The organism is Methylovulum sp., assembly GCF_028687615.1.
GTDB lineage: Bacteria > Pseudomonadota > Gammaproteobacteria > Methylococcales > Methylomonadaceae > Methylovulum.
In genome coordinates this window covers 1-56992 of record NZ_JAQTZU010000016.1, presented here as the reverse complement: position 1 = coordinate 56992, position 56992 = coordinate 1, and the positions used below count along the sequence as shown (strand labels likewise).

Annotated in this window: 59 protein-coding genes, 1 tRNA gene and 1 pseudogene (1 of these 61 cut by a window edge); 42 read left to right on the top strand and 19 right to left on the bottom strand. The window is 49.5% G+C overall.

Features of this window, described 5'->3' with window-relative positions; all coding sequences use genetic code 11:
• The 8 genes from PHH59_RS11190 to PHH59_RS11155 form a co-directional block, all read right to left on the bottom strand.
• Positions 1-432, bottom strand: partial view of a phosphoribosylanthranilate isomerase gene (locus PHH59_RS11190; RefSeq protein ID WP_300015773.1) — the 5' portion only. It extends 228 nt beyond the left edge of the window; the window shows 432 of its 660 coding nt (coding positions 1-432); the start codon lies at positions 430-432; its stop codon lies off the left edge, out of view.
• 386 nt (positions 433-818) lie between these two features.
• Complete coding sequence (locus tag PHH59_RS11185; protein ID WP_300015771.1) at positions 819-1460, bottom strand: DUF2231 domain-containing protein; 642 nt, start codon at positions 1458-1460, stop codon at positions 819-821.
• A 473-nt stretch (positions 1461-1933) separates the two neighbouring features.
• Complete coding sequence (gene truA, locus PHH59_RS11180) at positions 1934-2734, bottom strand: tRNA pseudouridine(38-40) synthase TruA (protein ID WP_300015768.1); 801 nt, start codon at positions 2732-2734, stop codon at positions 1934-1936.
• Between the two features lie 54 nt (positions 2735-2788).
• Positions 2789-3295, bottom strand: a complete 507-nt coding sequence (locus tag PHH59_RS11175) for a L,D-transpeptidase (RefSeq protein WP_300015858.1) — start codon at positions 3293-3295, stop codon at positions 2789-2791.
• A 262-nt stretch (positions 3296-3557) separates the two neighbouring features.
• Positions 3558-4415: a VCBS repeat-containing protein gene (locus PHH59_RS11170; RefSeq protein ID WP_300015765.1), complete on the bottom strand. Its 858-nt coding sequence runs from the start codon at positions 4413-4415 to the stop codon at positions 3558-3560.
• Between the two features lie 342 nt (positions 4416-4757).
• Entirely contained in the window at positions 4758-6095 is a 1338-nt protein-coding gene (gene rlmD, locus PHH59_RS11165) for a 23S rRNA (uracil(1939)-C(5))-methyltransferase RlmD (protein WP_300015762.1), read from the bottom strand.
• A gap of 83 nt (positions 6096-6178) precedes the next feature.
• On the bottom strand, positions 6179-7069 hold the full coding sequence (cysM, locus tag PHH59_RS11160) for a cysteine synthase CysM (RefSeq protein WP_300015759.1): 891 nt from the start codon (positions 7067-7069) through the stop codon (positions 6179-6181).
• Positions 7070-7530: 461 nt separating this feature from the next.
• On the bottom strand, positions 7531-7878 hold the full coding sequence (locus tag PHH59_RS11155) for a roadblock/LC7 domain-containing protein (RefSeq protein WP_300015756.1): 348 nt from the start codon (positions 7876-7878) through the stop codon (positions 7531-7533).
• A 311-nt stretch (positions 7879-8189) separates the two neighbouring features.
• On the opposite strand from PHH59_RS11155, the gene hemF reads away from it, so the two are divergent.
• From hemF to lpxB, 9 genes are all read left to right on the top strand, one after another.
• Complete coding sequence (gene hemF, locus PHH59_RS11150) at positions 8190-9104, top strand: oxygen-dependent coproporphyrinogen oxidase (RefSeq protein WP_300015753.1); 915 nt, start codon at positions 8190-8192, stop codon at positions 9102-9104.
• 10 nt (positions 9105-9114) lie between these two features.
• Positions 9115-9597, top strand: coding sequence for a hypothetical protein (locus tag PHH59_RS11145; protein WP_300015751.1), 483 nt, complete (start codon positions 9115-9117; stop codon positions 9595-9597).
• 120 nt (positions 9598-9717) lie between these two features.
• Positions 9718-9990: a SemiSWEET transporter gene (locus tag PHH59_RS11140; protein ID WP_300015748.1), complete on the top strand. Its 273-nt coding sequence runs from the start codon at positions 9718-9720 to the stop codon at positions 9988-9990.
• Positions 9991-10200: 210 nt separating this feature from the next.
• Positions 10201-11205: a class 1 fructose-bisphosphatase gene (locus PHH59_RS11135; protein WP_300015745.1), complete on the top strand. Its 1005-nt coding sequence runs from the start codon at positions 10201-10203 to the stop codon at positions 11203-11205.
• 326 nt (positions 11206-11531) lie between these two features.
• Positions 11532-11879, top strand: a complete 348-nt coding sequence (locus PHH59_RS11130; RefSeq protein ID WP_300015742.1) for a hypothetical protein — start codon at positions 11532-11534, stop codon at positions 11877-11879.
• A gap of 204 nt (positions 11880-12083) precedes the next feature.
• A complete protein-coding gene (locus tag PHH59_RS11125) occupies positions 12084-12317 on the top strand; it encodes a hypothetical protein (protein WP_300015739.1) in 234 nt (77 codons plus the stop codon).
• Entirely contained in the window at positions 12314-12718 is a 405-nt protein-coding gene (locus tag PHH59_RS11120) for a type II toxin-antitoxin system VapC family toxin (RefSeq protein WP_300015736.1), read from the top strand. Before PHH59_RS11125 ends, PHH59_RS11120 begins: the two co-directional genes overlap by 4 nt.
• 108 nt (positions 12719-12826) lie before the next feature.
• A complete protein-coding gene (locus PHH59_RS11115; protein ID WP_300015733.1) occupies positions 12827-13924 on the top strand; it encodes a DegT/DnrJ/EryC1/StrS family aminotransferase in 1098 nt (365 codons plus the stop codon).
• 260 nt (positions 13925-14184) lie between these two features.
• Positions 14185-15333, top strand: a complete 1149-nt coding sequence (gene lpxB, locus PHH59_RS11110; protein ID WP_300015730.1) for a lipid-A-disaccharide synthase — start codon at positions 14185-14187, stop codon at positions 15331-15333.
• Here the strand turns inward: lpxB and PHH59_RS11105 are convergent.
• Positions 15283-15765, bottom strand: coding sequence for a DUF1249 domain-containing protein (locus tag PHH59_RS11105; RefSeq protein WP_300015727.1), 483 nt, complete (start codon positions 15763-15765; stop codon positions 15283-15285). The two genes, lpxB and PHH59_RS11105, sit on opposite strands and share 51 nt — an antisense overlap.
• Before the next feature lie 6 nt (positions 15766-15771).
• Positions 15772-16176: a 6-carboxytetrahydropterin synthase gene (locus tag PHH59_RS11100; RefSeq protein ID WP_300015724.1), complete on the bottom strand. Its 405-nt coding sequence runs from the start codon at positions 16174-16176 to the stop codon at positions 15772-15774.
• 254 nt (positions 16177-16430) lie between these two features.
• On the opposite strand from PHH59_RS11100, the gene accA reads away from it, so the two are divergent.
• A complete protein-coding gene (accA, locus tag PHH59_RS11095) occupies positions 16431-17387 on the top strand; it encodes an acetyl-CoA carboxylase carboxyl transferase subunit alpha (protein ID WP_300015721.1) in 957 nt (318 codons plus the stop codon).
• A gap of 9 nt (positions 17388-17396) precedes the next feature.
• Here accA and PHH59_RS11090 read toward each other — a convergent pair whose 3' ends face one another.
• Positions 17397-18101 carry a TMEM165/GDT1 family protein gene (locus PHH59_RS11090; protein WP_300015718.1) on the bottom strand — a complete coding sequence of 235 codons (705 nt, stop codon included), beginning with the start codon at positions 18099-18101 and terminating at the stop codon, positions 17397-17399.
• 100 nt (positions 18102-18201) lie between these two features.
• Between PHH59_RS11090 and PHH59_RS11085 the strand changes: the two genes are divergently transcribed.
• From PHH59_RS11085 to PHH59_RS11050, 8 genes are all read left to right on the top strand, one after another.
• Positions 18202-19176 carry an ATP-grasp domain-containing protein gene (locus PHH59_RS11085; protein ID WP_300015715.1) on the top strand — a complete coding sequence of 325 codons (975 nt, stop codon included), beginning with the start codon at positions 18202-18204 and terminating at the stop codon, positions 19174-19176.
• A gap of 1 nt (position 19177) precedes the next feature.
• Complete coding sequence (locus PHH59_RS11080) at positions 19178-20227, top strand: hydantoinase/oxoprolinase family protein (RefSeq protein WP_300015712.1); 1050 nt, start codon at positions 19178-19180, stop codon at positions 20225-20227.
• Between the two features lie 265 nt (positions 20228-20492).
• Entirely contained in the window at positions 20493-22994 is a 2502-nt protein-coding gene (locus PHH59_RS11075) for a glycogen/starch/alpha-glucan phosphorylase (RefSeq protein WP_300015709.1), read from the top strand.
• A gap of 328 nt (positions 22995-23322) precedes the next feature.
• Positions 23323-25068, top strand: a complete 1746-nt coding sequence (locus PHH59_RS11070; RefSeq protein WP_300015706.1) for a carboxypeptidase regulatory-like domain-containing protein — start codon at positions 23323-23325, stop codon at positions 25066-25068.
• A 693-nt stretch (positions 25069-25761) separates the two neighbouring features.
• Complete coding sequence (locus tag PHH59_RS11065; protein WP_300015703.1) at positions 25762-26187, top strand: phosphate-starvation-inducible PsiE family protein; 426 nt, start codon at positions 25762-25764, stop codon at positions 26185-26187.
• A 41-nt stretch (positions 26188-26228) separates the two neighbouring features.
• A complete protein-coding gene (locus PHH59_RS11060) occupies positions 26229-27317 on the top strand; it encodes a sulfite exporter TauE/SafE family protein (RefSeq protein WP_300015700.1) in 1089 nt (362 codons plus the stop codon).
• The gene (locus PHH59_RS11055) at positions 27307-27519 is read left to right on the top strand and encodes a hypothetical protein (RefSeq protein ID WP_300015697.1); all 213 of its coding nucleotides are present in this window, start codon (positions 27307-27309) and stop codon (positions 27517-27519) included. Before PHH59_RS11060 ends, PHH59_RS11055 begins: the two co-directional genes overlap by 11 nt.
• The gene (locus tag PHH59_RS11050) at positions 27506-29065 is read left to right on the top strand and encodes a cytochrome ubiquinol oxidase subunit I (RefSeq protein ID WP_300015694.1); all 1560 of its coding nucleotides are present in this window, start codon (positions 27506-27508) and stop codon (positions 29063-29065) included. Before PHH59_RS11055 ends, PHH59_RS11050 begins: the two co-directional genes overlap by 14 nt.
• A gap of 10 nt (positions 29066-29075) precedes the next feature.
• On the opposite strand, the gene PHH59_RS11045 is transcribed toward PHH59_RS11050, so the two are convergent.
• Both PHH59_RS11045 and PHH59_RS11040 read right to left on the bottom strand, forming a co-directional pair.
• Complete coding sequence (locus PHH59_RS11045) at positions 29076-29504, bottom strand: PIN domain-containing protein (protein WP_300015691.1); 429 nt, start codon at positions 29502-29504, stop codon at positions 29076-29078.
• Complete coding sequence (locus PHH59_RS11040) at positions 29473-29700, bottom strand: hypothetical protein (protein WP_300015687.1); 228 nt, start codon at positions 29698-29700, stop codon at positions 29473-29475. Before PHH59_RS11040 ends, PHH59_RS11045 begins: the two co-directional genes overlap by 32 nt.
• Positions 29701-29801: 101 nt before the next feature.
• Here PHH59_RS11040 and PHH59_RS11035 point away from each other — a divergent pair, with 101 nt between their 5' ends.
• The 10 genes from PHH59_RS11035 to PHH59_RS10990 all read left to right on the top strand — a co-directional run bounded on the left by PHH59_RS11035 (position 29802) and on the right by PHH59_RS10990 (position 40125).
• Positions 29802-30302 carry an aspartate carbamoyltransferase gene (locus tag PHH59_RS11035; protein WP_300015684.1) on the top strand — a complete coding sequence of 167 codons (501 nt, stop codon included), beginning with the start codon at positions 29802-29804 and terminating at the stop codon, positions 30300-30302.
• A 64-nt stretch (positions 30303-30366) separates the two neighbouring features.
• Positions 30367-31506, top strand: coding sequence for a cytochrome d ubiquinol oxidase subunit II (gene cydB, locus PHH59_RS11030; RefSeq protein ID WP_300015681.1), 1140 nt, complete (start codon positions 30367-30369; stop codon positions 31504-31506).
• Positions 31507-31516: 10 nt separating this feature from the next.
• A complete protein-coding gene (gene cydX, locus PHH59_RS11025; RefSeq protein ID WP_300015678.1) occupies positions 31517-31669 on the top strand; it encodes a cytochrome bd-I oxidase subunit CydX in 153 nt (50 codons plus the stop codon).
• Complete coding sequence (locus PHH59_RS11020; RefSeq protein ID WP_300015675.1) at positions 31659-31871, top strand: DUF2892 domain-containing protein; 213 nt, start codon at positions 31659-31661, stop codon at positions 31869-31871. Before cydX ends, PHH59_RS11020 begins: the two co-directional genes overlap by 11 nt.
• A gap of 155 nt (positions 31872-32026) precedes the next feature.
• The gene (locus PHH59_RS11015) at positions 32027-33298 is read left to right on the top strand and encodes an FAD-dependent oxidoreductase (RefSeq protein ID WP_300015672.1); all 1272 of its coding nucleotides are present in this window, start codon (positions 32027-32029) and stop codon (positions 33296-33298) included.
• Positions 33299-33418: 120 nt separating this feature from the next.
• On the top strand, positions 33419-33655 hold the full coding sequence (locus tag PHH59_RS11010) for a hypothetical protein (protein ID WP_300015669.1): 237 nt from the start codon (positions 33419-33421) through the stop codon (positions 33653-33655).
• The gene (locus tag PHH59_RS11005) at positions 33652-34080 is read left to right on the top strand and encodes a type II toxin-antitoxin system VapC family toxin (protein ID WP_300015666.1); all 429 of its coding nucleotides are present in this window, start codon (positions 33652-33654) and stop codon (positions 34078-34080) included. The genes PHH59_RS11010 and PHH59_RS11005 overlap by 4 nt, the downstream gene beginning before the upstream one ends.
• 91 nt (positions 34081-34171) lie before the next feature.
• On the top strand, positions 34172-35488 hold the full coding sequence (locus PHH59_RS11000; RefSeq protein WP_300015663.1) for a TolC family protein: 1317 nt from the start codon (positions 34172-34174) through the stop codon (positions 35486-35488).
• A gap of 109 nt (positions 35489-35597) precedes the next feature.
• On the top strand, positions 35598-36695 hold the full coding sequence (locus PHH59_RS10995) for an efflux RND transporter periplasmic adaptor subunit (RefSeq protein ID WP_300015660.1): 1098 nt from the start codon (positions 35598-35600) through the stop codon (positions 36693-36695).
• A 172-nt stretch (positions 36696-36867) separates the two neighbouring features.
• Entirely contained in the window at positions 36868-40125 is a 3258-nt protein-coding gene (locus tag PHH59_RS10990) for an efflux RND transporter permease subunit (RefSeq protein WP_300015657.1), read from the top strand.
• Positions 40126-40459: 334 nt separating this feature from the next.
• Here PHH59_RS10990 and PHH59_RS10985 read toward each other — a convergent pair whose 3' ends face one another.
• Genes PHH59_RS10985 through PHH59_RS10975 form a run of 3 tightly spaced genes read right to left on the bottom strand, consistent with a single transcriptional unit; the run spans position 40460 to position 42172 of the window.
• On the bottom strand, positions 40460-41230 hold the full coding sequence (locus PHH59_RS10985; RefSeq protein WP_300015654.1) for an SDR family NAD(P)-dependent oxidoreductase: 771 nt from the start codon (positions 41228-41230) through the stop codon (positions 40460-40462).
• Positions 41231-41241: 11 nt separating this feature from the next.
• Positions 41242-41637, bottom strand: a complete 396-nt coding sequence (locus tag PHH59_RS10980; RefSeq protein WP_300015651.1) for a VOC family protein — start codon at positions 41635-41637, stop codon at positions 41242-41244.
• Between the two features lie 37 nt (positions 41638-41674).
• The gene (locus tag PHH59_RS10975; protein ID WP_300015648.1) at positions 41675-42172 is read right to left on the bottom strand and encodes a peroxiredoxin; all 498 of its coding nucleotides are present in this window, start codon (positions 42170-42172) and stop codon (positions 41675-41677) included.
• Between the two features lie 227 nt (positions 42173-42399).
• Here PHH59_RS10975 and PHH59_RS10970 point away from each other — a divergent pair, with 227 nt between their 5' ends.
• The 14 genes from PHH59_RS10970 (at position 42400) to PHH59_RS10905 (ending at position 54783) form a co-directional block, all read left to right on the top strand.
• Positions 42400-46527: a DEAD/DEAH box helicase gene (locus PHH59_RS10970; RefSeq protein WP_300015645.1), complete on the top strand. Its 4128-nt coding sequence runs from the start codon at positions 42400-42402 to the stop codon at positions 46525-46527.
• A 112-nt stretch (positions 46528-46639) separates the two neighbouring features.
• On the top strand, positions 46640-47590 hold the full coding sequence (locus PHH59_RS10965) for an ABC transporter substrate-binding protein (protein WP_300015642.1): 951 nt from the start codon (positions 46640-46642) through the stop codon (positions 47588-47590).
• Positions 47591-47594: 4 nt separating this feature from the next.
• On the top strand, positions 47595-48341 hold the full coding sequence (locus tag PHH59_RS10960; protein ID WP_300015639.1) for an ABC transporter permease: 747 nt from the start codon (positions 47595-47597) through the stop codon (positions 48339-48341).
• Entirely contained in the window at positions 48329-49066 is a 738-nt protein-coding gene (locus tag PHH59_RS10955; protein ID WP_300015636.1) for an ATP-binding cassette domain-containing protein, read from the top strand. Before PHH59_RS10960 ends, PHH59_RS10955 begins: the two co-directional genes overlap by 13 nt.
• A gap of 135 nt (positions 49067-49201) precedes the next feature.
• Positions 49202-49507: a hypothetical protein gene (locus PHH59_RS10950; RefSeq protein ID WP_300015633.1), complete on the top strand. Its 306-nt coding sequence runs from the start codon at positions 49202-49204 to the stop codon at positions 49505-49507.
• Positions 49508-49595: 88 nt separating this feature from the next.
• Positions 49596-49672 (top strand) — tRNA-Arg (locus PHH59_RS10945).
• Between the two features lie 163 nt (positions 49673-49835).
• The gene (locus PHH59_RS10940) at positions 49836-51077 is read left to right on the top strand and encodes an integrase arm-type DNA-binding domain-containing protein (protein WP_300015630.1); all 1242 of its coding nucleotides are present in this window, start codon (positions 49836-49838) and stop codon (positions 51075-51077) included.
• 107 nt (positions 51078-51184) lie between these two features.
• Positions 51185-51391 (top strand): hypothetical protein, encoded by a 207-nt coding sequence (locus PHH59_RS10935; RefSeq protein WP_300015627.1) that lies wholly within the window; start codon positions 51185-51187, stop codon positions 51389-51391.
• A 57-nt stretch (positions 51392-51448) separates the two neighbouring features.
• The gene (locus PHH59_RS10930) at positions 51449-52099 is read left to right on the top strand and encodes a hypothetical protein (protein ID WP_300015624.1); all 651 of its coding nucleotides are present in this window, start codon (positions 51449-51451) and stop codon (positions 52097-52099) included.
• A 121-nt stretch (positions 52100-52220) separates the two neighbouring features.
• Positions 52221-52463 (top strand): AlpA family phage regulatory protein, encoded by a 243-nt coding sequence (locus PHH59_RS10925; RefSeq protein ID WP_300015620.1) that lies wholly within the window; start codon positions 52221-52223, stop codon positions 52461-52463.
• A 35-nt stretch (positions 52464-52498) separates the two neighbouring features.
• Positions 52499-52735 (top strand): helix-turn-helix domain-containing protein, encoded by a 237-nt coding sequence (locus PHH59_RS10920; RefSeq protein WP_300015617.1) that lies wholly within the window; start codon positions 52499-52501, stop codon positions 52733-52735.
• Between the two features lie 2 nt (positions 52736-52737).
• Entirely contained in the window at positions 52738-53640 is a 903-nt protein-coding gene (locus PHH59_RS10915) for a bifunctional DNA primase/polymerase (protein ID WP_300015614.1), read from the top strand.
• Between the two features lie 132 nt (positions 53641-53772).
• Positions 53773-54129, top strand: a complete 357-nt coding sequence (locus PHH59_RS10910; protein ID WP_300015611.1) for a hypothetical protein — start codon at positions 53773-53775, stop codon at positions 54127-54129.
• Between the two features lie 354 nt (positions 54130-54483).
• The gene (locus PHH59_RS10905; protein ID WP_300015608.1) at positions 54484-54783 is read left to right on the top strand and encodes a hypothetical protein; all 300 of its coding nucleotides are present in this window, start codon (positions 54484-54486) and stop codon (positions 54781-54783) included.
• A 400-nt stretch (positions 54784-55183) separates the two neighbouring features.
• On the opposite strand, the gene PHH59_RS10900 is transcribed toward PHH59_RS10905, so the two are convergent.
• From PHH59_RS10900 to ycaC, 3 genes and pseudogenes are all read right to left on the bottom strand, one after another.
• Positions 55184-55696, bottom strand: a complete 513-nt coding sequence (locus PHH59_RS10900) for a hypothetical protein (protein ID WP_300015605.1) — start codon at positions 55694-55696, stop codon at positions 55184-55186.
• A gap of 191 nt (positions 55697-55887) precedes the next feature.
• A pseudogene (locus PHH59_RS10895) lies at positions 55888-56073 on the bottom strand (IS30 family transposase); the annotation flags it as partial.
• Between the two features lie 285 nt (positions 56074-56358).
• A complete protein-coding gene (gene ycaC, locus PHH59_RS10890) occupies positions 56359-56985 on the bottom strand; it encodes an isochorismate family cysteine hydrolase YcaC (protein WP_300015855.1) in 627 nt (208 codons plus the stop codon).
• Between the last annotated feature and the right edge of the window lie 7 nt (positions 56986-56992).

Below are 56992 nucleotides of genomic sequence, written 5' to 3'. Positions count from 1 at the left end.
CCCCCAATCAAACTGGCTACCCGTGCCGCCTTGGGCGTTAGGGTGGTAGGCGTCCAGCAACAATCCGTCGGCATCGTGGTAAGCCGCCGCCAGTTGGTGGACATCCACGCCGTCCTGCATACGGATGGCTTTGATATAACGTTTGCCATACATTCGGCATTGCTCCGGCGTTTCCTCACCGTGGAACTGCAAGCAATCAATCGGCACTTGCGCCAGCACCTCGCGTATCTGCACTTCCCCGGCATCGACAAACAAAGCGACCACGGTGGTGAAGGCGGGTAGGGCGTTGACGATGTTGACAGCTTGGGCAATGTCGATATGGCGCGGGCTGGGCGGGTAAAACACCAAACCTAGCGCATCAACACCCAAACGGGCGGCGGCAACGGCATCCTCGACACGGGTAAAACCGCAAATTTTAACGCGAGTTCGCATAAAGTGATATGGGAATTTAGAAAAATGATGGGATTAAAAGAGTTAAGGGCTGTTAAATTAAGAACTGATGTTACGCATTGTCCACGACCCGTAGAGCGCGAAGCGAAAAGCACGAATACCCTCTGGGGCACAAGAAAAACCACTAACGCCTTCGTGAGCAAAAATAAGCGGCAACTTGAAATAGTCCCCCTAGCTTTTTTCGCTTTGTAACGCAAGCCGGAGCGGGTTTGTTCCAACAGTAGGCACTTTACGCCTTGCTGCATGGATGCCACCACAAGAGTGGTGGTCTATGGACAGAGCAGCGTAGCGGTGTGCCGAGGCGACCCCGTCCCACCCCGACGCCAAATAAATACCCAGTACCCTTTCGTGCCTTTCGTGGACAAATCTCATTCATGTGCATGCCCGTGCGCCTCGTGCCCATGTTCATGACCCACGCCATTTTCAACAACCGGCACCGCTTGCACGGCAACACCGTATTGATAAACCATCAATCCGCCCAAATCGGCACCCAAACTTAACAGCAGGCACAATAACGCAGAAATGGTCAGAAACATGCCGTTGGCAATTCCCCGTAATGATTCGCCCGCTTTCAACCGCCATAGCGACAATAGCGTTGCCAAAGATAACACCGAAATGCCGAAGTGCTCATGGCGTTCCATTATCTCATGGACATTGCCGCCATGCGGGACGGATTCGGCGGCGATAAATCCCGCCAGTACGGTGAAGGCGGCGGCAACGGTGCCCAAATATAAAAACCAACTGGCAACTGTCCGCCACGCCGATTTTTTTGCCAAAGCAGCCACAACATCCAGCACAAAAAAAGCCAGCAAAAAGGCAATGGGAAAATGCACCAATAGCGGATGGATATTCGCCATCGCCGACAATCCTGGCATTATCGTGTTGAACAGGCCCCCAGGGCTTTGCGTGGCGAGGCCTTCGACAAAAGCCAACAGGCCGACCAGGCTATCCAGCAAGCCGTTGCCATGATCTGCACCACCGTGGATTTGGAAAGATAAAAAGTTATACATAACTGTTTTTGAAATAAGTAACTGATGTTATGCAGACATTTTCTGCGGTTTGAAAATAAATAATGAAGCGTCGCTGTCGCGACAGTTTTTTTAATCGGGTTCTCGCACCCGACAGCGAGCTACTTTCTTTTGCTCCGCCTCGGCAACTGCTCCTGCGTTGCTCTACCTCCTGCATCCATGCAGCCGAAAAGAAAGTAGCCAAAGAAAAGGCGGCCCGTTACCGCTTCATCCTTGCGCTCCTCGGTTTTGCCGGGGGTCGGCAGAGAGGGCTTCCTGCCCTTTTATGCCCTGCGGGTACCTGCTGACGCGCGGCATCCTTGCCGCGCCCCTTCGGGCTGTTCCCGACAAAACCTGCGGTGCTCGGCGCGGCAAATGGGAACAAAAACACGTTACTGCGTAACGTCAGATAAGTAAAAGGCACAATCTACCTGATATTGCGGGAATTGCAACACGGGTGGGATAAGGTGGGGAAGCTAGTCAAAGCGTTTGGCATCGCCGGGCAATTTATCGAATACCGGATTTTTTACCAGGCCAAAGTGCTCTGGATAATAAACCCCGCCCAAATACAAACCTTCAGGTGGTGCGGTTCTGGCGGCCAGTTTGCGGTCTTTCGCGTCCAACAGAAATTGTGCCCAGTCTGTTGCTTGCTTGCCTGAACCTATTTCCATCAACACCCCGGCAATATTCCTGACCATGTGGTGTAAAAACGCGTTCGCGGAAATATCCATAATGACTTTATCGCCGTCACGGTAAACATCAACAAAATACATCAGCCGGTTCGGGCTTTTCGACTCGCAGCTTTGGGCGCGGAAGGAGGTGAAATCGTGTTCCCCAAGCAGAGACTGTGCGGCTTGGTGCATTTTTTCCGCATCCAAAGATTCGTAACACCAAGTGGTTTGTTGGTGCAGCAAAGCCGATTTGACCGGGCGGTTGCAGATGATGTAACGGTAAAAACGGGCAATCGCGCTGTAACGGGCATGGAAATCGCCTATTGCTGGTTTTACCCAAAGTATCCTGACAGCGTCCGGCAACTGGCTATTGCCACCCAGTAGCCACGCAGCCCAAGGCCGCTGAGCATCGGTGTCAAAATGCACGACTTGCTCCAGCGCGTGTACGCCGGAGTCCGTCCGTCCGGCGCACGAGACCGTCACCGGATGGTTGGCGATCTTGCTTAACGCCTGTTCCAATACCCGCTGCACGCTGGGGGCATGGGCTTGCGCCTGCCAGCCGCAATAAGCGCTGCCGTTGTATTCTATGCCAAGAACGATGCGCATCAATACCGGACAATTAAGTTGGCGGCCTGGATAAACCAACGAATGTTAATCAAATTATCCATGAATAAAAACTTTCATGCCCACCGCGACACGATCAAACAACTGTGCAATATCGGCGTTTTTCATGCGGATGCAGCCGTGGGATTCGGGTGATCCACGCATCAATTCATCGGGTGTGCCATGTATGTAGATGTAGCGCCAAGCGCTGTCAACATTGCCATAACGGTTGTGGCCCGGCTCCAGACCACCTAGCCAAAGTATGCGCGTGAGTATCCAATCGCGTTCGGGGCATTGTTGTTTGAGAAAGTCATTGTAGATTTCCCCTGTGGCGCGTCTGCCAACAAATACCGCATTCAGGGGATGCCCTGCACCGATTTTGGCGCGGATTTGATGCCAGCCCCTAGGGGTGCAATAACTCCCTTTTTGTTCGCCGGCACCTTTCTTGGCGGTGGAGACGGGATAGGTTTGCAAGATACGCTGGCCTTCCATAATGGCAAGTTCTTGGCTAGGAATGGAAATGTCAATAAACGAAGCGGGGGGTATTGGCTGGGAACAGGTCATGTCGGCGGGTTTGCTGTATGGGTGGGCATTATCGTAAGGCATTGCGCCTATTTTGGGTAAAAATTTACGATTATACAGACTACCAACACTTCAGATGTTAAGCAGTTGTCCACGAAATACACGAAAGACCCGAAAACGTAACGGCGTATAAAAATAATCAGGTTGCCCATGTCGCTCTCGTTTTTGTGTATTTCGGCGATGCTCGTCAGATCTGCTTAAAACGAATACCGTATCACCAGCGGTTGTTATGTTTTTGGTGATCCTAGCGCAAGATGCTGATTTCCGTACTGCCCGTGCCGGTTTGGCCTTTTTTGACAATGGCCAAATCGCAGCCATCTTGCTTATTCCAGTCGGTTACGGTAAAGGTAAAGTTATGGTCGGTTTCATGTTGGGGGGTGCCAGTTTGAAGCAGATATTGCTGGAAGTTCATCGCCCCGGACAAAACACTGACTTCTGTACTTTGGGTATCGGTATTGTTTTTTTTGATGATGACCAAATCAGGCCAGCCATCATTATTCCAATCCGCCACGGCAAAATCAAAGCTATGGTCAGTTTGATGCAATACAGTGCCGGTTTGTAACAGATATTCTTGAAAACTAGAAGCTCCCGATAAGATGCTGATTTCCGTACTGTCCGTGCCGGTGTTGCTTTTTTTGATGATGAACAAATCAGGCTTGCCATCGCCCGTCCAGTCAGCCAGTGCAAAAGCAAACGATTCATCGGTCTGATGCAAAGGTGTGCCAGTTTGTAACAGATAGTCCTGAAAATTGCTTGCACCGGACAAGATGCTGACTTCCGTGCTGCCAGTCCCGGTATTGCTTTTTTTTATAATGAACAAATCAGGCCAGCCGTCGTTATTCCAATCCACCACGGCAAAATCAAAAATATGGTCGGTTTGGTGCAACGCAGTGCCCGTTTGGAGCAAAAAATTCTGGAAACTGGATGCCCCGGACAAGATGCTGACTTCTGTACCGCCCGTGCCGGTGTTGCTTTTTTTAACAATGAATAAATCTGGGCGGCTATCGCCATCCCAATCCGCTAGGGCAAATGCAAATGTTTCATCAGTTTGGTGCAAAGCCGTGCCAGTTTGCAGAATATAGTTTTGGAAATTTGCAGCCATAAGATTGTTTGATTTACAAAAGATAACGGTTTGAATAAGAGTTAAGTGATGGCCTAGTTTTGTAGCAAAATCAAAGCCACGCTATGTTTGGATTTATGAAAAAAGTTTTTTATTTGTTGGGAGAGCTTGCAGATTTTGTTGCAACACGACTAAAACAATCTAAACAGGTCTGTTTATTTGCTTGTTTTTTTGTAGATGCCAGCCAATCTAACTTATTTCTTAATGTAGAAATTTACATGATTTATGTGAAACATTCACTTTATTTTTGTAGAAATCCATCCAACAAAAAAAATCATACCAACGCACTGTGACAAATAACTTACAACGCCAGTAAACTTCCTTTCAATGCTTACAAAACAAGGCAATGGATTCAACATGTCCAGTCTGGGGGAACATATCCATCACGCCTGCTTTCACCAACTGGTAGCCTAGTTCATTGACCAAAATTCCGGCATCGCGGGCTAGGGTGGATGGATTACAGGAGACATAAACAATCCGTTCCGGCTGCCAGTTTTTTAAATGCGGCAAGACTTCAGATGCGCCCGCCCTGGAAGGATCGAGCAGGATTTTGTTATATTGTTGTCGCGCCCAAGCTTGGTCGCCCAACTCTTTGCTCAAGTCGGCGGCGTAAAACTCGACATTTTCGATGTGGTTGTGCAAGGCATTGGCCTTGGCATGGTTGACCAAGGGCTGGTCGCCTTCAATACCCACGACATGCCCCGCTTTGCTTGCCATCGGCAGGGTAAAATTACCGAGCCCACAAAACAAATCCAGCACTTTATCATCGGCGTTCAAATCCAGGATGTCCAGCACACGGTTGATCATTTGCCGGTTAATTTCGTAATTGACTTGCGTAAACATCGCCGGGCGAAATGCAAATTCGATGTTTTGATCGGGCAGACGATAAGTCGGTATGATTTCGGGTTCGCCGGGTAGCGGGACAATAGTATCCGGGCCTTTGCTTTGCAGGCACAGGCTAATGGCGTTTTCATGGGCAAACACACGCATTTTTTCAATGTCTTCAGGCGAAGGCGGTTCCAGGACACGGATGGCTAAAACACAATCGTCATCACCAATAGCCACTTCGATTTGCGGGATTTTCTCGCGGATGGTCAAACTTTCTATCATTTCGCCCAGAGCCACAAGCTTTGTGCCGACCAACGGGTGCATGACGATGCAGTTGTCAATTTCTGCCAGATATTGATGGCGTTTTTCCCGAAATCCCACCAGCACCCGGTTTTTCTTGGCGACATATTTGACGCCCATCCGCGCTTTGCGGCGATAACCCCAATGCGGGCCTTGCAATGGCTCCCAAAGTTCCGGGATATCCACTTTGCCTATGCGTTTGAATTGTTCGGTCAACAAACCTTGCTTGATGCGGATTTGTGCCGATGATTCGACATGCTGGAAACTGCAACCGCCGCACACGCCGTAATGCGGGCATTGTGCATCCACCCTGTCTTCGGCGCGGCTCAATAGCTTGATGACCTTGCCTTCGGCATAATCTTTACGGCTGTCGGTGTAAATAAATTCAACTGCTTCACCCGGCAGGGCTTCGTCAATAAAAACAACTTTACCATCGACATGGGCGACGCCACGGCCATCGTGGGTCAGGGATTCGATAGTGACGGTGACTGGATTTTCGGGCAATTTGCGGGTTCTGGTTCGAGTTCGGGCCATGCTGTGTTGGTATTTTTAGGAATGGGGGATAAGCCAAATTTATGTAGAAAACTAAAATTTCCAATGAGAATGGAGTTAAAGTTCTAGCCCGGAAAAACCCCCGTCGATAAATAGCGGTCGCCACGGTCACAAATAATGACCACGATCACGGCATTTTCGACTTCGGCTGATAAACGCAAAGCCGCTGAAACGGCACCACCCGAAGAAATGCCGCCAAAAATGCCTTCCCTTGCCGCAAGGGCGCGGGTGGTTTGTTCGGCAACGTCTTGGTCGACATCAATAATGCGGTCAACCCTATCGGCTTGATAAATTTTAGGGAGATATGCTTGGGGCCAACGGCGGATGCCAGGGATTTTGGATTTGCCTTCCGGTTGTACGCCGACAATTTGGATATTGGGGTTTTGCTCTTTTAGAAAGCGGGACGTCCCCATAATGGTTCCGGTGGTTCCCATAGAGCTGACAAAATGGGTGATTTGCCCGTGCGTGTCCCGCCAGATTTCAGGGCCGGTACCTTCATAATGGGCAAGGGGATTGTCGGGATTGGCAAACTGGTCGAGGATTTTACCTTCGCCGGCGGCTTCCATGCTCCGCGCCAAATCAATCGCCGCTTCCATGCTGCCGGCAGCAGGGGTCAGGATAATGTCGGCACCGTAGGCTTTCATCGACGCCCGGCGTTCCTCGCTCATATTGTCCGGCATAATCAAGGTCATTTTATAGCCTTTAATCGCCGCCGCCATCGCCAATGCGATGCCGGTGTTGCCGCTGGTCGCTTCGATGAGCCGGTCACCCGGTTTGATGTCGCCCCTGGCTTCGGCGTGATTGATCATGCTCAGGGCCGGGCGGTCTTTGACCGAACCGGCCGGGTTATTGCCTTCCAATTTGGCGAGGATGGTGTTGCTGGTTTCGCCAGGCAAACGTTGCAGCCGGACCAATGGCGTATTGCCGACAAAGGATTCAATAGTGGGATAAATCATGGCTGTTCACAATCGGAAATGAAAAAGTCTGATTATCCCATAAAAACGCCGTTTAAAAATTGCGTTTTCTAAATTTAGGGGGTGGTGGGCATGGAGGCACTGTCCGCAAGGGGGGATGATATTGCAGGCATCACCGCTGAATATATCCGAAAAACTTTTGTGGTTGCCCGGAAGTTTGAGAAATTCGATGGAAGCCACCAAGGGCGTTTGCGTAGGAGACGCCTGTAGCGGCCAGGATGAAAAGGTGGGCAGTAAAACTGCCACGAAGCACTGGAGCGGAGCACCCAATAAAAGTTTATTAAGCGGTAAACTATGCCAATCTCCATGTTTTTTAGAGCCATTGCTAAATATTTATTCCATTAAAAAACAATAGATTACATATTATTATCCGTAATGGGCATCAGAAAGCAGCCTGGGTAAAATTTAATGCCCCCTAATTACCTGGCTGTTTTGACATAAAATCAAATATGGGCCATTATTTTTTCTATGGCGTACCTGATATTCGACATCACAAAGTCAAGCTCAGCTTGGGATTTTAATATGACAGTCAATATGACCTCTTTGCCGACATGGGTCATTAAAATATAATTCTCAGAACTTTTGACTAATATGTATTCCAAGACACCATCCGCTAGTTCTTCGATACCGCGCGTCCCTACAGAATGCAAAGCGGCACTGATAGCCCCCAAAGTATCTTCGTCCATATTTTGCGGTAAGGCTTCGGCAATGACTAAGCCATCGGTTGATATAAGGGCGGAAGCTTGGATATTTTCGCAAGTGCCATTTAAGTCTGTGAGTATGGTTTGCACGGTCATATTTCCTTTGTGTGGGTAAAGATAGCAAATGGATTGTCAGCAACTGTTAGCTGCCAAAAAGAGTAGATTTGATTATATCTTAAAAGCATATTTTTTAGCACTTAGTCAATTAGCACTTAGTCAATAGGGATGTGGTTCTTAAAAAAACGATATGACCGGATAGATGCTATCCAATTACAATGACGGTATTGTTAAAATATTTTATAACCTTAAAAAAGTAGGGGATTTTTGTTTATTTTTCATAAAAACTGATACGATTCACCCTTATTTAAATAACCAGTAAAACAACTATCGCAGGCCGACCTATGAAAACTGATGATATAGCCACTATAAAAACCTATTTGCTTGATTTGCAGGACAGAATTTGTTCAGCACTCGAAAGTGTGGAACCCGAAACCCGATTCATTGAAGATGTATGGGAACGTGCCGAAGGAGGTGGTGGCAGGACGCGCGTTTTGGCTAACGGCACTGTGCTTGAGCAGGGCGGGGTGAATTTTTCTTCGGTTTCAGGCATCCATTTACCGCCTTCGGCAACTGCCAAACGTCCAGAACTGGCAAACCGCCAATTTCATGCGATGGGCGTGTCTTTAGTGATCCATCCGAGAAACCCTTATGTGCCGACTTCACACGCCAATGTCCGGTTTTTGATCGCCGAAAAAGAAGGTGGGCCAACTATCTGGTGGTTTGGCGGCGGATTTGATTTGACCCCGTTTTATCCGTTCCATGACGATGTGATTTTTTGGCATCAGACGGCCCAGAAAGCTTGCCAGCCGTTTGGTGATGACGTTTACAGCACTTATAAAAAATGGTGCGACGAGTATTTCTTTTTGACCCACCGCAATGAAACCCGTGGGGTTGGCGGTTTGTTTTTTGATGATCTTAATGAATGGGAATTTGAAAAATGCTTCGCGTTCATGCAGAGCGTCGGCAATCATTATATTGAAGCGTATTTGCCGATTGTGCAAAAACGTAAGGATACGCCTTATGGTGAGAGGGAGAGGGAATTCCAGCTTTACCGCCGTGGGCGTTATGTGGAATTTAACCTGGTTTATGACCGTGGCACTTTGTTTGGCCTGCAATCAAACGGACGCACCGAATCCATTTTAATGTCCCTGCCCCCAGTTGCCCACTGGCGGTATAATTGGCAGCCGGAACCAGGCAGTGCGGAAGCGGTGTTGTATGAACAATATTTAAAACCGCAAAACTGGCTGGGCATTTAAGCCGTTGTTAATGGTCAGCTATTTCTTGTTGGGATTGTTGTATGCCAATGCAGGTGAATGGCTGATGCACAAATATATCCTGCATGGGTTGGGAAAAAATGCCCACGGTTTTTGGGCATATCACCTGCATGAACATCATGCCGTCTGCATCAGACAGGGAATGCTTGACCCAGGATATAAAACCATCAGCCTGATGACGTGGAACACCCAAAGCAAGGAGCTGGTGGTTTTAGGAGGTATTGTGTTGCTACATCTGCCGTTATTTTTCCTGCTCCCCTCGTTTATCAGCGCCCTTTATATGTCTTTGGCACTTTATTATTACAAACATCGCAAGGCCCATCTTGATCCTGGTTGGGCCAAACAACATCTGCGTTGGCATTATGACCATCATCTTTGCATTGAACCAAGCTGTAGCGGAAATTGGTGTGTGACTTGGCCTTGGTTTGATTATTTGTTGGGAACCCGGATCAAAGCGATATATCCTGATGCCTAGCAATTTCTCTGTGTTACGCCTGTGTTGACACGTCGATATTGACTCACTAGACTAAATACCAACGCGGTATTTTCCCGTTTAACGCAATTTTTGTGTTAAAACAAACCCCAACATCCATCTATGAACATCACGCCTGAGATCATCGGCTATGTAGCCGCCGTGTTAACCACCAGTTCGTTTTTACCGCAAGCCATTTTGACCATTAAAACCCGGGACACCGATTCCTTATCAATGGGCATGTATAGCCTGTTTACTAGCGGCGTGTTTTGTTGGCTGGTTTATGGCGTTTATATTGCTGATAATGCCATCATTTTTGCGAATATCGTCACTTTCATACTGGCTGCCACCATCCTTTCTTTCAAGATTTACAATAGTTACATTAAAACAAAGTGATAACTACAAAATCGCTCCAAAAATTCAACATAGCGTTTTAAGCGTCCGTTTTTGACATTCCCGGTTTTTGATATTCTTTAACATTCAAAGTTACCTAAGCTGGTTCTTTTTCTTGTTTAAAACTTGGCAGAGAAGCATCCTATCCGGCTGTTTGTGCGCCAGGCAGATGAGCCTAAACAAAATTTTACTATCAACAGAGCAGAGCATTTTATGACCAACAAAGTGACATTGACCCGATTTATTATCGAACAGCAACGCGGACTGCCGGAAGCTTCCGGTACGTTTACGTTGCTTTTGAATAATATCATCACCGCCTGCAAACAAATCGCCAATAAAGTCAACAGAGGCCAATTGATAGGCGTACTGGGCAGCGCCGGGTCGGAAAATGTGCAGGGGGAAATCCAGAAAAAGCTGGACATCATCACTCATGAAATTATGGTCAATCAACTGAATTGGACCGGACACCTGGCAGGCATGGCGTCGGAAGAACTGGATGATGTGATCACCATTCCGGCGAACTATCCCAAAGGCAAATATCTGGTGCTGTTTGACCCGCTCGATGGTTCATCCAATATTGATGTCAATTTGGCGGTGGGCACCATTTTTTCCGTGTTGCGTTGCCGTGAGGGCATAGAACCGACGCTGGATGATTTTCTGGCCAAGGGTTCTGAACAAGCCTGTGCCGGCTTTGTGCTTTATGGGCCGTCAACCATGCTGGTTTTGACTACGGGCAAAGGGGTCAACGGCTTCACCCTGGATCAGGATATTGGCGAATTTATACTGACACATCCGAATATGCGCGTCCCGGAGGAAACCAGTGAATTTGCCATCAACATGTCCAACCAACGGTTTTGGGAACCGCCCGTGCAACGCTATATCGATGAATGCTTACAAGGAAAAGAAGGGCTTAGGGAAAAAGACTTTAACATGCGCTGGGTGGCCTCGTTTGTCGCCGATGTTTACCGCATCCTGACTCGGGGCGGGGTGTTTCTTTATCCCCTGGATAACCGTGATCCAGCCAAACCGGCGAAATTACGGATTATGTACGAAGCCAACCCGATGGCGTTCATCATTGAACAAGCAGGTGGTTTATGTTCTACAGGACGTGAGCGGATACTGGATATTAAACCGACTGGCATACATCAGCGGGTGCCAGTGGTTCTGGGTTCCAAAAATGAAGTGGAACGGATCATCCGTTACCATCAGGACGCTTAAGTGTTATTTGATTGTCACAAGGTCTTGCCAGATTCCCATAGGTTTCCACACCGGGTTTCAAGGTAATATTGATTGCCGTCGCGCCGGTAGTTTTTTGCATTGTGGTAATGCGTCTTTCCTGAGATGCCGTGTTATACAACGTTATTAGTTATGCTGTATGACACTGTTATTTCAACTGTCTAAGATAAACTGCCTCTTCTCATCACGCTTGTCAAAAGTAAACAAAAATATCCGGTTGCTGAACTTAAAAACGACATTAAACAAACCTGGCATGAGTTTACGATTGCAGTAGAATGGCAAGGTTTTTTCTACAACGGGAGATTTTTATGAAACCTTATGTTTTTGCCATTAGTCTCATGCTGTTTCAATTTACCGGCTTTGCCCATGCCGGCATCTTGGTTAATGGGAGTTGGACCCCCCGCAGTTGCGGCATAAAACCCCCGCCTCCAACCATCGATGACAGCACTGTTGATACCTTCAATAAAAGTGTCGCGGCTATCAACACTTGGCAACAATTCGTCAAAACGTATTACGAATGCCTGATAAAAGAAGCGAACACCGATAACGGCATCATCGCTGACACGGCTAATCGTGAGCAGGTGGAATACCGACAAGTCATTGAAAAAATCGGCTTCACCGCTGATGTAGCCAAGAAAAAGCTTGATAATAGATAGTAAAATTAACTCATTCAATAATGCCAAAGTACTAATTAATAAATATTACCGCCCAATTTGGTCGTTGGGTAAACAATACGCTTCATCAAAAAAAGCTATTGTCATGATTCATGGCTAACACCCCCCTTAATTCGGAATGGGAATTCATTGTCATAGCTCCCACGTTCGGTGGTGGGCGACGTGTTTAAAAACAACAGAGGCCTTATGTATACCGCAATCAATGGCATTTTTGACAACGGTCAAATCATTTTTGAAGAAACACCACCAACAAGCAAAAAAATGAAAGTGATAGTCACTTTTCTCGAAGAAGTGGAAACTACTCTGCCTGACCGCCAACCTGGTAGCCTACTGCGATTAGGGGTTTTGCAAGGAAAAAACTATGCTATTCCTGACGATTTCAATGAGCCGTTAGATGATTTAAAAGAGTATATGGAATGAATTATCTGATAGATACCCAGATACTTATTTGGTATCAGCTTGATAGCCATAAATTGAAACACCCTATTCGTAAATTATTAGGCAATCGGAATAATACCATTGTCATCAGTCAGATAAGCCTGTTTGAAATCGCCATCAAGCAAAAATTAGGCAAACTTCCTGAACTGGATTTGCCTATAGCGATGTTGGCAAGCCTTATCAAGCAAGATGCCTTTAATTTGCTTGACTTACAGACTACCCATATTGAATCCTATAGCAAAATTCCACTCGTACCCGAACACCGCGACCCATTCGACCGACTCTTGCTGGCAACGGCATTAAGCGAAAATATGGCAATTGTTTCGGCGGATGCCAATTTTAAATTTTATCAACCGCAAATTCAGTTAATTTCCAATGATTAGCTATTTGGTTTTGATTGGCTTCGTACCTCGGCCTTTATGCCCTGCGGGTACATCCTACAAGTTTCAAATTAATAACACACCACAAAACCGTGGAAACAAGGAAAAAACATGATACCAATGGTAAACCTCAAAGCCCAATACGCTGAAATTAAAGACGAAGTTGAACAGGGCTTGGCGCAAACGATAGAAAACTGCTCGTTCATCTTAGGGCCGAACGTACAGGCTTTTGAGCAAGAATGTGCCGCTTATTTGGGTGTTAAACACGCGATTGGCGTAGCATCGGGTACGGACGCGCTGCATTTGGCCTTGTTGGCGGAAGGCATAGGGAAGGGCGATGAAGTCATCACCACGGCGTTTACCTTTATCGCCACGGCGGAAGCGATCAAATATGTGGGCGCAACGCCGGTGTTTGTCGATATTGACCCGCGCACCTTCAACATAGCACCGGATGCGATCTTAAAAGCCATCACCTCACGCACCAAAGCCGTGATGCCCGTGCATCTGTTCGGGCAACCTGCCGATATGGCGCAAATCGTGGAAATTTGTCAGGAACACGACCTAAAACTGATTGAAGATTGCTGCCAATCCTTTGGCGCCAGCGTCAACGGCAAACAAACGGGGGCTATCGGTGATGCGGCGGGTTTTAGCTTTTTCCCTAGCAAAAATCTAGGCGCATTTGGCGATGGTGGTCTGGTCGTCACTAATTCTGATAGCACGGCGGCTACGCTGAAACAATTGCGTAACCACGGCTCCAATGTCCGTTATTACCACGACATCATCGGCTACAACAGCCGTTTGGATGAAATGCAGGCGGTGATCTTGCGGGCGAAACTCAAACGCCTGGAGCAATATAACGAAGGCCGCCGCCGCGTCGCGCACCTTTATTCCAAGCTGATGGCGGGGCTGCCGCTTACCACGCCCTTCGAAGACGGTTTGGGGGTGCATGTTTACCATCAATACACGGTGTTATCCGAACGCCGCGACGAAATCATGCAAGCCCTGCAAGCCAAACAAATTGGCTGTGCGGTGTATTACCCCGTGCCGCTGCATCAGCAACAGGCGTTTAAGGAAGAGTGCGAAGGCATGTCCTTGCCTGTGACCGAGTCCGTCGCCGCCAACTGTTTCTCCCTGCCGATTTGCCCATTTTTAAAAGACGAAGAAGTCACTGAAATTGTTGATGTGATTAAAAGCGTCTTAGTGGTTTAAAATTGGTAGTGGTTTAAAATGGCTATGTCACCGTTACTTGTTGAAACGTTTTTATTTTCGGCGCAAAGCCTTATCTAATACAGATTGCGGCTGTCGCTCAAAGCCGCATCATTTAAGGCTTCCACAATTAACGGTGACATAGCCTTTAAAATTGGGGTAAACCCAAAAATGTAGGGTGGGCAACGCTTTTCTGCCCACCCTTTGCCATGACAAGGTGGGCAAAAAAGCGTTGCCCACCATTAAGCGTACAAAAGCCATCCATGTCAAAACCCTTAACCGTAATGTTCAGTGCCGGGGAATCTTCCGGCGACCAACACGCAGCCAATCTGTTTCTGGAGCTGAAAAAACAACTGCCCGGCCTTCAGGGCATTGGCATGGGCGGCTCGAAAATGGCGGAAGCGGGGATAGACATACGCTATGACTCGGCAAATATCGCCGTCATCGGCGTAGTGGAAGTCATTAAACATTATGGCGAAATCCGTCGCGCCTTGGCCTTGATGCAGAACCTCGTCGCCAGCGAGCGGCCCGATTTGCTGGTGTGCGTCGATTACAAAGAATTCAACTTCAAACTGGCGAAGTTTGCCAAACAACAGGGCATCAAAGTCCTGTTTTATGTCAGCCCGCAAGTGTGGGCGTGGCGGGCTGGGAGGGTGAAGCAATACGGCAAGGTCATCGACATGATGGCGGTGATTTTCCCGTTTGAAACCGCGTATTACGAAGCCGAAAACGTGCCCGTGCGTTATGTCGGGCATCCGTCGGTTGATAAGGTCAAACCGCAACGCAGCAAAACCGAGGATTTGCTGGCCTTTGGATTAACAGACGATAAGCCCATTGTCGGCTTGTTGCCAGGCAGCCGCGCCAACGAAATCAAACGCCTGTTGCCTGTCATGCTGCTAGCCGCCGAGCAATTGCACAAACTTGTGCCTGGCCTGCAATTCATCCTGCCACAAGCCGACGCCATTTCAGATGCCTTGCTAAACAGCCACTTATCACAATCTTCGGTCAACGTGACCGTCATCAAACACCAACCCTATGATGTCATCCAATGTTGTGATGCGGTCATGACCACCTCCGGCACGGCAACCCTGGAAATCGCCTTGCTGGGCGTGCCGATGCTGATTTGCTACAAACTCGCCGCCATCACCTATTGGCTAGGCCGTTGGCTGGTCAAAACCCCGTTCATCGGCTTGCCGAACATTGTCGCCGGCAAGCCCATCATCAAAGAATTCATCCAACACGAAGCCAATGCCGAGAATCTGGCGACGGAAATCAGCAAGATTTTGACTGATGTCGATTATGCCACGCAAATGCGGGTGGAGCTGGCGGATGTGAAGACGAAGCTAGGGCAGGGCGGTGCGTCAAGAAATATGGCTGATTTGGTTGTGGTGATGTTGTCGGGACGTGCTTAAAGGCTGGGCGGTGAAGCGGTAGTTTTTGCTTAGGCAATGATCCAGCCATTTTTGCAAAAAGTAATTCAGCCGCCATTTGTAATTCATGATGTCGCGGCTTTTACGGGGATCGGGGTAGACCTTGGCTACGCGCGCCCTGGCGTGGTCGCTTAACACTTCCGCCAGCCGCGCATCCAGATACACACGGATAATCACCGCCGGGGCCATGATTTCGTTGGCGTTGTTGTTGAAACAATGGCTAAGTTCGATGGTTTTGGTGTACGGCGTTTCTTCTATCACTTCCAGATACAGCGTCGTTTGCAAAGCCGCCAAGCCTATCGCCGCTTCCTTAACGTCCGATAAATCAGGGATCAGCCGCAGCAATTTCTGAAAATTGGATTCGCAGATTTGCTCAAGGCAAAACGAGGTATTGATGGGGTTTAGCAGGCTCATGGCGGCTTAATCTTCGCGGTAGCAAGCGTAGGCGCTGGCGGTTTCCCATAGCGTCACTTGGGCGACATTAAAACCGGCTTGTTTGATGTATTGATAGAGCATTTTGCTTAGCACTTCGGCGGTGGGGTGTTCGTCCAAGACCATAAAGCGTTCGTTTTGGGCGGTCAGCATCGGGATGATCGGGTCGTTTTTATGCAGCAAAAAATTATGATCCAGGTTTTCGTCGATGTATTTTTCGACGCAATCACGGATGTCGGCAAAATCACACACCATGCCTTGGTCGTTAAGCTGTTCTTGCTGGATGGCAATCGATGCCTTGACGCTATGCCCGTGCAAATGGCGGCATTTGCCCGCATGGTTCATCAGGCGATGCCCGTAGCAAAAATAAACTTCTTTGGTGATGGTGTACATGGCGGGTTACAAATCGGCGCGGGTTTTAAAAGCTTGGCAGTTTACTATAATTTGTTGGCGATGCACGGATGATTTGATTTTTACAGGTCGGTCTTTCGCTTCGCGCTCTAACGGGTCAGGTTTTAAAAACCTGAAAAGTCTTTCTTAGCGGGTGGTTTGTAGGGCCGGCAAAGAATTAGAATTTATGTTTAGAATAAATCGCCAATTTTCTATAAAATCTATGGTTTACCTTTAATTCGTCATAGCGCATCTTCATGGATTTAAAATTTCTCGATTTCGAACAACCTATCGCTGAATTGGAAGCGAAAATCACCGAACTCCGCCATGTCGAGTTCGATAACAACATCAATATTTCCGATGCCATCAAGCAATTGGAAGATCGAAGCCGCTCATTGACCGAAACCATTTTTGCCGAACTGTCCGATTGGCAGATTTCCCAATTGTCCAGACACCCAGGCCGTCCGTACACGCTGGATTATATCGGGCTGATGATGACTGATTTCCACGAACTGCACGGTGATCGTGCATACTCCGATGACCCCGCTATCGTCTGCGGTTTGGCGCGGCTTGATGACCAGCCGATAGTCATCATCGGCCATCAAAAAGGCCGCGACACCAAAGAAAAAATCTACCGCAATTTTGGTATGCCACGCCCTGAAGGTTACCGCAAAGCCTTGCGCGTGATGAAAATGGCGGAACGCTTCCAATTGCCCATCATTTGCTTGATTGACACCCCTGGCGCCTACCCCGGCATCGGCGCGGAAGAACGCGGGCAAAGCGAGGCGATTGCCAGGAACTTGTTTGAAATGTCGAAATTGAAAACACCAGTGATTTGTACCGTGATAGGCGAAGGCGGCTCCGGCGGCGCATTGGCGATAGGCGTGGGCGACCGTTTGATTATGCTGGAATACAGCACCTATTCGGTGATTTCGCCTGAAGGTTGCGCGTCAATCTTATGGAAAAGCGCGGAAAAATCGCAATTGGCGGCGGAAGCGATGGGCATCACGTCCGACCGTATCCGTGAACAGGGTTTTTTGGATGAAGTGGTGCGCGAGCCTTTAGGCGGCGGTCATCGGGATTTTGTCACCACCGCCAAAAATCTCAAGGAAACTTTGTTGCGCCATCTGGCGGAATTGAAAACACAGCCTATAGATGATCTGCTGGCTAGCCGTTACCAGCGGATTATGGGGTTTGGGGTGTTCACCGAATAACAGCGGAACTTAAGAGCCTGTAAAATTTAGATAAGCCCGGTAGCCCGCAAAGCCAGACAAAACCAGAAAAAAAGTGCCGCTGATCCGGTGCAATAGCACTAGCGGCACTTTTTGCAATAATGTATTGCCCGCCCAAACCCCCACTATCGACGTGAATGCCAAGGCCAGCGTTGCGCCTAGCCAAACCGCCAGCGGCAAGCTGGTGCTGCTTAAGGCCACGACGGCAAGTTGGGTTTTATCGCCGAATTCGGCTACGGTAATCAAAAAAAACGTGGTGAAGAAAACACCGTGGCCGCTTTTTTCTTGAATGGCTTCGTCGTCGTCATCGTCTGGCACGCGTAACGCTTGCACTCCAAACACGGCGAATAAAAATGCCACGGTGGCGGCCACCAGATATTCAGGCAGCCAATTGGCAATTGCCGCACCAAACACCACGGCCAATGTGTTCAGCAGCATAAACGCCGCAATCGCGCCGAGCACGACAGGCAAGGCTTTATGCCGCGAAGCCAGCGTCATACAAACCAGTTGGCTTTTATCGCCAATTTCAGCGGCGGCAATCAATGAAAAACTGGCGGCGGCGGGAGTGATGAGCGTATTCAGATGGTTAGCCGTCAACCACGCTAAAAAAAACTGCCGTGCATTTTGAATGAGTGCCAGCAACGGTTCGACAGAGGTGGTTAAAAATACGCTTAAATCAGTGGGTAAGTTCGTCATGAAAAGGTGGGTGTGTAAAAAGTCAGTTGGCAAAAGGCCAGTGGGAAATCGGATTCCATTATAATGGCCTACAGATGGCATAGCGAACGAATTGGGTGGCATGAAGATACTGATTTTTGAATACATCACGGGCGGCGGATTTAACCGTCAGGAATTGCCAACGGGCTTAATTAAGGAAGGGCGGTTGATGTTGCAGGCGTTGTTGGCTAATTTTGCCGAACTTGAGCCAATCGAATTGACGGTGATGCTCGATAGCCGTTTGGCAAGCCATTTTGATACGGAATATCTCGATACCGTCATTATTTCCCCGGAACAAAACCCCCATGAGGTATTCAACCGCTTGATTGCCGAATGTGATGCCGTCTGGCCCATCGCCCCCGAATTTGACGGTATTTTGCAAAATCTTTGCTTGGCTGTTGCCGCGCAAGCTAAAGTTTTATTGGCTCCGCCCGCCGGTGCCGTCGCGCTGACTGGCAATAAATATTTTACATATCAGCGTCTTATTGAGAACAATATCGCTACCGTACTGACGCAATTGTCCGACCAAGCCGAATTTACGGCGGGTGAATGGATCATCAAACCCATTGATGGGGCAGGGTGTGGGGATAGTTTTATCCTGACGAATCCAGAAGATTTTGCTGATCATGCGATACGCTCGGCACAGTTCATAATCCAACCGCATCTAAATGGCGATAAAACCAGCTTGTCGTGCTTGTTCAAAAATGGTGAATGCTGGATAGTGTCGGTGAATAAGCAAGGCTTTAAAATTATCGAACGGCAATACCAACTCACGGAAATTATCGTCAATAGCCAGCCGATTTCTGAAAACTATCAAAAACTTGCCGGACAAATAGCCCAAGCATTCCCTGAATTATGGGGCTATGTGGGCATAGACCTGATCGAAACCGCTGAAGAAATACGGGTGCTGGAAATTAACCCCCGCTTGACCACGTCGTTCGCGGCGATACAAGCCGCGCTGGGTTTGAATATCGCCCAACTGACCCTGCAACTGCTGTATGGGCAGCCTGTAATCAAACCAACAATTAATCAAGCCATCACGCTAAACCTCCATTGATATGCAGGCAACACATTACTTAGGCTGGGACATCGGCGGGGCGCATTTGAAAGCCGCCGCCATCAACCCAAACGGCGAAATCATCGCCATTTATCAACATGCTTGCCCTTTATGGAAGGGCTTGGCGACTTTGCACTCGGCGGTCGGGGCGATTATGCAAAGCTTGCCGAAGAGCGATTACCGCCACGCCATCACCATGACCGGCGAACTGGTGGATTTATTTGCCGGCAGGGATGACGGCGTCCGGCAAATCATCGCCACGATGGGCGAATTATTGCCGGATGCCGACATGCTGGTTTTTGCAGGCCGGCATGGCCTATTGCCGAGCAATCAGATAACTGCCGCACATTTTCAAGATATTGCCTCTACGAATTGGCTGGCAAGTGCGGGATTTGCGGCGCAGATGGTGGGTGATGGCCTATTTATCGACATCGGTAGCACCACCACCGATATTTTGGTGCTGAAAAACGGTCGAGTGCAAACACAAGCTTATACCGATCACCAGCGTCTCATCAGCAAAGAATTGGTGTACACCGGCATAGTCAGGACTGCCGTGATGGCGGTCACGCAAACGGCGTGGGATGAAGGCCAGGAAATCGGGGTGATGGCGGAGTATTTTGCGACGATGGCGGATGTCTATCGGGTGACGGGCGAATTGGCAGAAGCCCATGACCAATGTGACACCGCTGACGGGGCGGAAAAAACCATCGCGGCCAGTGCTAGACGTTTGGCGCGGATGATAGGCTGTGATTTTTATCCCCAGGAACTGACTCGTTGGCAAGCTTTTGCGGACAACCTAAAAAGCCAGCAAGTCCAAAAAATCCGTTCAGCTTGTGACCATTTGGAACGGCAGAAGGGGGGGGCTGAAACCAAGCCCATTATCGGCGCCGGCATAGGCCGCTTTTTAGCACAACAACTGGCACTTGAAAAATCAATGCCTTATCTCGATTTTTCCGGGCTTTGCCGTAATTCGGCAATGACATTGCTAAATCCCGCCGATTGTGCACCGGCGGTGGCGGTGGCATATTTGAACCTTGCTTTTACAATCTGATGTTACGCAGACATATTCTACGATTTGAAAACAAATAATGCAGTGCTCGACGCGGCAAATGGGATACAAACTACGTTGCTGCATAACATCAGTGATTAATAGAAAATGTTGTTAAGGCCAGGGTTGTGAATGAGGCCAACTGTTTGGTATAAACATCGGGATATCGATGTTTTTCTAAACATAGCCATCTTGCCAATCAGGAGTTGATTGTCCAATGTATTTCACAGGGATTCCTGCTAAGCCATCACCATACTGAGGATACTTCATGTTTGACATTGCCGAACAAGCACTAAGCATACGCATCGCACGATCCGTCGAGGCCATCCAGCGTTCATTTTTGGATAACCTGTTTTATGTCATGGGCAGGACGCTTGAGGACGCATCGCCAGTCGATCATTACACCGCCCTGGCGTACACGATCCGCGACCGTTTACTCGCCAGATTCGTCTCCTCCACAGAACGGTACCAGCAGTCCAATGCCAGGACTGTGGCTTATTTATCCGCAGAATTCCTGTTAGGGCCACATCTTGGCAACAACATCCTCAATTTAGACGTCTGGGGCAATACCCGCGCCCACACCCGCGAAGCCCTGCAAAATTTGGGGCTGGATTTGGACACCATTTTAGAATCTGAACTGGAACCGGGTTTGGGAAACGGTGGCTTGGGGCGGCTCGCTGCCTGCTACATGGACTCGCTCGCCACCCTTGAAATCCCGGCTATCGGTTATGGCATCCGTTACGAATACGGCATCTTCGATCAGGAAATCCGCGACGGTTGGCAGTTTGAAATTGCCGATGCGTGGCTGCGTAACGGCAACCCTTGGGAACTCCCCAACCGGCAAATCCGCTATCCGGTCAAAATGGATGGAAAAATCGAACACTACGTCGACGGATCAAACCAAGCGCAAAGCCGTTGGATACCTGCAACCATCATCTATGGCTTGGCCTACGACACCCCAATCCTGGGTTATGGCGTGACCAATGCCAATTTGCTCAGGCTTTGGAAATCCGAAGCCCGCGAACCTTTTGATCTGTTGGCATTCAGCCACGGCGACTATCAGGGCGCGGTCAGCGACAAAGTCGTCGCCGAAAATATCAGCAAAGTGCTGTATCCCAACGATGAACCGGAGCTTGGCAAGGAATTGCGTTTGCGCCAGCAATATTTCTTCGTCACCTGCTCGTTGCAAGACATGATCCAGATGACCTTGCGCGACGAAGGCAAAATCACCGATTTTGCCGATAAATTCGTCGCCCAACTTAACGATACCCACCCCGCCATTGCGATACCGGAACTGATGCGTTTGCTGGTGGACGAACACGGGATGGACTGGGAATCGGCGTGGAACATCACCCGCCAGACTTTTGCCTACACCAACCACACCTTGTTGCCTGAAGCCTTGGAGACTTGGTCGCTGCCGCTATTCCAACGCATCCTGCCGCGTCATCTGGAGATTATCTACGCAATCAACGCCCGCTTCATGGAAGAGATGCGCTGGCACTTTCCAGACGACAACGAACGCCTTGCCCGCATTTCGCTTATTGATGAGACGGGTGAAAAACGGGTGCGCATGGCGAATCTCGCCTGTGTGGGCAGTTTCGCCATCAATGGTGTCGCCGCTTTGCATAGCGACCTTCTGAAACAAACGGTGCTGAAAGACTTTTATAAAGTGTGGCCGGAGAAATTCAGCAACAAAACCAACGGGGTTACGCCACGCCGTTTTATTGGATTGGCAAACCTCCCGCTGGCGGCATTGATTGATTCAGGTATCGGTACAGGTTGGCTGCGCGATATGGAACAATTATGCCAATTAGAACCCTGCGCTAACGATGCCAGCTTCCGCTTGCGCTGGCGCCAGGTCAAGCGCACCGCCAAGGCTCGCCTGTCAGACTACATCCGGCGAACCACGGGAGTCGCTGTCGATCCAGACAGCCTATTTGACATCCAGGCCAAGCGTATCCACGAATACAAACGCCAGCACTTGAATGTGCTGCACATCATCAGCCTCTATCAGCAGCTCAAACTACATCCCAATATGGAGCTCCCGCCGCGCACTTTTATTTTCAGCGGCAAGGCGGCACCGAGTTATCGGATGGCTAAGCTAATCATCAAGTTGATCAATTCGGTGGCGGAGGTCATTAACCGCGACCCGCAAATCAACGGGCGCATCAAGGTGGTGTTCGTGCCGAATATGAATGTCAAGCTAGGTCAGCGGCTATATCCAGCCGCTGACCTGTCGGAACAAATATCCACCGCCGGAATGGAGGCATCAGGTACAGGTAACATGAAATTTGCGATGAACGGCGCGTTGACTATCGGCACCTTAGACGGTGCCAATGTGGAAATCAGGGAGGAAGTGGGCGAGGAGAATTTTTTCCTTTTTGGCCTCGGCGTTGAAGCTGTACAGGCTTTGTATGCCAACGGTTACCGGAGTAGGGAAGTCGTCGAGCATACACCCGCGCTACGGGAAGCGTTATATCTTTTGGCATCCGGCCTGTTTTCCCACGGCGATAAGGAATTGTTCGCGCCATTCCTTGATAATCTCTGGAACCACGACCCCTACTTAATTTGTGCCGATTTTGCCAGCTATGCCGCTTGCCAGGAAGAAGTCGGCCGCCAATTCAAAGATCCAGAGCACTGGACCCGCATGTCTATCCTGAATGTTGCGCGGATAGGCAAATTCTCTTCGGATCGGGCTATCCGCGAGTATTGCGAAGACATTTGGAAAACATCACCTATCAGCATCACCCAAAAAAACCACCGGACATAGTGGGTTGCGGGAAGTCGGGCATATAGTTTATGCCCGATATTTCCGTGTTTCAGCATTTCAGGATCCACCTTATCGCTCCAATCATCGGTAAATAAAGTTGCCATCTCCCCTGTTTTTTTTTCGGTTTCTGGCTAATCTTTTAGGGGAAAATGGATTTCTATGATCTCCAACAACGAAAAGTCATTTTAATTCTGCGCTTAGCGCGGGGTGGGGCAATTGGCTGATAGAAAAAAGGGGTGTTAATAAGAAAAAAACAATATACTACTAAGCTTGTGGTTATTTACACATCTAAATCTTAACTTCGCCAAAAATTTTATAGGGGGTTTTTATGGTTAAATCAAAACTTCAATCCGTTGTTTTGCTGGTTTATTTATTGTTAATCAGTGGCTTTGCAAGTAGTGCCACGATACAAGAATATAAAGTATTCGCGGTGAACGATCTAGGTATGCACTGCGTGGATGATGACTTTTCCACATTTACTATTTTGCCGCCGTTTAATGTCGTGCAAGCACAAGTGATCGGCATTGATACACAAGGCCATCCTTCAGTATTATCGCCAAGCAACGGTGTGGAACTGACTTATGCCCCCGCCGCTGATCGTTTAGGCTCGATCAACAGCTCATGGAAAGACAAATACGGTAATCCTAAAACCAATTTTTGGTCATATCAACAAGCTTACGGGCTAAATTTAGCTAACGGTGTGGGTATTTTTGGTTTGACCATGCCTAATGATGCTAAAACCCGCGCTGACAAATCTTTTTCCTGGATCAACGGAGCGGGCATTTTTAAAGCCCCTGGCATCCCGATTTTGCCGATTGATGATGACGGCAACAAGAATTTCTACCCGCTGTTAAAAATTCAGGCCGGCAATTCCGCCACCCATAAGGCACTGGCGGGAGCTTCGACCCAGATTGTTTTGCCTGTTTCAGATGAAACCACTTGCCAAAACTGCCATGCCACGAATGCCAGTGCCGCCGATCCAATCAAGTATCCGAAAATCGCTTGGTCGTTGAACCCCGATCCTAGCGTCCAATATCGGGAAAATGTCTTAAAACTGCACGACGCTAAATTTACGACGGCTCTGGAAGCCGCCAAACCCGTTTTATGCGCATCCTGCCATTATTCCCCTGCACTTGATTTGACCGGATCAGGGCCTAGCGAAGTACAAAAACTGCATAAGACCATGTCAGCGGTGATGCACGATAACCATGCCAACAAAATGGTGTTGAATGGCGAAAAACTTCCTGACCAACCCGTCCTGGTCGGTGGAAAAATCCCCAGTCCTGCCAAGCAAAGTTGTTACCAATGCCATCCAGGCAGCGAGACGCGCTGTTTACGGGGGGCGATGACCGAGAATGTCACCTGCCAAAACTGCCACGGCAATATGCAGGCGACGGGCGGGCATTACCCTCTCAAAACAGGAGGTTCATTAGATGGCAAAAATGATGGGGGCAAACGCCGCCCTTGGGTCGATTTGCCTCGTTGCCAATCTTGCCACACCGGTGATGAAACCAATCATCTGCCGGTCACGGCCAGCACCTCGGCGGATGGCCTGCGCGAACATTTTGCCTTTGACCTCAATGACCTTGCCGCATCGCCACGCTTGGCAAGCAATAAACGCTTTGCCGAACAGACAGATACCTTGTACCGCTTCAGCAAAGGCCACGGCGGGGTATTATGCGAAAATTGCCATAATAGCACCCATGCCATCTGGCCTGGAGATGCCAAGCATCCTAATGACAATGTCGCGGCGATTAAAGCACAAGGCCATACCGGCACCATTATGGAATGCACGACTTGCCATAAAAATGGCAGTCTGGCGTTGACCTTAAATGGGCCGCATGGTATGCACAATGTCAATGACAAAGAATGGATCAATGGTGGGCATGGGGATTTCTATGAGCGTAATGCCAAGTCTTGCCAATCCTGTCATGGTTTGGATTTAAAAGGCTCGCCATTAGCCAAGGTTGCCGCAAACCGGGTGTTTGTCACTGAACTCGGTACAAAGCAATACCCGGCTGGAAATAAAGTGACTTGTTTTGATTGCCATAACGGTCCTGATTTCGAAGACTAGTCACCGCTGTTGAAATTATGCCGGGCAATAGAAGGGCAGGGAAGTCCTTCTATTATCCTGAATAATAAATAAATCTCCCTTCACATTCTCTTCTTTCATATTCTGCAGGCATATTCCGCAGGCCACTTGGCGAGGGATTTATAGATTGGCAGGTATTTGTACCCTCTACAAACTTACAAATTCTATGGCTATCTGTGATTTGTATCATCGTTGTATCACAGTTGTATCACAGTTGTTACCCAAACTGACGCCTAACTAATACTTCAAACGGTCAAGTTTTGGGTTTTTAGTGGGACGCTGCAAACTGATGGGAACACGGGGAGCCGCCCGCTACGGTCATGACCGCGCTCCAAAAACCGAAAACTGACCATGTAAAGTATATAATCCGAATATGTTTCATTTTTGTTTCATTATGAAATATATTTGTTTCTAGTATTTTTTGAATTGAAACAACTTCATTTATAAATGGTTTATTCGTATCAAATAAAAACAAATGAAAACAGTGGGTTAAAATTTAATTATTATCTGTGGCATATTGGCTCGGCAGTTGCATTAGAATTTTATTATGTACTGCCACAAAGATTGATAATAAGCTAACGGCACTTTTTCAAAAAATTTTTACAAAAAAAAAGACAATTGGACGTTCCGCGATTACAGTTATGTTTCATATAAGCGTTTGGAACCATAGATATTATGAAGCAAAACCAACTGAGCGAGTTTCGCGAAACCTTAAAGGCCTGGATTGACGAATTGGGTAATTTGTTGATTGAAATGTTTCATTATTTAGCCCTTTTTGTTATCGGTGCCAGTGTGGTTTGGTCGGCGATAAGTTCGTTTGTAGGCATGGTGAGCATTGGTCATGCCACGATAAGCGATATTTTATTGCTGTTCATCTACTTAGAGTTGGGCGCGATGGTCGGCATTTACTTTCAGACTAACGCCATGCCTGTACGCTGCCTGATTTTTATCGCCATCACCGCCTTGTCGCGGCTACTGATTGCCGATGTGCAGGCGCACCACCAAGCGGGTTTGGACGTGTTGTTGGTATCGGCGGCAATTTTGGTGTTGGCCTTATCGACAAGGTTGCTCCGCAAACCGTTGCCTGATGACAACGATTAAAACCAAAGCCTAGGTTGAAGGGGGAAGATGAGTTTATGGTCATGAGAATCACACAATTGCAAGTCAAGCAAATGGTTTGTAGCGGTTGCCAGGACATCATCAATGCGGCGGTCATGGCTTTGCCCGGCGTAGTGGATGCAAAAGCCGATTATGTCAGGCAAAGCGTCAGGCTAGAGTATGATGATGATAAGCTCAATCTCGATCAAATCCGTCTAGCCATTGAAGCTAAAGGCTATCCAGTTTTAGATCCAGTTTTAGATCCAGTTTTAGATCCAGTTGTCGATGCAAGGCCGGATGCCCCAGGCACGCTTTACAAGATTATTGTTTTTTTATTGTTGCTGGTGTTAGTCGGCGGTTTGGTATTTTGGGGTAAAAACCAGATGCCGGGTGTGATGCAGCTCATCAAACCGCGAATGGATGATGTTTTATTGCTGGGCGTTGGCTTTTTAACTGGCTTTCATTGCATAGGCATGTGCGGCGGTTTTGTGGTTGCTTACACTGACCAACATCAGAGCCGGATACGCCAGTTGTTGGGGCATTTAAGTTATGGCTTTGGCAAGACATTGTCATATAGCGTGTTAGGTGCGGGCTTTGGCTTGTTGGGTGCGGGCATTGCCATCACGCCACAAATGCGTGGCATCGCCGCCTTGGCTGCCAGTGTGTTTTTGATTTTGTATGGCTTAAAAATGCTCAACGTGTTTACGGTATTGCGACGATTCACGCTACGCTTGCCCCCATCGGCAAACCGGCAAATCACTGGAGCTATGCACAAGCGGCGCAGCCCTTTGTTGACTGGGTTACTAACCGGCTTATTGCTTGGTTGCGGCCCGTTGCAAGCCATGTATATCATGGCGGCAGGTAGCGGCGACCCCTTGCAAGGCGCCAAGATTTTAAGTTTGTTCAGCATAGGAACGTTGCTGCCATTGTTGGGGTTTGGCGCATTTGCCAGCCTGTTGCCTGCGAAAGCGATGCACCAGTTAGTGCGGGTGTCCGGGGTATTGGTTATGGTGATGGGGCTGATGATGGCAAACCGAGGAGTGGCGCTTTTTAACAATGGGCAGAACAGCTTAATGATGTCGGCACCCGGCCATGTTACGCCAACCATGTCAGGAGGCAATCATGATCAATAATACTACCAACAAAACCCCGTTACGATGGGAAATCGGCTTGGCTTTATTGCTAAAAATCATCTTGCTGACAGGCTTGTGGTTTTTGTTGTTCCGGTGGCAAGGCCGTCCCGCCGTTAAGCCCGATATTGCCGCCCATTTTGCCTTACCTACGCAAGCCCCTATTTATCCATCCACAAAGGAGATCCATTATGATCGGCGATGATATTGTCATGCTATCGCGGCTGCAATTTGGCCTGACCGCGCTGTACCATTTTTTGTTCGTGCCGCTGACCTTGGGCATGACCTTTATCCTCGGCATTATGGAATCCGTGTATGTGATGACCGGCAAGGAAGTCTACAAGGACATGACCCAATTCTGGGGCAAGCTGTTCGGGATCAACTTCGCGATGGGCGTGACCACCGGCATCACGCTGGAATTCCAGTTCGGCACCAATTGGGCGTATTACTCGCATTATGTCGGCGATATTTTCGGGCCTTTGCTGGCTAGCGAAGGCTGGATGGCGTTTTTCCTGGAATCGACCTTTGTCGGGCTGTTTTTCTTCGGCTGGGACAAATTGACCAAAGTCCAGCATTTGATCGTGACCTGGCTGCTCGCCGTCGGCACCAGCTTGTCGGCTTTGTGGATTCTGATTGCTAACGGTTGGATGCAGTATCCGGTCGGCGCGGAATTCAATTACGAAACGCTACGCATGGAAATGACCAGCTTCGCCGATGTCATTTTAAACCCGGTCGCCCAGGTCAAATTCGTCCACACCGTGGCGGCGGGTTATGTCACCGGCTCGATGTTCGTGCTCGGCATCAGCTCGTGGTATTTGCTGAACAAACGCGACATCGGCTTTGCCCGCCGTTCTTTTTCCATCGCCTCGGCGTTTGGTTTGGCTTCGATTTTGTCGGTGATTGTGTTGGGCGACGAAAGTGGCTACACCCAAGGCGAAACCCAAAAAATCAAGCTCGCCGCGATTGAGGCGGAATGGGAAACTGAAGCCGCACCCGCCAGTTTTACCGCCTTTGGCTTCCCCAACCAAGCAACCCAGCATACCGATTATGCCATCAAAATCCCGTATGTCTTGGGTCTGATCGCCACCCGCTCGATAGACGAACCTGTCAAAGGCTTGAAAGAATTGCGTGCAGACAGTTTGGTGCGGGTCAAAAATGGCATGGTGGCGTATGGGGAGCTGCAAAAACTGCGCGGTGGCGACCATAGCGAGGCGACTTTGCAAGCATTTGCCAGCCACAAAGCTGATTTGGGCTATGGCTTGCTGCTGAAAAAATACACCGAAAACGTCGTCGATGCCGATACGGCGACTATCGAAAAAGCCGCCAACGACACCATCCCCAAAGTCGCGCCGCTGTTCTGGACGTTCCGCGTCATGGTGGCGTGTGGTTTTACCATGCTGTTTGTGTTTGCGATGGCCTTTTACTACTGCGCCACCCGCGTCGCCGACCAAAAACGCTGGCTGATGCGCCTGGCGGTCTGGTGCATCCCGCTGCCGTGGATAGCGGCTGAAACCGGCTGGTTTGTCGCCGAAGTGGGCCGCCAACCGTGGACAATTTCCGGCGTGTTGCCTACCCATCTGAGCGTGTCCAGCATCAGCACCGGGCAATTATGGTTCAGCATCGCCGGATTCGCCCTGTTTTACACGGTGTTGCTGATTATTGAGCTGTATCTGATGCTCAAATATGTGCGCTTGGGACCTAGCAGTTTGCATACCGGGCGGTACTTTTTTGAATTGAAGGCTGTGCATTAAGTGGGGGCAGCTACAAAAACGGGTTAATGATGCGGAGTTGGTCGGCAATTAATTGATCGTGTTGCAAATCTTCGCTGTATAGATGATTGCAACCGATTGCCAACGCACTGGCGATTATCAGGCTGTCGTAATGGCTAAAACCGTATCGGCCGGCTAACTGCCAAGCTGACCGGATGTGCTGGATGTGGATAGTATGTAATTGGACAAGTTCGAGCAAAATGTCCAATTCAGCGGCAACTTGGCGTGGCGGCCAGCGTAATTTCCGACGCATGACATGGCTGCATTCGTTAATGACTTGAGTGGAAATCATTGGATTTGCGGCCAATAGCGCGAGGGCACTGGCTTTTTTCCCGGCATCCGTACCGTAGGCATAAAGCACGATGTTAGTGTCGAGGAAATAAGTCGAATTAAGCCCTGGCATCATCGTAGAGGGCGGCACGGTCAGGAATGGGTTTGCCTTGCCACGGAATGTGGGCTGCCGCGATATGGGCCAGTGCGGTTTGGCGGCGTTGGGCATCTGCGCCAGCGGTTTGCTGCTCGCGCCGCTCTAGCAATTCGATGAATGCCAGCACTTCAGCTGCGGCATTTTCGGGCAACAATAAGCTGCGTTGGTAAATGGTTTCGGGCAGGTTCATAGCTTTTCCTTACAAAATCAGGGTTGGCAGTATAGCTGGTTTGCTCGCACTGGGTAAGGGATTTCAGAACAACATTTGTAGCAATAACGGAGATGACCATAATGAATAAAATTTGCTTGGCTCTAGGCTTGTTAATGATGCCTAGCGCTTATGCCGTGCAACCCGCCAGCCCCGCGCGTCTGGATGAAGTCGTGGCACGCGGTGTCCATGTCATGCCGTTTGACCTGGACAAAACCCAGCACGTTTTCACCCAAACTGACACAGGCGGCATCCAGCAAGTGCTTGCCAAAGATGCCAATGACCACAAACAAATCGGCCTGATCCGCGACCATTTATCGGCTTTGGCAAAGTGTTTTGGTGAAGGTGATTTTTCCGGGCCGATGCGCATCCACGGCGACACCATGCCAGGTGTGCAGGACTTGCGTACCGGATTTAGCCATATCCAATTTGCTTACCGGGAATTGGCGGACGGTGCCCAAATCGCTTACGTCAGCACTGACCCGAAGCTGATAGCGGCGGTACACCAGTATTTTGATGCGCAGTTGAGCGACCACGCCCGCCATGCGATACCCGGCGGATCAATGCAACACCACGGCCATTAATTGGCTAGATGCGGATTGCTGGGGTTCGCACACTCATCCCAGCCTACACTTTGAGGAGTAAACCATGTTCGATTATGAAACCATGCGTATCATCTGGTGGCTATTTATCGGCGTTGTCGCCATTGCCTTTGCCGTCACTGAAGGCTTTGATTTTGGTGTCTGCACCTTATTGCCGCTAGTTGGCAAAACCGACACCGAACGCCGCGTCATCATCAACACCGTCGGCGTGACTTGGGAAGGCAACCAAGTGTGGCTGATTTTGCTGGGCGGGGCGATTTTTGCGATCTGGCCCGCCGTGTACGCGACGCTGTTTTCCGGTTTGTATGTCGCCATGCTGTTGGTGCTGTTCGCCTTGTTCTTCCGTCCGGCGGGCTTTGATTACCGCAGCAAACTGCCAGACCCGCGCTGGCGCAACGCCTGGGATTGGTGCTTGTTTTTGGGCGGCAGCTTGCCGCCGGTATTGTTCGGCGTGTTGGTCGGCAATTTGTTGTTGGGCTTGCCGTTCCATCTTGACCAGGACCTGCGGGCTTTTTATGACGGCTCGTTCTGGGGCTTGCTGAACCCGTTCGCGTTGCTGTGCGGGGTGATTGGTTTGGCACTGACCACTTTCCACGGCGCGTTGTTCTTAAAATGCCGTAGTGTGGGCGTGATTTACCAACGCACCACCGCTGTTTTAAATGTTTTGGGGCCGGTGCTGTTGCTGTTGTTGGTGCTTGCCACGATTTGGACGTTATTCGGCATAGACCGCCCAGAAATCACCCACATGCCCGCAGGCGACGCACCCTCCAATCCGATGAACAAAACAGTGGTGGCGGTAGGCGCAACATGGCGGGCGCATTTTTTCGCCCATCCTTGGATGCTGCTGGCCCCGGTGCTGGGTTTCACAGGGTTAGTGCTGGCATGGCTGTTTGGTAAAGGCGACCACCGGATCACTGCGTTGTTGTTCAGCAGCGTAGGCATGACAGGTTTGTTGTTGACTATCGGTTTTGGCCTGTTCCCGTTCCTGCTGATTTCCACCACCGACCCGCGTTCCAGTCTGACCTTGTGGGACGCCAGTTCCAGCCACACCACCTTGCTGTGGGCGTTCTGGATCACCGTCGTGTTCCTGCCCATCGTGTTGTTGTACACCCGCTGGGTTTACAAAATCATCTGGGGCGACATCACCGAACAAACCATTTTGCAAGACACCCATACACTTTATTAAGGAGACGATCATGTGGTATTTCACTTGGATACTCGGCGTAGGCTTTGCGGCGGCTTTCGCCATTATCAACGCGATGTGGCTGGAATCGGTGTGCGACATCGACACCCACGGCATAGCCCCATCCTGTGGCACGTTATCTGGGAGCAAAAAACATGACCACTGAACGCATTGTCCGCATTGTTGCAGGGACTTTTATCCTGCTGTCCTTAAGCTTGGGCGTGGAAGGCAGCCCGTTGTTCCACCATCAAAACTGGCTGTGGTTCACCGCCTTTGTCGGTTTTAATTTGCTCCAAAGCGGTTTCACCCAATTCTGTCCGCTAGAAATGATCCTGAAAAAACTGGGTGTGAAATCAATTTGCCAATAAAGCAATTGTCCACGAAATGCACGAAAAACACGAAATAAAACAGTAGCCTGTTGGCTTGTCAGCGTGTCAACTAAAGATTACCGACCTAAATTTTTCGTGTGTTTCGTGTTTTTCGTGGACTTAAATAACTAAAAAAAACACAGAGAGGAAACATCATGGCTAAAATCGTAATCGTAGGAGCCGGCATCGGCGGCATTCCAATGGCATTTGAAATGAAAGACTTGGCGCGTAAAGAAGACGAAGTGGTCGTCATCGCCGACACGCCGACTTTCCATTTCGTGCCGTCCAATCCGTGGGTGGGCGTCAACTGGCGCAAACCCGAAGACATTAAAGTGCCGTTGGAACCCGTGTTCAAAAAGAAAAAAATCACCTTCATCCAGCAAAAAGTCGCCCGCTTCCAACCGGAACAAAACCAAGTCGAATTGGCTGATGGCAGCACCGTAGCCTACGATTATCTGGTCATCGCCACCGGTCCGAAACTGGCGTTTGACGAAATTCCAGGCTTAGGTCCCAACGGACATACCGAATCAGTCTGCCATGTTGACCACGCCGGCCCTGCGGGTGAGCGTTGGGAAGCCTTCACCGAAAATCCTGGCCCTATCATCATCGGGGCCGTGCAAGGCGCGTCGTGCTTTGGCCCTGCTTATGAATACTTGTTCACCGCCGAAACCGACCTGCGCCAACATAAAATCCGCGACAAAGTAAAAATCACTTATGTCACTTCCGAGCCGTACATCGGGCATTTGGGTTTGGATGGCGTGGGCGACACCAAAGGCATGTTGGAAAGCGAAATGCGCAACAAGCACATCGACTGGATTTGCAACGCCAAAGTGGACCGCGTGGAAGATGGCATGATGTATGTGACCGAAGTCGATGAAAACGGCGCGGTGAAAAAGCAACACGAATTGCCGTTCAAACACAGCATGATGTTGCCAGCGTTCAAAGGCGTGGACGCGCTGTTCGGCATTGAAAAACTGACTAACCCGCGCGGTTTTGTGCTGGTCGATGAACATCAACGCAACCCAACTTACAAAAACATTTATTCCGTCGGCGTGTGCATCGCCATCGCACCGCAAAAACCCACGCCCGTACCAACCGGTGTGCCCAAAACGGGTTACATGATCGAGTCGATGGTCACCGCCACCGCGCACAATATCCGTGATGAATTGGACGGCAAAGAGCCTAGCCACAAGGGCACCTGGAACGCGCTGTGTTTGGCGGATTTTGGCGATTCCGGCATCGCGTTCCTCGCCATGCCGCAAATCCCGCCGCGCAATGTGCAATGGGCATCACGCGGGCGTTGGGTGCATTGGGCAAAAATCGGCTATGAAAAATATTTCATGCGCAAAGTCCGCAAAGGCTTGAGCGAGCCGTTTTATGAGCGTTTGCCGTTGAAATTGATGGGCATTATGCGTTTGAAAAAGTAGCCCAGAGGTAGCCGTATGCAGCGATAGCGAAATACGGGATTTTACGGGTTCATAAACATTGCATTGCCTAGCGTCTGCCCCGATAATTTGTTGAAATTTTCAACAACCCAGGAGCAAATCATGGCAACCGTCAATTTCAGTGTCCCCGATGAAGTTAAGGCCGCGTTCAACGCCGCGTACCAAGGGCAAAACAAAAGCGCAATAATCGCCGAACTCATGCGTGAAGCAGTCGAACGCGCCGTGCGTAAGCAACAGCACCAACAAGCGATTGCCGATTTGTTGGCCTTGCGCGGGCAAATTCCTGCCGTCACCGAAGCAGCCGTGCAAGCGGCGCGTGACGAATTGCGGCAAGCATGAAGTTTGTCGTGGTTGATGCCAGCGTCGCGGTGAAATGGCTGTTGCCGCAACAACCTGAAGAGGCGGATGTCGATAAAGCCTTGCAGTTATTGCAAGCGGTCAGCCGTCAGGATGTGCGCTTGCTGCAACCGCCGCATTTTCTGGCGGAACTGATGGGCGTGGTCGTCAGGCTTGCACCAGACCATGCGGCGCGATTATTTACCGCAGTCCAACACTTGGAAATATCAGTGGTGGATAGCGCGGCGGTTTATCAAACGGCGATGCGTTTAAGCCGTGAGCTTAAACATCATTTGTTCGACACGCTCTACCACGCCGCTGCTTTGGAAACCTCAGATGTCGTGCTGATTACCGCCGATGCGGCTTATTACCGGAAAGCCGTGGATATTGGCAAGATAGTATTGTTGCAAGATTATCTGGCAACTTAAAAATGTAGGGTACGCAGCCCCCTCTGGGGCATAAACGCATACCTTTTTGAAACCGTGATTTGGAAATGGTACGCACAGCGTACCCTACACTATGAACCCATTGAAACTATTGCTAATTAGTTGCGTATTCAGCCTCACCGCCCACGCCGCCCCGCCGCTTACCTTGCCGCAGGCGATAGACTACGCGCTGGCGAACAATCCTGAGCTAAGCATCATGCAGGCGCGTATCGACCAAGCGCAAGACCAACTGGATTTGGCGATGGCGAATTATTATCCGCAAATCAAAGCGGGTATCGCTTACCAACACAGCAATAATCCGGCGGAAGCGTTTGCGATGATTATCGCCCAACGTCGCTTGGATTTTGCCGGTACGGATTTCAACCATCCGGGCGGTGTGGACAATTTCCGCGAGCAAATTTCCGCGACTTATTCCTTATATAGAGGCGGTCAGGACAGCCATCAGGCGCAAGCGGCCGAATTGGGCGTGGCGGCATCGGAATTGGATCAAGCGGCGGTAAAAAATCGCTTGGTCAGCCACATCACCGCCGCGTATTACGCGCACATAACGGCGGTCGATGCCCAGCAAGTCAGCGAAAGCTCGGTTGCCGCCGTGCAAAGTGAATTGACGCAATCACAAACACGTTTTGCTGCCGGCACGGTGCTGAAATCGGATGTGCTGTCTTTGCAAGTGCAGCTCGCCGAAGCCAAAGAAGCGCAAATTCAAGCGGCTAATGCGGTCGAGATGGCGAACACGATGCTGAAAACTTTGTTGGGGCTGTCGGTTAGTGAACCGTTGGTGATCAAGGAAACTTTGGCGCAAGCCTTACCGAAAAATCCGCTCAAGTTTGATGCCTTATTGACCCAAGCCTTGGCGCAACACCCTGAACTGCAAGCCGCCGCCAAGCGCGTCGCCATCGCCGAACAACAACTTGCCGCCGCCCAAGGCGCCTATTTGCCCCGCGCCGATGCCTACGCCAGCTACGGCTTCAACAACCGCAGCCCCGATTTTGATACCGACCGCGATAATGTCAGCGTCGGCGTACAAGTCGAGGTGGATGTGTTCAACGGTTTCGCCACCCAGGCCAAAGTCAAAAAAGCCGGACACGAACTCACCGCCGCGCAAGAAGCCCTGCGCCAACAGCGTTTGCAGATAGAAAACGCCGTGAAATCCGCGCAATTGCGTTTGCAGGAAGCCTTGAACCGCGCCGACGTGGCGGCGGTGTCCGTACAAGCCGCCGAAGAAGCCTTGCGTTTGGTCAATGAACAACGCCAAGCGGGCGTGGTGACGGTGACCCGTTATATCGAAGCCGAAGTGGCGCGGGATAAGGCGCACACGCGGCAAATCTCGGCACGGTTTGATGCCTTGCGTGCCGAAGCGGAACTGAAACAGGCGACAGGCGGGTTTTAAACCACAGCATTTGTAGGTCGGGTTAGCGATAGCGTAACCCGACAAAATTGCAAATAAAATGTCGGGTTACGCTTTCGCTAACCCGACCTACGCTTAATAGGATTTATCCATGATTGACCAATCTCTATCGTTCAACCCGCCAAAATGGCTGATCCCCACGGCTGCCATTTCTGGCTTGCTACTGGTGATTTTGTTCGCACTAGGCTTTCTCGGTGGCGGTGACAAAATAGAATCTGGCGCCACGGCAAACACCGCGCAAACATTGCCTGCCGATGCCAACACAATAACCGTCAGCCGCCAAGCTGCCGCCAATGCTTTAGCGTGGCAAGGCACGGTGCGTTCGCGGATTGCTATCAAAATCGCGCCGAAACTAAACGCCCGCATTGTTGAAATTCTGGTGCATCCCGGCGAACGGGTGAAAAAAGGCGAGGTGTTGGCAAGGTTGGATGACCGCGATTTACGCGCCGCCAGCAACGCCGCGCAAGCCGCGCAGGCCGCCGCTGGGGCGCAAGCTGCCCAAGCGCAAGCGGAAGCAAAGCGCATCATTGATTTATACCAAAAACAAGCCGCAACCCGACAAAATTACGATGCCGTACTGGCGCAAGCCAAAGCGGCACGGGCGATGGCGGACCAAGCCGCCAGCACCGCGCAACAAAGCCAAGTGCTGTTGGGCGAAAATGTCCTGTACGCGCCGTTTGATGGCATCATCGGTGAACGCTTACAAGAATCGGGGGATATGGGCTTGCCTAACCAAGCGATAGTCACTTTGCTGAAACCTGATGATTTACGCTTGGAGGCGGCGATTGCTAGCCATTGTGCCGAAACCATCCAATTAGGCATGGCAGTGACGGTACGCATCGACGCTTTGCACCAAACGGTAACCGGAAAAGTGGACGAAATCGCGCCGGAAACTGACCCGCAAACCCGCAGCCAAGCCATCAAAATCAGTTTGCCGCGTACCCAAGGTTTACAACACGGGCAATTCGGTTGGCTGGAATTGGCTTGCCAAGCCGAACAAACCGCGTTGCTGATCCCAGCCACCGCCGTGCTGCATTATGGGCAATTGCAAGCGGTTAAGGTCGTGGACGGCAAACAATGGCATACCCGCCACATCCGCACGGGCAAAGTGTACGGTGAACAAGTTGAAGTGTTGTCCGGTTTGCATGAAGGTGAAACGATTTTGCTGAATGGTGGATTGCAGCCATGAGTTTCAATAAGTTCAATATAATGAATTCTATAAGTCGTCATTCCGGCATGGATTGCCGGAATCCAGAACACAGGGATGTGTTTGCGAGTTGCCGTCCGTGGCTTCTGGATCTCGGCAATCCATGCCGAGATGACGCAATGATTCTTGTGCTAATGCCTCTGGAACTACAGCCATGAGCATGGAAGTTAAAAAAGACAGCCTAACCGTCAAAATCGTCCGCCTGTTCACCACCTCGCATTTATCCCTGCTGTTCCTGATTATTTCCTTGCTGGCAGGGGCGGCGGCCTTATTTTTGACTTCACGCGAGGAAGACCCGCAAATCATCGTCCCCGTCATGGATGTGTTCGTGCAAGTGCCTGGCGCATCTGCCGAGGAAGTCGAGAAGCAAGTCACCACGCCGCTGGAAACCTTGCTGCGGCAAATCCAAGGTGTGGAATACGTCTATTCCGCTTCGCGTCCGGGTGAAGCCGTTGTTACTGTGCGCTATCTGGTTGGCGAAAATTTGGAAAACAGCCTGATCAAGACCCGCGATAAGGTGTTGGCCAACCAAGACATCATCCCACCGGGTGTCACTAATTGGCTGGTCAAGCCTGTCGAAATCGACGATGTGCCGATTTTGATGTTGAGTTTGTCGCCGCAAAAAACCAATATGGAAGCGACCGATTTGCGCCGTGTCGCCGATGAGTTGGTCGAGCGGCTGCGCGAAGTGGAAAATGTCGGCAAAAGTTGGGTGGTGGGCAGTGCGCCACGGCGAATCTCCGTTTATCCAGATCCTGCGAAATTACAGGCGGGCAACATCACTTTGCTGGACATTAGGCAGGCTTTGGCGAAAAACAACGTCAACCTGCCCGTTGGTACACTCACCGCGCAAAACAAAGAAATCATCCTCGAAGCCGGCCCGCATTACCAAACCGCCGGGCAAATCGGTGGCACGGTGGTGAAAGTGGTGGACGGTCGTTTGCTGACCTTGCGTGATGTCGCGCAAATCATCGACGGCGGCGCGGACACCGACACCTACACCCGCATCGGCTTTGGCCCTGCGGTGGCGCATATACAAACCGCCGGAGAAGTCGCTAAGTTACCCAGCGTAGGCGAAGAACGCCCATTAACCACGATAGCCATCGCCAAACGCAAAGGCAGCAACGCCGTTAGCGTCGCCGAAGTCGTTTTGAAAGTCACCGGACAACTCAAAGGCACGTTAATCCCAGAAGACGTGTTGATCACCATCACCCGCAATTACGGCGAAACCGCCGACCACAAAGTCAATGAATTGGTGATGCACTTAGGGCTAGCCATCCTGACTATCATCGTGCTGCTGGCCTTGTCCTTAGGTTTTAAGGAATCGTTGATCGTTTCGTTAGCCGTGCCGATGACTTTTGCCGTCACGCTGTTGTGCGATTATTTGTTCGGCTACACCATCAACCGCGTCACCTTGTTCGCGCTGATTTTGTCGCTAGGTTTGCTGGTCGATGACCCGATAGTCGATGTCGAAAACATTCACCGCCACTACAAAATGCGCAAAGAACCGCCGTTGCAAGCCTTGTTGAGTGCGGTTGACGAAATCCGCCCGCCGACCATTTTGGCGACTTTCGCCGTCATCATGTCCTTCGTGCCGATGTTTTTCATCACCGGCATGATGGGGCCATACATGGCACCGATGGCGTTCAATGTGCCGATTGCCATGTTGATGTCGCTGGTGATTGCCTTCACGGTCACGCCGTGGGCAAGTTTCAAGCTCTTGAAAGGTGATTACGGCAAGGATCATGGTGCGGAATTTAACTTAAAAGAAACACGCGGCTTCAAAATCTACCAAGCCATTGTCGCGCCCTTATTGGCGAGCAAAGCCAAGGCGTGGCTATTCTTATTAATCGTCATGGTCGCCTTCGCCGCCTCGGCGATGATGGCGGTGACGCGCATCGTGCCGTTAAAACTGTTGCCCTTCGATAACAAAAACGAATTGCAGCTCATCATCGACATGCCCAAAGGCAGCTCCTTGGAAGCCACCGACGAAGTTGCGGCGGCCCTGGGGCATTACCTCGCCACAGTCAACGAAGTCAGCAGTTACCAAAGCTATGTCGGATTGTCCTCGCCAATGGATTTCAACGGCATGGTGCGCCATTACTATCTGCGGCAAGGCGCGAATGTCGGCGACATCCGCATTGTGTTGGCAGATAAAAGCCACCGCGACCAAGCCTCGCACAATATCGCCCTACGCATCAGGCCAGAAATCGAGCGCATAGCCAAGCACTACGGCGCGAACATCAAAATCGTCGAAATGCCGCCGGGGCCGCCGGTGTTATCCACGCTGGTCGCGGAAATTTACGGCCCGCCCGAATCCAGTTATGCCGATTTAATCCACGTCGCCAAACGGGTACGCGGCGACATCGAAAAAACCGCAGGTGTGGTCGATGTCGATGATTTTGCCGAAGCCGAACACGGCAAATTGCACTACCTGGTTGACCACGACAAAGCCGCGTTACTGGGCATAAGCACCGCACAAGTCGCACAAACCTTGCAACTGGCGATAGCGGGCGGTTCGGTGGGCGTGTTGCACATTCCCGAAGAGCGGCAACCCTTAACCATCCAATTGCAACTGCCGCGAGCAGCCCGTTCTTCCGAAGCCGATTTGCTGGCCTTGTCCGTGCAAACTGCCAACGGGCAACTGGTGCGTCTCAGTGAAATCGGTAGTTTCAGCCACGAACACGGCGAGCGGGCGATTTACCATAAAAACTTGCAGCGCGTCGCTTATGTGACGGGCGAAATGGCAGGCCGCAGTCCCGTCGAAGCGATTTTGGATTTGTTCGGCACCTTCGACGACAAACCGTTGCCGGACGGCTACAAAGCCGAAATGGCAGGGGAGGGCGAGTGGAAAATCACTGTCGATGTGTTCCGTGATTTAGGGCTGGCTTTCGGTGCGGCAATGGTGATGATTTACGTTTTGTTAGTCGGGCAAACCGGATCGCTGGGTGTGCCGTTGATTATGATGATCGCCATCCCCTTGACCGTGATCGGCATCATGCCCGGCTTTTGGTTCATCAACCTGTTTTCTTCACCCGTCGGCACTTACGCCACGCCGATTTATTTCACCGCCACGGCGATGATCGGCATGATCGCCCTCGCCGGCATCGTGGTGCGTAACTCGATTATCCTGATCGACTTTATCGAAAACATTTACCGCAATAATCCGCTGATTAGCTTGGCGGATGCGATAGTCGAAGCGGGGGCAACGCGGTTAAACCCGATATTTTTGACCGCAGCCTCGGCGGTGCTGGGTTCGATGATGATTGTGTTGGACCCGATTTTTTCCGGTCTGGCGTGGAGTTTTATCTTCGGCATCATCGCGTCAACTTTATTTTCGCTGGTGGTGATTCCGGTGGTGTATTTTTTGATTAAGCGGAATATGCCGAAAGTGGTGGTGAAGGAAATTTGATGTCAAAGTGCAATCAAATTCTGTCCTGATTTCGAATTTGGATAGTCAGTATTTTTTCTTCTTTATTTGCAAAGAGTTATAAGGTTAATTTCTTTTTCGTCGCAGCTTATTTAACGAAATAGCCCTATCAACATTGCAACATATTAATGCGGCATTTTATGCAGGTGCACAACTAGTGCTTAGTCATTTTTATTTTGACGGGTATTTGCGTAGGCTGGAATAAGACCGTTCGGGCGAAAGCGAGAACGGTTGTTTCCGGCCTACGTCTATGTCAACTCGACAATTCAACACTGACTGGGTATTAGGCTTTGTGCATTTGCTACTAAAAAATGTGTTAGCGCAAAAATCGTCCGCCACTAATATCGATCAACGCACCATTTATATGCGACGCCATGTTGCTGCTTAGAAACAACACCGAGCTGGCAACTTCTTCGGCAAAAGTATTGCGGCCTAACGGGGTTTGTTTGCGGTAGTTTTCCATCATTTCCGGGGTTGAATGGATTTCATGATGCTGGGTTTCCACGGTGCCGGGCATGACCGAATTGGTGCGTATTTCAGGGGCCAATTCTTTCGCCAGGGTATGCGTGAACACCATCAAGCCGCCTTTGGCGGCGGCATAAGCCCCGCCACCGTTGGCTCCACCCGTTTGTACCGACAACGACAAAATATTGACGATGCTCCCGTTACCGGTTGCCCGCAAATGCGGGATGGCGCGTTTGGTGGCTAAAAACGCACTGGTCAGGTTAATGTCCAAGGATTTGTTCCAGTTTTCCAGCAAACAATCTTCAATTTTGGCGCGTTTGACCAAGCCGCCGCTGTTATTGACCAGAATATCCAGACGGCCTGTTTCGGCGACCAATTTATCGACGGCGGCGTTGGCCTGGTCTTCTTGGGTCAAATCGGCAGGCAATAAAATGGCTTTGATTTGTAACTCGGTCAATTCTTCAAACAAGGCATTAGCCGCATCTGCGCTGGAATAATAATGCAGGCCAATCGTTGCACCGGCTTTGCCCAACGCCAACGCCACGGCGCGGCCTATGCCCACGGCAGCCCCGCTGATAAACGCGGTTTTGCCGGTCAAATCTAAATGTTGTTCAGGTATCATGGCAGGACTCCTTAAACCAAGGTTTCCAGACGTTCACCGGCAAAATTCAATTCGATACGGATGCCGACCGGATCGTAGAAAAAAAGCTGGCTCATTTCTGGTGACGGACGATAATCTCGTTCATAAGTGACATGGTGCTGGTCTAAATGGCGTATCCACTCGGCAACGCCGCTGCACGTCAACGCGACATGGTTAAAATGGGTGTCCTTACCCGTGTAGGGGGCTTCTTGAACGACCGACAAATGGATGATGGCGGTATCATGGCAATACAGCCATGCGCCGTTACGCTTGGAAACCGCCCGCACACCTTGTTTTAAACCGAGGACTTGTTCATAAAAAGCCACCATATCTGGAAATTGCCCTGGTGTGACGACGATATTGATGTGGTTAATGCCTGCTATATCCATTTTAACTGCCACCTTAAATTGTTTGGCAACAATGCCATTATTCTGCCTCAGGGGCGGGTTCTTCAGATTTGCCCAGGTTTTTGATTTTTTCCAACACGGCTTGGGCATGGCCTTCTGGTGTGACGCCATAGATGACATCGGCCAAAACGCCGTCTTTATCAATGATAAAAGTGGAGCGGAAAATAGCCATGCTTTTAACGCCTTCTTTTTCCCGCTCACGCCAAACGCCATAGTTTTGACACATTTCGCCAGACGTATCCGCCAATAATTGCACTTTTAAATCGTATTTTTTAATGAAATCCGTATGGCATTCGCTGGTGTCTTTGCTGACTCCAATCACTACGGTGTCCAGCTTGGCGAACTCATCAGCGAGTTGGGTAAATTGGTTGGCTTCAATCGTGCAGCCAGGCGTATCGTCTTTAGGATAAAAATACAGGACAATGTTCTTTTCCCCCGCATAATCAGTTAAACTGAGCAATTGGCTGTTTTGGTCCAATGCTCTGAACATCGGTGCATTTTGTTGTTTTTCTAGCATAAAAAAACTCCTCATTGAACTACTGGTTAAATTATTTTAATTGACATTGGCAGCACTATAAACCTGCTACTGGGTGGCATGATAGATAGCTGGCGAGTGAATGTCCAGATATTAACTGTAAAATTATTCAAATACTTATCATCGTAAAATCAATACATTGAGTGTTGTTTTTAGCATTTTCGAAATAAATGCAAGCCAGGCCCAAATAAATTCTTCGACATTCAGAAATGACTAATTTACCCGCAATTTTTAATACTCTCCCTCCTGCCGAAAAAGATATTGTCATGGCTTTGTCGGTCATTTATGCCCCTGTCAGTCAAGCCAATTTTCAGAATTTATTATCCAAATCGGCCAGCTTTGACGCCAAAACGGTGCGTTTGGTCGATAAACAATTGAAAGAAAGATTACATAAAAGTAAATTGATCATCGCCAATAACGACGGTTGGTCATGCCATCCCGCAATTAGCGAAGCCCTGATGCGTAGCGCAGTTGACCAGCCTTGGTTTAAAAAACTGGCGCCTTTGCTGATAGCCGATACGGGTTACTATCCTTCGCATCGGGTGATCGCCTGCCATATTGTCAAGCAATTGCGCCTGTTTCTATACCAAGGCAGTGTCACCGCCTGCTTGGCTAACATCGACCGCCTGCATTCCAGTTACCCCGAATACTTTGCCGAACATATCAACCGCGTCTTTTTCACCGATTTTGATGGGGCTTGGTTTACCGGTTTGCCAGTACAGATTCAATATGGCGCACTTAAATATTTGGTGGTGACCGACTATAAAAGTTTCACCGATGTAAACAAAGCTTACCAGTTACTGGAACAGTTATTTGGTGGCGGCAAACCTGCCTTTCCTGAAATTGCCCATACCCTGATAGAGCAACGCCTGTTGCGGGGCAATTTTCAGGATGCAAAGTCCTGGCTGGCTGATGATCCTTCAAGCGAAGGCTTGAAAATACGCGCGACCATCTGTTTTTTGCAGAATCATAATGACGAAGCCATCAATTTGTTTAACGCCGCGCTTAAGCAATTAAAAAAAGAAACCAGCAAACGCAACATCACGCTTTATGGTTTGCACGGCTATTTTTTCAGTCTGGCTTTGCTACGCTCAAGGACGGGCGAGAATTTGGCCTATCTTAAAAAACAGCATTTGCCGATGACGCTGAAAAAAGGTTATGACGCATTTTATGAGGCGAACGCGCTCCTGGACCGCGCCGTGGATGTTTATCAGGCCAAAGTGGGAATCGAAGAATTTATCCGGCAATTTAAAAGTCCGCGTTATCCTTATGAATATTTATTCCAGGCATTGATTTTTTATTGGTTGGTTGATTTTGGCGCAGCAGGTAAAAATATCCGCTTGAATTTTGTCATTGAGCAACTGGCCAAATATTGTCCAGAAGCCCACAAATCGGGTTATTTGTGGTATGCGGCGGTCGGTGCCTTGCTTTTGCAACGCCTGGATTATAAAAATGCCGAATGCCAGCAACTTGCCCTGCATTATATTGACACACCGTTTGGCCCAATCCTGGATTTGTTGCCCAAAGCATCGTTATGGGAAAGGGCGTTGACCGCCTTGACGCAATTAAGCGGGCAACCGCTTGCCGCTACCCAGCCGCAACCAGAATTGCGTTTGATCTGGAGCATCAGCCTGGAAGCCGATAGTGTCGTTTTAGTGCCCAAGGAGCAGCGTCTTGGCAAAAACGGACAATGGAGCAAAGGCCGTCCGGTCGCGTTGAAAAAGCTTTACCATGATCTTGCGGACTACGATTATTTGACTGAGCAAGACCGCAAAATTTGCACCAAAATTGCCATTAATAAGGAAAGCGATTATTACGGCTATTATGCGAAAGAAGTTTATGAATTGTCCATCGACGGGTTACTCGCCACTGCCGGACACCCGCATGTTTACTGGGCGGGACAGGAACAATCAGGCAAACCGGTGGACATCAGCATCGCCGAACCGCAATTGCTGGTGAAAGAAGAGCTTCCCAATCTGCGGATGTTTTTGGTACCGGAAATCAACCGGCAACGGGTCATCGCCCAGAAAACCGCCAATCATGGCCTGATCTTGTATGTGATCAACGACCAGCACCGCCAGGTCGCCGAAATTCTCGGAAAAGACGGTTTGGTGGTGCCGGCGTCCGCCCGCCAGCAAGTGATCGATTCGATAGCGTCGATAGCGTCGATGCTGACCGTGCAATCGGATATAGGCGGCACTTCCAATGCCATCGAAGCACCGGTCGATAGCCGCTTGCATATCCATTTGCAGCCCATGGGCCAGGGCATCCAAATCGAAGTTTTCGTCCAGCCATTTGCCAATGGCGGGCCCTTGTACAAACCCGGCAACGGTGGGGCGACGGTATTGGCGGACATCGACGGCCAGCAATATCAAACCACCCGCGATTTCGGGCAGGAAAATGCTTATGTCATGCAATTGCTTGCCGAATGCCCTGAGCTTTATAAAGACCGGGACTTCAAGTGGTTTCTGGACGATCCTGAAATTGCCTTGGAAGCCCTGCTACATTTTCAGGATTTAGGCGATTTTGCCGTGCTGGAATGGCCGAAAGGCAAAAAAATCAAATTGAGCCGGGAAGCGGGTTTGTCGCAAGCCTATTTTTCGGTGCGTAAAGAAAAAGACTGGTTTAGCGTCGATGGCGATTTGGTCGTGGATGACGACCAGATTTTTAATATGCAGCGTCTGATGCACTTATTGGGCGGTTCATCCAGCCGTTTTCTCAAACTTGAAGACGGGCAGATCATCGCGCTGACCCGCGAACTGCGTCAACGCCTGGATGATTTGGCCGGTTTGGGCGAAATGCAGGACGACAAAATCCGCTTCCATCCCCTGGCGGTGCAGGCACTGGATAACATCACCGAAGGCATGAGCCTGACTGCCAGCAAACCTTGGAAAGACCAGCTAAATTACTTAAACAAAATTAGTGATTTGAACCCGCAAGTCCCGTCAACGCTACAAGGCGAATTGCGTGATTACCAACGTGAAGGTTTCCAGTGGATGTCGCGTTTGGCGCATTGGGGCGCGGGCGCGTGTCTGGCTGATGATATGGGTTTGGGTAAGACCGTGCAGGCCCTGGCGTTAATCCTGTCCCGCGCGCCCGCAGGCCCGACGCTGATTTTGGCGCCGACGTCGGTGTGCATCAACTGGCTGGAAGAGGCCCAGCGTTTTGCCCCGACCCTGAATGTGCAACATTTCGGTTACGGTGACCGCCAGGCCATGCTTGATAACGTCGGTGAGTTTGATTTGGTCATTTGCAGTTATGGTTTGTTGCAAACCGAAGCCGGACGCCTGGCCCAAGTCCACTGGCATACCTTGGTCGCCGACGAAGCCCAGGCGATTAAAAATGCCCTGACCAAACGTTCCAAAGCGGCGATGACCTTACAAGCCGATTTCAAACTCATCACCACGGGTACGCCGATAGAAAACCACTTGGGCGAACTGTGGAATTTGTTCAATTTCATCAACCCTGGTTTGCTGGGTTCCTTAAGCCGTTTTAACGAACGCTATGCCAACGCCATAGAAAACCAGCAAGACCACGCCGTGCAGCAACGCCTGAAAAAGCTGTTGCGCCCGTTTATCTTGCGCAGGCTGAAAAACGATGTCCTGACCGAATTGCCGCCACGCACCGAAGTGACGCTGCATATCGAATTGAGCGCGGACGAACGTGCGATGTACGAAGCCTTGCGGCGCAGCGCCTTAAAATCCATCAGCGATGCCGCCGAAGAACCCGGCAGCCAGCAATTGAAAGTGCTGGCGGAAATCATGAAACTGCGCCGCGCCTGCTGCAACCCGCGTCTGGTGATGGAAGAGTCACCCATCAAAAGTTCCAAGCTGCAAGCCTTTGAAGAGCTGGTCGATGAACTGCTGGACAACCGCCATAAGGCCCTGGTGTTCAGCCAGTTTGTCGGGCACTTGGACTTGATCCGCGAATTGCTGGATAAAAAAGGCATCAGCTATCATTACCTGGATGGTTCGACGCCTGTGCCGCAGCGTAAAAAAGCCATGAATGCGTTCCAAGCCGGTGATGGCGATTTGTTTTTGATCAGCCTGAAAGCGGGCGGCACCGGTTTGAACTTGACCGCCGCCGATTATGTCATCCACATGGATCCGTGGTGGAACCCGGCGGTGGAGGACCAGGCATCAGACCGCGCCCACCGTATGGGCCAAAAACGCCCGGTGACCATTTACCGCCTGGTCGCCAAAGACACCATCGAAGACAAGATCGTCGATTTGCACAAGCATAAACGCGATTTGGCGAACAGCCTGCTGGAAGGTGGCGAGGTCAGCGGCAAAATGTCGGTTTCGGATATGATGGCATTGATTAGTGACATGGATTAGTGACATGGATTAATCAGATATATTTCCCTGGACATTCGCCAAGCACATTCTCACACGCTTCATGACAGACACGTTAAAATAATCAGATTAACCCTGCAAGCGGATTACTTTTATGAAATTTAATAGCTTTATTTTTGCTCTTTTGCTGGTCTCGAACAGTATTTTTGCCATCGAAAAAACCACTATCCGCATCGGCGTACAAGCCACGGGTACCGTAGCGTGGGAATTGGCGGCCCTACCTGAAAATCCAGATGCCGATTTTGAATTGGCAATCCAAAAACTTGCCAATCCTGAAGCGGGGAAAGTGGCTTTACAATCCGGTGCCGTGGATGTGATTGTTTCCGATTGGCTATGGGTATCCAGATTACGCTCTACGGGCGCGGATTTTACTTTTTATCCCTACTCAAGCACGTCGGGTGCATTGATGGTGCCTAAAGACAGCCCCATTCACAACGTCAAGGATTTGGTCGGCAAACGCTTGGGCATTGCCGGAGGCGAACTGGATAAAAACTGGTTATTGCTACAAGCCTTGGCGCAACATGAGCATCTGGATTTAAACGCATCAGTAGAAAAAACTATGGGTGCGCCGCCGTTGCTTAACGAACAAATCCTGCAAAAGCGCGTGGATGCCTTACTGACGTATTGGAATTTTGCCGCCAAGTTGGAAGCCCAGGGCTACCGTCAAATCATCGACGGCAAGGGCATATTAAAAGGTTTGGGCATCACTGAAAATGCACCGGCATTAGGTTATGTGTTCAAACAATCTTGGGCGGATGCACACAAACAGGCGCTTAAGCATTTCTTGGCCGCCACCTCGCAAGCAAAAAACCAACTTTGCACTTCCGATAAAGCATGGCATGAGATTTTGCCGTTGACCCAAACCGAAGACGCAACAAGCCCAGCCGCCTTACGCCAGCATTATTGTGAGGGGACAGTTAGCCAATGGGGTGAAAAAGAACAACAAGCCGCCGCCAGTATTTACCAGTTATTGCGCCAGTTAAGCAAAGACCAGCTTACCGGCTCTGCCGAAACGTTGGATGCCGGCACTTTTTGGGTTCAGTAAGCGATTGACTGCATTACAAAAACTATTGCCTATCCTGTCTTTGTTGGCCTTGATCGCCATTTGGGAAGGGGTGGCTGTGTCCGTCAACAGCCACGTCTTGCCTACTCCGTACTCCGTCGCGTTGGTTATGTGGCAAGCTATCGGTTCAGGGCAACTTCCTTACCATCTGGGCATGACCTTGCTTAGATTGGCGGCGAGTTTCACCATCGCCATGCTGATGGGTTCCGCCATTGGCATTGTGTTGGGGCGTAACAAAAGGCTGAATGCGTTTTTTGACAATTGGCTGGTGATTTTTCTCAACGTCCCCGCGCTGGTGACGATTATTCTTTGCTACGTCTGGCTGGGTTTGGTGGAATCGGCGGCGATATTGGCGGTGGTCATCAACAAATTGCCCAATGTCATCGTCACCGTCAGGGAAGGGGCCCGCGCTTTAGACCAAGATTTGCTGGACATGGCGCGGTGCTATGGTTTCAGCAAACGTAAAATGCTGCGCCATGTGATATGGCCGCAATTGCATCCGTTTGTCATGGCGGCGACCCGTTCAGGTTTGGCGATCATTTGGAAAATCATCCTCGTCGTTGAATTGCTAGGCCGCAGCAATGGCATGGGTTACCAGTTACACCTGTTTTTCCAGTTATTTGACGTCGCCAGCATACTTGCCTATACCATCGCTTTTGTCGCCGTGATACAAGTCATTGAAATACTGATATTAAAACCACTCGATAATTCCGCACACCGATGGCGGCGATGAAAATCCGTATCAACTGCAAAACCTATCCGGCGGCAGGACGGTCATTTGCCAAGCCGGCGATTGCTGATTTTTCATTGACGTTGAAGGCAGGGGAGTTCGTTTGTCTGGTCGGCCCATCTGGGTGCGGTAAAACCACATTGCTGAACATCCTGGCGGGACTGGATAAAAATTACGACGGTGAAATCGTCGCCGGGCACTCTACACACCCCAAAATTGGCTACGTCTTCCAAAACCCACGTTTGCTGCCGTGGCGCACCGTCCGCGAGAATATTGAACTGGTGCTGGACAAACAAACACCAGCCAGCATGATTGACGACCTGCTCGAAGCCATGCAATTGACAGGCGTCCAACAAGTGTATCCCGAACGGCTCTCATTGGGCATGAGCCGCCGTGTCGCGATCATCCGCGCTTTCGCCGTAAACCCCGATGTGCTGCTGATGGACGAACCGTTCGTCTCGCTAGATGCACCGACCGCCAGACAAGTGCGCGAATTGCTCATGCAACTCTGGCAACAGCGTCCGCACAGCGTCTTGTTCGTCACCCACGATTTGCGTGAGGCCATCGCCTTGGCGGATAAACTGGTGTTTTTATCGGCGTCCCCGATGCGGGTCGTTCGCGAAATTTCCGTGCCGGTTGCTCGTTCTGAACGTAATAATGAAACGGCGATTGAAGCTTTCAGACAACGACTTAAAGCTGGATACCCTGACATCAACTCCCTTTTATAAGCTTGTGCAATCGTATTTAACCAGCAAAAACGGTTGCGCATTCAGACAAAATATTCGATACTTCAAAGTTATCCAGTTTTGCTGAAGAAAACCCCCTGCTGGATTTAATTTATTACATGTGGAGACAAATTAACTATGAAGAACAACATTCTGTTAGGCTTTGCTTTTGCTGTGACCGCCCTGAATCCAGTCCTAGCCCCAGCCGCCACCGACGCCAAATACCCCGCCGCCAATTTTGAACCAACCGTCATTTATTTGGATAAAGACATCGTCCCAACCGCCGTTGCTGATGCTGGACCCGAATTCGACGCCAAATACCCAGCCGCCAATTTTCAACCCAAAGTCATTTATGCAGATAAGGACTTGATCGAGGCAGCGGAAGATAAATTCGACCCTAAATATCCTGCCGCCTACTTCAAACCTAAAGTCATTTATCCGTAGCCACCAGTTAAACAAACCTATCAATAGTGGTAATTTTGCACATTTTTCATGGTAAAATTATCACATTGATACCCCGTTTAGGATATTTGTCCCGATAGCTCAGCAGGATAGAGCGGTCCCCTCCTAAGGGACAGGCCGGCGGTTCGAATCCGCCTTGGGACGCCAAATACCGATGCAACGGCATCCAACGAAATACAAAAACCCGCAAGTTGTCTGGCTTAGCGGGTTTTTTATTGTCCAGAGAAATGCAACAAAATACATTTACATTCACACCTAAACAGGTATAACATTTGGTATAACAGCTTGATACCCGAAACGAGTTATACCAATGCCGCTATCAGACACCGCTTGCAAGAACGCCCACAAACACGACAAAGCCGCGACAGGCAAGGCTTTTACCCTGTTTGACGATAAAGGGCTTCATCTACTTCTTAAGCCATTAAAGGATAGTTGGGCAAAATGGTGGCGCATTAAATACCGCTTCGATGGAAAGGATTGTTTGTTGTCATTGGGAACATACCCTGAGGTTAGCTTGCAACAAGCCAGAGAGCAACGGGACAGTATTCGTAAACAGATAGCCAACGGGATTAACCCAAGCGAAAACCGCAAAGCTGTTAAATCATCCAAAGCCGAAAGCGCGGCAAACAGCTTTGAAGTGATCGCCCGCGAATGGTACGAAAATAAAATGGGCGATAAATCAACAGACCATAAAAAGCGCGTAACCGGATTGTTCGAGCGTGATTTATTTCCTTACATTGGCAGCAAGCCCATAACCGACCTAAAAGCCCCCGAACTATTGGCGGCATTACGGCGTATTGAAGCCCGAAACGCCATTGAAACCGCACACCGCGCCCTTCAAGTTTGTGGACAAGTGTTCCGTTATGCCATAGCTACGGGACGCACGGAACGAGACATAACCCCCGATTTACGCGGCTCTTTAAAAACGGTAAAAAGCGGGCATTTTTCAGCCGTCACAAAACCCAAACAAGCCGCCGAATTGTTACGCGCCATTGATGGTTATTGCGGTTCGTTTGTCGTCAAATCCGCGTTACAGCTTGCCCCTTTGGTGTTTGTTAGGCCGGGCGAACTAAGACAAGCCGAATGGGAACACATCGACTTTGAGGCCAAAGAGTGGCGGTATCTGGTCACAAAAACCGATACAGATCACATTGTCCCGTTATCTGTCCAAAGCATTAACATCCTGCAAGAACTCAAGCCATTGACTGGAAACGGGCGATATGTTTTTCCAAGTGCCAGAACGCCAAACGGTTCGCGCCCAATGTCTGATATGGCTTTATTGGCGGCCTTAAGGCGTATGGGTATCAGTAAAGAAGAAATGACCGTACACGGCTTTCGGGCATTAGCTCGAACCGTACTGGATGAAGTGCTAGGCTTTCGCCCTGACTTTATCGAGCATCAATTAGCCCATGCCGTGAGAGACCCGAACGGGCGAGCATACAACAGAACGGCGCACCTACCAGAACGCCATAAAATGATGCAATCATGGGCGGATTATCTGGACGGATTGAAGAGCGGGGCGCAAGTGATTGCGTTTAAAAAAGCAGGATAACTGCAAAACCGAATTTAACCGGATAACCCGACGGGGCGACAAGCGGGAATCGTTACCCCGCTTCCGGTTAATCCTTATCGTAACGGTACACTTTAACGGGGTGTTTTATGATAGAACCAGAGCATTACTCGTTAGCTATGGCAGAAAAGGCCACTGGCTACACAAAAGAGCATTTGATTAGCTTAGGTGCTGAGAAAAAAATTGATTTTTATGTGAAAAATTTAAAAGCCTGGGCTATAAAAATAGAAGGTAGTCCTGCAATCGGAATGATAATAGATTTGTCAATAAAATATTGCGATGACTGTACGCCTTGAAGTACGGGCATTCGACCCAATAAATCGGTAGGCTTGACTTTTTACAAATCATTCCGATTGCAGGACTACCAAATAGAAAATGACTACGACTATGGGTTTTCAAAAGAGCTTAAGTGGCTGGACAACATCGAAGGTAACGGCAATATTGGGCATATAAAATATAAAGGTAATTTATATATAAACCCTTGGCTTTCTTATCATCTACTCGAAGACGATTACGGCAATGTAATTGAAGAAATCCCTTATGCGGATTATCCCGAAGAAGCAAAAAAAAGTGAATGCGTTCCACACATCTGTAAGATACCCGCGTTTACCATTGAGGAATACCATACAAGTAAGGGCGACGCACATTTGAGCGTTTTATTATCGACAGATGGCGATATTGTTAATTATTACTACTTAGTAAATAAGCCTCCCATTCCTATAAAAAAAATTACTTTATTTGTTTCTGAACAGGACGTGGAAAAGCTAAAGAATAAAGGAGTGGTAAAGAAAAATGAAATAACTGAAACCGAACGCCAAACCATGCTAAAGCTCATTATTGGCATGGCTATGGATGCTTATGGATATGACCCAAACGCCACCCGAAACTCTGCCAGCGGTAGTAAAAATGGGATAAGTGCAAAGTTGCAAACTAAAGGCATTAGCATCAATGACGACACCATACGCAAATATTTATGCGAAGCAAAAGACCTGATAGAGCCGTAAACCCAATACTGGCGCGGATCATAACCGATTCGGTTAAGTCATAACCGAGTTCGGCCAATGCCGATGACTTGATTGGCAAACTAGCCTCGAAAATTCATTAACGATTATCGAGGTTTTAAGAATGACCAAACAATCCAACCCCCAACCCCGCCACCTAAGCGAACTGGCCTTATTGCGGCTCGCGCAAATCATCGGCAACCCCAAAGCTAACCCGCCCATCCCTGCCCTTATTCCAGTTGGGCGGACAACCTTCTTAAACGGCGTAAAATCCGGCAAATACCCTAAGCCGCTAAAGCTTGGGCCGCGTTCGGTTGCTTGGAAAACCGAAGACATCCGCGCCCTGATTGAGTCTATCGGGGGTTAATATGCAAAAAAAAAACCACCCACCACGCGGCGAACGTGGCAAGCGGCAATGATTCAAGCCCTTATTTTAACAGCAAAACGCAATGCCAAAAAGTTTTGGAATGGTTGCTAAAAAATCCGCTGACAACCCTTGAAGCACGGCAAGAGCTTTTTGTAATGTCCATTGCCGCCCGTATTTTTGAGCTAAAGGCGCAGGGGCATAATATTGTGACATACAAGGTTATGGTCGGGCGGAAAAAAATTGCCCAATATGTCTTATTGGCAAAGGGGTAATTATGGACAGCAGACTTGCCGCGTCATGCGCGGCGGGTTTGTCGTTAGTGCCGATTGCACCGATTGACGGCAAACCCACCAAAGCCCCACGCGCCAGCAATTGGAACAAACCAAGAAGCGCAAACAACCCCAACGGCTACAGCAACAATGCCGCTGATTTTATCGGCTGTGACGGCTTTAATTTTGGCCTGTATCACGGAGCAAGCAATACCCTTGCCCTTGATTTGGATGATATGGAACTGGCGCGTCAAGTTTTTGAAGAGCTGACCGACCAACACCTAGCAGACTGGTTAAAAAGCCCTGAACGCCTTGAAATCAAAAGCCCCAAGGCAAACCGTGGGAAATTGCTTTTTAAATTGCCCGAAGGTTTTAAACATGCAAATTTGAGGAAATTTAAACACAACGGCGCGGTAATCTTTGAATTGCGTTGTGGCAATTGCCAAGACGTGATTTTAGGACGACACCCCGAAGGCGGCGATTATCAGCTTATCGGCAATCCGGCGGCGATACCCAACGCGCCAGCGGTTTTGCTGGATATGTTGCAACACTGGGAGGCATGGAAACCATGCTTTGATTCTGCCCTAGGCATAGCTGAACCGCCCAAAATCTCACCATGCAAGCCGTTAAAAGGCGAAAATTTGACAGGCTACCGTAACCCTATAAAAGAGTTTAACCAAGCTTTTGTGGTGGCTGATGTGCTTACCCGCAACGGTTACAAACAGGTGTCACCCGATAGGTTTATCAGGCCGGGCAGCTCATCCAAAGCCCCCGGCGCGGTAATCATGCGCGATTGCAAGGATGGCGTGGAGCGGGTTTATAGTCACGGCGGCGATGTGCTGAACGATGGATTTGCTCATGATGCGTTCGATTGTATGCGGTTGCTGGAATACGGCGGGGAGTGGTAATGGGCGCACTTAACTGGAACACCGAAATTACCCAACACAACCAGCGGCTATTTATGCGGGAACAGGCCAATAACCGCACAAGCGTACACCCTTGATGAACTGTTCAACCAGTTGGCACGGCGGGCGAGTAACATGAAATCGTTAAAGCAGTTCGAACTGGATTTACGCTTGGCACTGAAAGCCCAAAGCCAATGCAGGGCAACGCTGGAGACCTTGGCGGCGATAAAAAACCCGCCTGTCATCTATGCCAAGCAAGCCAACATTTCAAACGGACACCAGCAAATCAACAATGGCACACCCGCCACGCACACGGGAAATTGTAAAATACCACCAAACGAACTATTAGAGGCACACTATGGCAGCGAGGCACTGGACACCGGAACAACGGGAGCGGCAAGCGGAGAAAATTCGGCAATGGCAGCCGTGGAACAGTTCGACAGGGGCGCGGACACCCGAAGGCAAGGCGATAACGTCACGGAACGCCTATAAGGGCGGTGTCCGCTTGTTGATTAAGGATATAGCGAAGCTGTTACAGGAACAAAACGACTGCCTGAAACAGATTAGGCGTGAGGGAATTTAACAAACGAGCCGCGTAACAGCGGTTTTTTTGTGCCTGAAATCCGGCAAGCATTGCGGTGATTTTGCCAAAAATAGGAGGTAAAAACTAAATTTATGTCCTTATTTATGTCTTTTTTACTTTAACTGTTATTTATAAATTAAAATTCAATAGGTTGGGTGCGATTCAAATCCGGCCATCGTACCAAATCGTAAAACCAAGCCGTATCATACGGTGTCAGAACCCGCAAGCTGTAAGGCTTAGCGGGTTTTTTATTGTCTTAAGACGTGCCAACAAGTATCATCAAATACCAACAACTTGTTGGTATATTTGTTGGTATCGGACTCCAAGGCAAGGCCGATACCAACAAAACCGCTCTACCCACGCAAGCCATTGCGATACCGGAAGCGATCTGCCCTCTTACCGGCGGAGGTCAATATGTGTTCCCATCCAGCCGTGGCGATGGGAGGCCCATGTTCGATAACACCATCCGCACGGCGCTTAAATCGCTTGGCTATAATTCGGACCTGATGACGGCGCATGGATTCAGAACCACCGCATCGACGCTACTCAATGGACAGGGCTAGAGTCCCGACGCCATTGAGCGCCAACTAGCCCACGCGCCACGCGATCAGGTGCAGGCGGCGTACAACCGGACTGATTGCTTACGGAATACTTTACGCCAAAAAACGCAACGCTGACGGAATAGTTGGACGCTATTTTAAGATACGAAGAAGCGGGATTCTACTATCTTGGTGGTTGTTAAGCCATTGATTATGTGGAGTCAAAAAACATGTTTTTTGACTCCAAGACGGACTCAAACAAAAATCTCTTGATACTGTTTTTAGCGTCCAACTATTCCGTAAGCAATCACCGGACGCAATATTTGGACGAAAGGCGGCGCATGATGCAATCCTGGGCAGATTACTTGGAAAATTTGAAGCAAGGTGCGGCGGTTATACCGTTTCAAAAAATAGCATAACCCCTTTAAGAAGCCAAACACCCCGTTATCTTCTGCTCCAAATCCGAAGGCGAAAACGAAACCGCCCAATGCCAACGCCGAAAACCGCCATGCTCATTGACCGCATTCACCCATTCGTTTAAAAACTCCCGCTTGGTTTGATTTCTTTGATCATCTTGGCCTTTTACTTCCAGCACCAAATAATCGCCATTGACCAAACGGATAATAAAATCAGGATAATACTTTCTAATGACACTCTTGTAGTTATAAAAAATCACAAAACCTAAATGGTCATTTTTGACAAACGATTGCACCGAATCTGATTTTTCTAAAAAATAGGCTTCGCTGGCTTCCCAAGTGCTGTCATAAACACAATGGCTAATATGGGATTTTTTTAAGCCTTCACACGGCTTGCTGGTGTACCACGTCCTCACATGGGCGGTTGAACGTATGGGGTGTTCTTTATCGAAGACGGCGGCCAATTTTTCGGTATTTTCCGCCCGGATTGCCATCCAGACATGCTGGACAATCTTGTTCATGTTCAAGATCATCAAAATCTTGCGCTTAGAATTATCACTATGAAAATTATCGTGTTTGATGGTCAACTTGTCGGAGTTCAATAACTGGGGTCAGAGTAAGCTTAAAATGGCAGGATTTAAGCTTACTCTGACCCCAGTTATTCTGTAACAAAAAAGAAATAGAAAGGCGGATTCAACTCCGAAGTGCAATCCTAGTTATCTGCGGCTTTTAGCAACGTATCAGCAAAAAAGACTTCATGGGGTGTTTTATAATTGAGCGTTTTTCGGGGGCGATGATTGAGTTTTTCCATGACCGCTACAATGTCCTCATCCGTTATGTTTGCGAAACTGCTACCTTTGGTAAAGTACTGCCTGATCAGGCCATTGGTGTTTTCGTTCAGGCCGAAATAACTGGGTCAGAGTAAGATTAAATCCTGCCATTTTAATCTTACTCTGACCCCAGTTATTTCTGACCCCAGTTATTCCAGTCAGATGGGAGTAGAACGCCGCCACGCTTCAGGTGGCACATTTTTAACCCGTTTTGAGCGGTTCACATTTACAAGCCTCCGGCTTTGCCGGAGGTATTTTATGGGCATTGCATAAGCGTTTTAAAAAGTATCCCCATCCTTTCCATTTTGCCGGTCACAGATGCCGTTTCGCCCGACATTTTAGAGCAGGAAAGATTACTTCGTGTTCTTCAGTGTGGTGTAGCTCGAGATCAAGTTACGGTAGTCGGGAATGTGATTGGAGAATAGTGCACCCAAACCGTCGATGTCGTTACGCCAGTCGCGATGCAGTTCGCAGGCTGCACCGAACCAGGTCATCAACTGGGCGCCCGCCGCCGACATACGATCCCATGCGGAATGTCGGGTGATTTCGTTGAAGGTGCCTGAGGCATCGGTTACCACAAACACTTCGAAACCTTCTTCCAGCGCCGACAGCGCGGGGAAGGCTACGCAAACTTCCGTCACCACGCCAGCGATGATCAGTTGCTTTTTACCCGTGGCCTTGACTGCTTTGACGAAATCTTCATTGTCCCAGGCATTGATCTGGCCGGGGCGGGCGATATACGGCGCATCGGGGAAGATTTCCTTCAACTCTGGCACCAGTGGCCCGTTGGGACCCGCCTCGAAACTGGTGGTCAGGATGGTGGGCAGATTGAAATACTTGGCCAGATTGGCCAACGCCAGTACGTTGTTTTTGAATTTGTCGGGATCAATATCCCGAACCAGAGACAGCAATCCAGTCTGATGATCGACCAGTAGAACAGCGGCATTATTTTTGTCGAGACGGACATAAGGTGTAGTCATGGTATTT

What these genes read in the sequence shown, in the direction of transcription:
- PHH59_RS11185 (WP_300015771.1), bottom strand. Translation starts at nt 1,460, where the DNA reads ATGTATAACTTTTTATCTTTCCAAATCCACGGTGGTGCAGATCATGGC.
- truA (WP_300015768.1), bottom strand. Translation starts at nt 2,734, where the DNA reads ATGCGCATCGTTCTTGGCATAGAATACAACGGCAGCGCTTATTGCGGC.
- PHH59_RS11175 (WP_300015858.1), bottom strand. Translation starts at nt 3,295, where the DNA reads ATGACCTGTTCCCAGCCAATACCCCCCGCTTCGTTTATTGACATTTCC.
- PHH59_RS11170 (WP_300015765.1), bottom strand. Translation starts at nt 4,415, where the DNA reads ATGGCTGCAAATTTCCAAAACTATATTCTGCAAACTGGCACGGCTTTG.
- rlmD (WP_300015762.1), bottom strand. Translation starts at nt 6,095, where the DNA reads ATGGCCCGAACTCGAACCAGAACCCGCAAATTGCCCGAAAATCCAGTC.
- cysM (WP_300015759.1), bottom strand. Translation starts at nt 7,069, where the DNA reads ATGATTTATCCCACTATTGAATCCTTTGTCGGCAATACGCCATTGGTC.
- hemF (WP_300015753.1), top strand. Translation starts at nt 8,190, where the DNA reads ATGAAAACTGATGATATAGCCACTATAAAAACCTATTTGCTTGATTTG.
- PHH59_RS11145 (WP_300015751.1), top strand. Translation starts at nt 9,115, where the DNA reads ATGGTCAGCTATTTCTTGTTGGGATTGTTGTATGCCAATGCAGGTGAA.
- PHH59_RS11140 (WP_300015748.1), top strand. Translation starts at nt 9,718, where the DNA reads ATGAACATCACGCCTGAGATCATCGGCTATGTAGCCGCCGTGTTAACC.
- PHH59_RS11135 (WP_300015745.1), top strand. Translation starts at nt 10,201, where the DNA reads ATGACCAACAAAGTGACATTGACCCGATTTATTATCGAACAGCAACGC.
- PHH59_RS11130 (WP_300015742.1), top strand. Translation starts at nt 11,532, where the DNA reads ATGAAACCTTATGTTTTTGCCATTAGTCTCATGCTGTTTCAATTTACC.
- PHH59_RS11125 (WP_300015739.1), top strand. Translation starts at nt 12,084, where the DNA reads ATGTATACCGCAATCAATGGCATTTTTGACAACGGTCAAATCATTTTT.
- PHH59_RS11120 (WP_300015736.1), top strand. Translation starts at nt 12,314, where the DNA reads ATGAATTATCTGATAGATACCCAGATACTTATTTGGTATCAGCTTGAT.
- PHH59_RS11115 (WP_300015733.1), top strand. Translation starts at nt 12,827, where the DNA reads ATGATACCAATGGTAAACCTCAAAGCCCAATACGCTGAAATTAAAGAC.
- lpxB (WP_300015730.1), top strand. Translation starts at nt 14,185, where the DNA reads ATGTCAAAACCCTTAACCGTAATGTTCAGTGCCGGGGAATCTTCCGGC.
- PHH59_RS11105 (WP_300015727.1), bottom strand. Translation starts at nt 15,765, where the DNA reads ATGAGCCTGCTAAACCCCATCAATACCTCGTTTTGCCTTGAGCAAATC.
- PHH59_RS11100 (WP_300015724.1), bottom strand. Translation starts at nt 16,176, where the DNA reads ATGTACACCATCACCAAAGAAGTTTATTTTTGCTACGGGCATCGCCTG.
- accA (WP_300015721.1), top strand. Translation starts at nt 16,431, where the DNA reads ATGGATTTAAAATTTCTCGATTTCGAACAACCTATCGCTGAATTGGAA.
- PHH59_RS11090 (WP_300015718.1), bottom strand. Translation starts at nt 18,101, where the DNA reads ATGACGAACTTACCCACTGATTTAAGCGTATTTTTAACCACCTCTGTC.
- PHH59_RS11085 (WP_300015715.1), top strand. Translation starts at nt 18,202, where the DNA reads ATGAAGATACTGATTTTTGAATACATCACGGGCGGCGGATTTAACCGT.
- PHH59_RS11080 (WP_300015712.1), top strand. Translation starts at nt 19,178, where the DNA reads ATGCAGGCAACACATTACTTAGGCTGGGACATCGGCGGGGCGCATTTG.
- PHH59_RS11075 (WP_300015709.1), top strand. Translation starts at nt 20,493, where the DNA reads ATGTTTGACATTGCCGAACAAGCACTAAGCATACGCATCGCACGATCC.
- PHH59_RS11070 (WP_300015706.1), top strand. Translation starts at nt 23,323, where the DNA reads ATGGTTAAATCAAAACTTCAATCCGTTGTTTTGCTGGTTTATTTATTG.
- PHH59_RS11065 (WP_300015703.1), top strand. Translation starts at nt 25,762, where the DNA reads ATGAAGCAAAACCAACTGAGCGAGTTTCGCGAAACCTTAAAGGCCTGG.
- PHH59_RS11060 (WP_300015700.1), top strand. Translation starts at nt 26,229, where the DNA reads ATGAGAATCACACAATTGCAAGTCAAGCAAATGGTTTGTAGCGGTTGC.
- PHH59_RS11055 (WP_300015697.1), top strand. Translation starts at nt 27,307, where the DNA reads ATGATCAATAATACTACCAACAAAACCCCGTTACGATGGGAAATCGGC.
- PHH59_RS11050 (WP_300015694.1), top strand. Translation starts at nt 27,506, where the DNA reads ATGATCGGCGATGATATTGTCATGCTATCGCGGCTGCAATTTGGCCTG.
- PHH59_RS11040 (WP_300015687.1), bottom strand. Translation starts at nt 29,700, where the DNA reads ATGAACCTGCCCGAAACCATTTACCAACGCAGCTTATTGTTGCCCGAA.
- PHH59_RS11035 (WP_300015684.1), top strand. Translation starts at nt 29,802, where the DNA reads ATGAATAAAATTTGCTTGGCTCTAGGCTTGTTAATGATGCCTAGCGCT.
- cydB (WP_300015681.1), top strand. Translation starts at nt 30,367, where the DNA reads ATGTTCGATTATGAAACCATGCGTATCATCTGGTGGCTATTTATCGGC.
- cydX (WP_300015678.1), top strand. Translation starts at nt 31,517, where the DNA reads ATGTGGTATTTCACTTGGATACTCGGCGTAGGCTTTGCGGCGGCTTTC.
- PHH59_RS11020 (WP_300015675.1), top strand. Translation starts at nt 31,659, where the DNA reads ATGACCACTGAACGCATTGTCCGCATTGTTGCAGGGACTTTTATCCTG.
- PHH59_RS11015 (WP_300015672.1), top strand. Translation starts at nt 32,027, where the DNA reads ATGGCTAAAATCGTAATCGTAGGAGCCGGCATCGGCGGCATTCCAATG.
- PHH59_RS11010 (WP_300015669.1), top strand. Translation starts at nt 33,419, where the DNA reads ATGGCAACCGTCAATTTCAGTGTCCCCGATGAAGTTAAGGCCGCGTTC.
- PHH59_RS11005 (WP_300015666.1), top strand. Translation starts at nt 33,652, where the DNA reads ATGAAGTTTGTCGTGGTTGATGCCAGCGTCGCGGTGAAATGGCTGTTG.
- PHH59_RS11000 (WP_300015663.1), top strand. Translation starts at nt 34,172, where the DNA reads ATGAACCCATTGAAACTATTGCTAATTAGTTGCGTATTCAGCCTCACC.
- PHH59_RS10995 (WP_300015660.1), top strand. Translation starts at nt 35,598, where the DNA reads ATGATTGACCAATCTCTATCGTTCAACCCGCCAAAATGGCTGATCCCC.
- PHH59_RS10990 (WP_300015657.1), top strand. Translation starts at nt 36,868, where the DNA reads ATGAGCATGGAAGTTAAAAAAGACAGCCTAACCGTCAAAATCGTCCGC.
- PHH59_RS10985 (WP_300015654.1), bottom strand. Translation starts at nt 41,230, where the DNA reads ATGATACCTGAACAACATTTAGATTTGACCGGCAAAACCGCGTTTATC.
- PHH59_RS10980 (WP_300015651.1), bottom strand. Translation starts at nt 41,637, where the DNA reads ATGGATATAGCAGGCATTAACCACATCAATATCGTCGTCACACCAGGG.
- PHH59_RS10975 (WP_300015648.1), bottom strand. Translation starts at nt 42,172, where the DNA reads ATGCTAGAAAAACAACAAAATGCACCGATGTTCAGAGCATTGGACCAA.
- PHH59_RS10970 (WP_300015645.1), top strand. Translation starts at nt 42,400, where the DNA reads ATGACTAATTTACCCGCAATTTTTAATACTCTCCCTCCTGCCGAAAAA.
- PHH59_RS10965 (WP_300015642.1), top strand. Translation starts at nt 46,640, where the DNA reads ATGAAATTTAATAGCTTTATTTTTGCTCTTTTGCTGGTCTCGAACAGT.
- PHH59_RS10955 (WP_300015636.1), top strand. Translation starts at nt 48,329, where the DNA reads ATGGCGGCGATGAAAATCCGTATCAACTGCAAAACCTATCCGGCGGCA.
- PHH59_RS10950 (WP_300015633.1), top strand. Translation starts at nt 49,202, where the DNA reads ATGAAGAACAACATTCTGTTAGGCTTTGCTTTTGCTGTGACCGCCCTG.
- PHH59_RS10940 (WP_300015630.1), top strand. Translation starts at nt 49,836, where the DNA reads ATGCCGCTATCAGACACCGCTTGCAAGAACGCCCACAAACACGACAAA.
- PHH59_RS10935 (WP_300015627.1), top strand. Translation starts at nt 51,185, where the DNA reads ATGATAGAACCAGAGCATTACTCGTTAGCTATGGCAGAAAAGGCCACT.
- PHH59_RS10925 (WP_300015620.1), top strand. Translation starts at nt 52,221, where the DNA reads ATGACCAAACAATCCAACCCCCAACCCCGCCACCTAAGCGAACTGGCC.
- PHH59_RS10915 (WP_300015614.1), top strand. Translation starts at nt 52,738, where the DNA reads ATGGACAGCAGACTTGCCGCGTCATGCGCGGCGGGTTTGTCGTTAGTG.
- PHH59_RS10910 (WP_300015611.1), top strand. Translation starts at nt 53,773, where the DNA reads ATGAAATCGTTAAAGCAGTTCGAACTGGATTTACGCTTGGCACTGAAA.
- PHH59_RS10900 (WP_300015605.1), bottom strand. Translation starts at nt 55,696, where the DNA reads ATGAACAAGATTGTCCAGCATGTCTGGATGGCAATCCGGGCGGAAAAT.
- ycaC (WP_300015855.1), bottom strand. Translation starts at nt 56,985, where the DNA reads ATGACTACACCTTATGTCCGTCTCGACAAAAATAATGCCGCTGTTCTA.